Origin of the sequence: uncultured Polaribacter sp. (assembly GCF_947497695.1) — a bacterium.
Lineage (GTDB): Bacteria > Bacteroidota > Bacteroidia > Flavobacteriales > Flavobacteriaceae > Polaribacter.
Genome location: NZ_CANMHM010000001.1, coordinates 173,015 through 230,685 on the forward strand (window position 1 = coordinate 173,015; position 57,671 = coordinate 230,685).

A 57,671-nucleotide genomic window follows, 5' to 3' on the forward strand; every position below is an offset into this window, starting at 1 on the left:
AGCAACAAGAGTAATTTTACCCATTTCTGATAGCACCAAAATACCTGCTAGATTTGGATTAAGACACAGAGCAGCCATTGGTGTTTCTGAAAAAACAGATGCTGTTTGTTTGTTAGTTTCTGAAGAAACTGGTGAAATTTCTTATATAAAAGATGGTAGTTTTGAGCTTTATTCTAATTATGATGATTTGAATGAAAAGCTTAAAATAGATTTGATATAATTATAAGATAGTTACAAAAAAAGGTTCTCAAAATTGAGAACCTTTTTTTTAAATTTTTAAAGTAAACTAGCTTATTTAGCAGCAGATATTTTAGATTGAATAGCAGATAAAACACTTTTGTATTTTGCCATTTCAGATACATCTAATTTAGATGCTAACTCTTTTCCTTTAGCAACCAAAGCAGCTCCTTTAGGTGCTAATGCAGCAATTTTAGCTACATTACCATTTGCAGCAATGTAATCTTTTGCATACGCAGCATAATCTGTTAAATTTTTAGTTACAGCTTCATTCGAAAAAGAAGGAATAGATATTCCTCCTAAAGCAGAAGTTACAGCATTACTAGCTTTATCAACCACAGCATTAGCCGCATTTGTTGCTCCATCTACAACTGCACCTGCAGCATTTGTTGTTGCATCTACAGCAGAATTAGCAGCATTTGTTGCTCCATCTACAACTGCACCTGCAGCATTTGTTGTTGCATCTACAGCAGAATTAGCAGCATTTGTTGCCCCATCTACAACTGCACCTGCAGCATTTGTTGTAGCATCTACAGCAGAATTAGCAGCATTTGTTGCTCCATCTACAACTGCACCTGCAGCGTTTGTTGTTACGTCTACAGCAGCACCAGCAGTTTCTACAGTTGCATCTTTTAAGTCACTTGCTCCTTTTTTTACTTCTTTACAAGACGTTGCCAATAAAGAACCTGCAACTAGTACAGATAATACGATTTTTTTCATTTTGATATGATTTTAGATTGAGCAGCTAATTTAAAACAATAAATAGAAAAAAAGTGAATTATTTTAATAATTCTTACGAAGCCTTTTCTAGACTGAACTGCTTATCGTACAGATTCTTATAAAATCCTTTTTCTTTATCTAATAACTCATTATGTGTTCCTTCTTCTACAATAAAACCTTTGTCCATAACTATAATTTTATCAGCTTGTTTAATTGTTGCTAACCTGTGTGCAATTACAATAGAAGTTCTTCCTTTGGTAATGGTTTCTGTGGCAAACTGAATCATCTGTTCTGCATGAGAATCTACTGATGAAGTAGCTTCATCTAAAATTAAAATACTTGGTTTACTTACATAAGCTCTTAAAAAAGCTATCAATTGTCGTTGACCAGAAGATAACATGGCTCCTCGTTCTTTTACATTGTATTGATATCCTCCAGGAAGCGTCATTATAAAATTATGTATGCCAATTTGTTTGGCGGCAGTTTTTACTTCTGCCAGCGAAATTGCATCATTTTTTAAAGTAATATTGTTTAAAATAGAATCTGAAAATAAAAAAACATCTTGCAAAACAACAGCAACTTGGTTTCTTAAACTTTCTAAAGTATATTTATTTATAGAAACATCATCCACAGAAATAGTACCACTATCTATCTCATAAAAACGATTTATTAAATTAATAATTGTAGATTTTCCTGCACCTGTTGCCCCAACAATGGCAATCGTTTGTCCGCTTTTTACATCCAAAGAAATGCCTTTTAAAACTTCTTCATCTTTTATGTAACTAAACCTAACATCTTTAAAACTAATATTTCCTTTTAAATTATCTGCTTTAATAGTTCCGTTTTTAACAATGCTACTTTGTGTATCAATAATTTTAAATACACGTTCTCCAGACACAATGCCCATTTGCAATTGGTTAAATTTATCTGCAATTTGACGTAAAGGTCTAAATAACATTTGTGCCATTTGTACAAATGCCATTACTGTTCCAGGACCAGGAACAGCTCCTCCAATAATTTGTTTACTACCAAACCAAACAATTAAACCAATACCAATTGATGATAAAATTTCTGCAATTGGAAAGAAAATGGAGAAATACCAAATGGTTTTTATGTATGCTTTTTTATGTTTATCATTAATATCTTTAAAATTTTTATATTCAATTATTTCTCGGTTAAAAAGTTGCACAATTTTCATACCTGTAACTCTTTCTTGCACAAAACCGTTTAAATTTGCTACTTGATTTCTTACCTCTTGAAAGGTTGTTTTTATTGCTTTTTGAAAAACTCTTGTTGCATAAATTAAAATTGGTAAAACAGATAAAGCTATTAAGGCTAATTTCCAATTTATAAAAAACATAACTACTGTAACTGCAAGCATTTTTAAAATATCACTTACAATTGTAAATACTCCTTGTGAAAAAAATGCAGCAATGGTTTCAATATCAGAAACTACTCTTGTAACCAGTTTACCAACAGAATTTGTATCAAAATAAGACATTTTAAACTGTAGTATATGTCTAAATATTTTTGCTCTAATATCTTTAATAATGTGTTGACCAACCCAATTGGCATAATAAATAAAGGAAAACTGTAATAAAACTTCAATGGTAAGTAGTATAAATAACAGTAAAATATTTTGAATGAGTCCTTGTGAGTCTTTTACTATAATATAATTATCTACTGTTTTTAAAATTAAATAAGGAGTTAGCAATGCTACAAGAGCCAATAAAATTGTTGAACTAGCAGCTATAAAAAACTCTAATTTATAGCGTTTTGCATAACTCATTAATCTCGAAAAAATTTGCATATCAAATGCTTTCCCTGTTTTATCTGCCAAAACTTAATATTTAATTTTTGTTAAAAACAATCCTTTTGCAGGTACTGACAATCCTGCATTTCCTCTATTTTTACTCTCTATAATTGTTCTAAAATCTTCTTTAGTAATTTTACCTAAACCAACATCAACCAAAGTACCAACAATAGCTCTAACCATATTTCTTAAGAATCTATTTGCTGTTATACAGAAAACCAATTCGTTTCCATTTTGTTTCCAAACTGCTTCCATCACATTACAATTGTAGGTATAAACATCTGTTTTAACTTTAGAAAACGTTTGAAAATCTGTATATTCTAATAATAATTTAGAAGCATCGTTCATTAAAGAAACATCTAAATTCTGAGAATGAATTTGCCAAGAGAAATCTAATAAAAACGGATTTCTACCCAGCCATATTTTATATTCATAACTTCTACTAATGGCATTAAAACGAGCATGTTTTTCATCATCAACCAAAAAAACTCTGTAGACAACAATATCTGCTGGCAAAAGCGAATTTAACTTATGTGAAGTATCTCCTTTTAATTCAGAATCAACGTCAAAATGAGCAAACATTTGCGATGCATGTACTCCTGTATCTGTTCTACCTGCTCCAACTACTTCAATTTTTTGTTGAAGAATTGTACTTACAGCTTTGTTTAGTTTTTCTTGTACAGAAATTACATCTGGTTGAATTTGCCAACCATGATATTTTTTTCCGTTATATGAAAGCTCAATAAAATACCTCAAGAAAATCTGTTTTTTGTAGGTCTCAAAATTACGGAAATTATTTTGTTATGATTACTTTTGATGAGATTACACACGTTAAACTTTTCTTACAAACTTTCTGATGAAAAAAATTCTATTATTATCTGACACACATAGTTTTATAGATGCTCAAATTTTAAAGTTTGTAAAACAAGCTGATGAAGTTTGGCACGCTGGTGATATTGGTAATTTAACAGTTACAGATACTATTAAAAAACTAAAACCTTTACGTGCTGTTTTTGGTAATATTGATGATGCTAGTGCAAGAGCAGAATTTCCGTTAGATTTAAAGTTTGAAGTTGAAAAAGTAACGGTTTGGATTACTCATATTGGTGGATATCCTAACAGGTATAATCAAAGAATTCGTGAAGAAATAAAGATAAATCCACCTAAAATATTTATTGCTGGTCATTCTCATATTTTAAAAGTACAATATGATAAAAAATTAAATTTATTGCATTTAAATCCTGGTGCTGCAGGAAATCATGGGTTTCATAAAGTAAGAACGATGTTGCGTTTTGAGATAGATAATAGTGAAATAAAAAATATGGAAATTATTGAATTGGCTAAAAGAGGTTGAAAAAAATAAACACAAGAAGAAGCAAGAGAATAGAGCCAAGAAACAGGATAAAAAAGATTTAGATAAAATTATCCATTTTATAAGTATTGTTAAATCAAATAAGAAATCTCGCTGAAAAAACGAAATTAGTTCAACTTACAATTTTAGAATCTTAGCTTGGCTTTAAAATTGAGTTTCACTAAAATAAAAAACCGAGAAATAAATTCTCGGTTTTTTGGTCGCACTAAATAAATATGATAGGTTTATCGTAATCTATCTACAGATTTTACGAGATCTTCATCCTTTTTAATAGCTTTATTTGCCAAAACAATAAGCAAAATCACTAAAATTGGTAAAAACATCCCAATACCTTTCTCCGAAATCGAAATTTCTCCAGGTAAAGTTAGAGATACATAAATCAATAATCCTAATAAAAAGAGATTGATCAAAATTACAAGCCTTCCAACTACAAATTGTAACTTTCTATTTTTAAATAAAAAAATACTTAAAAAAGATACCATAGCAGAAAGCAAAAACAACACCGGAATTACTTTTAAAAGAAGTGATTCTCTTGTAAACAAATCCAATGCAAACACAGCTACTTTAAGGTTATTCCATAAATCGAATACAAATATTAATCCTCCAGAAATAGCAGTTGCAATTAATAAATAGATACTTTGTATTCTTTGAATCATCTTAAATAATTGTTTTACAAAAGTAGGAATTTCTTTTTTAAAAAGAAAACCTAAAACTTAAAAAAAAAGTATATATTTGTAATACAATAACCACACAACAAATATTGTATAGTACTATATACAATACTAAAACTCAATAAAACATTATAACAAACCTTACTATAAATTAGGTTTCACAATTTAACTTAACATATAACGAATGTTCGAAATTTCTGAACTAAAAGCAAAAACTCTTGCTGATTTACAAGTCATTGCAAAATCAATTGGGCTGTCAAAAACCAGCCAACTCAAAAAATTAGATTTAGTATATCAAATTTTAGATACACAAGCTGCAAGTCCTGTAAAAAAAACAGTTTCTCCTGAAACTGAAGAAAAACAAAAAACAGAAAAACCTAAAAGAAAACGCGTTTCTAAGGCAAGTACTCTAGAAAAAGAAACTTCAAAAACAATTGAAGCACCCAAAGTAGATGCTACTGAAGAGAAACCAAAACAAATAAAAAAACCTCAGCCTAGACCTGCTGCTAAAAGAGCAATTCAGAAAAAAGTTGAAGTTAAAACAGAGAATACTTCTGAAACTGATACAGAAACTGTTGCTCCAAAAGTTGAAAAAAAGGAACCAAAATTGGCGAATACCCAAAATAAAACTCCTCAAAACAAACCTCAACATAAAAATCAACAAAACAATAAGACCAAAAACACGAACCAAAATAGAGATAAAAATAGCTCTAATAGAGGTAATGGTAATAAATCTTCTAACCGTTTTAAAGACCCAGATTTTGAATTTGATGGTATCATACAAAGTGAAGGTGTTTTAGAAATGATGCCTGATGGTTATGGTTTCTTACGTTCTTCTGATTATAACTATCTATCTTCTCCAGATGATATTTATGTATCTCAATCTCAAATTAAATTATTTGGTTTAAAAACAGGAGATACTGTTAGAGGTAATGTACGTCCGCCAAAAGAAGGTGAAAAGTATTTTCCTTTAATTAGAGTATCAAAAATAAACGGATTAAACCCTAACCTTGTTAGAGACAGAGTTTCTTTTGAGCACTTAACACCTTTATTTCCTCAAGAAAAATTCAACTTAGCAGAAAAAGGTAGTTCTTTATCCACAAGAATTATCGATTTGTTTTCTCCTTTAGGAAAAGGACAAAGAGGTATGATTGTTGCTCAACCAAAAACGGGTAAAACAATGCTTTTAAAAGATGTAGCCAATGCAATTGCAGCTAATCATCCAGAAGTTTATCAAATTGTTTTATTGATTGATGAGCGTCCTGAAGAAGTTACAGACATGAAACGTAATGTGCGTGGAGAAGTTGTTGCATCTACTTTTGATGAGCCAGCAGACAAACACGTACGTGTTGCAAATATTGTTCTAGAAAAAGCAAAACGATTAGTAGAATGTGGGCATGATGTTGTAATTCTTTTAGACTCAATTACACGTTTAGCAAGAGCTTATAATACAGTTGCACCTGCATCTGGTAAAATACTTTCTGGTGGTATAGATGCTAATGCATTGCACAAACCAAAACGTTTTTTTGGTGCTGCTAGAAACATAGAAAACGGAGGTTCTTTAACCATTATTGCTACTGCTCTTACAGAAACTGGCTCTAAAATGGACGAAGTTATTTTCGAAGAATTTAAAGGAACTGGTAATATGGAACTGCAATTAGATAGAAATATTTCTAACAGACGTATTTATCCTGCAATCGATTTAATTAAATCTTCTACAAGACGTGATGATTTATTATTAGACGCTAAAACTGTTCAAAGAATGTGGGTTTTACGTAAATATTTGGCAGATATGAACCCTATAGAAGCAATGGAATTTATCAATGAAAGAATTAAATTCTCTAAAAATAATGATGAATTTTTAATTTCTATGAATGGTTAAAAATAAAGTTTAGAATTTTAGTATAATTTACACAAAACCTTTTTGAGAAATCAAGAAGGTTTTTTTATTGTATAGAAAATAAAATGAATCTAATATTTTAATATTTATTTTTATTAGAAGCTATTTCACGCTTTACACTATATCTTTTTTATGAAAAATAAAAAAGGATGCCGTTTCAAATGCAAAGCATTCAACGACTCAAAAAAATATAAAAGCGGAGTTAATCGCGGCTAAAAATAGGTAAACCTAATTAACAATAGTAATTAAATTACAAATCAATTATCATCAACCATTGTTTGCATCATCACTTTTTATCAAACAAAAAAAATCCGTTCAAAAAAATTGAACGGACTTTAATATTTTATTAAAATGTTAACTCTATTTTAATTACCAACATACATTTTAGCTCTATAATCTTCTATTTCTGATGCTTTTTTAATAGCCTCAAAGATTGCTGTTGTTTTTCCTTTTCTAGATTCAGAAATTGTTTTTCTGGCAATATCATAATTAGGTAAAGCTGCTGGTACTTCTTTTTTAGTAAGTGTAAATGCAAACACACCTTTATTACCTTCTATATTTTTGTACACTTTATCTAATTCTGCATTAAACATAGCACCTACAACTTTAGGCTCAGAACCTGCACCAGATATTGTTGGACTTTTTAGATTAAGATTTGTTGCATTTTTAACAGAAACATTATTAGCTTTAGCAATTTCAGCCAAAGTAGCTCCGTTAAAATTCTCTAAGATTAATTCTGCTTTCTTTTCATTTAAAAGAATTGGTTTTACTCTATTGGTTGCTTTACTAGCAGATAATAATCCTTTTTCTGTTTTGGCAGTAACAAAAGCTACAACATGACTACCTTCTAAATCAAAACGTTTAAAATCTCCAGTTTCTGTATCGTTATTAAAAGCCCAAGAAACTATTTGTCTTTGGTTACCTAAACCTGGTACACTTTCATCTAAAACCTTTAAACCAACTGCAGGTTTAGTCACATAGTTATTTTCTTTTGCGATATCAAAATACTTTTGATCTTTAGAAATAGCCAATGCAAATTGTTCTGCTTTTTGAAATACTGCATTTTCTGTTGCTTCAGAAGCTACTATTTTTCTACTAAAAGTTGCTAATTTTACTACATTTTGAGTATTCTTTTGATTATCAACACTAATTATATGGAATCCAAAAGGTGTTTTTACAACTCCCATATCTCCTTTTTTACTTTCAAAAACAAAATCTCTAAAAGCAGGTGTCATTGTATTATAACTAAACCAATCTAAATCTCCTCCTTTTGCACCAGATCCTTTATCAGAAGAAACCTCTTTTGCAATTGCTGCAAATTTGCTTTTATTTCTTTTTACAACATTTAAAATACTATCTGCTGTTATTTTAGCTTGTGCTTCTGTTCTTGTTACATCTTGTGCAGCTCTTTGAGAACCAACAAAAGGAATTAAAATATGACTTGCTCTAGCAGAATCTGGCATTTGAGTAATCGCTGTAATTTTAGAAATTTTAAAGAAACCATTGTCTTTATAAGGTCCAAAAACATCTCCTTTAGTACCACTAAAAATAGCTGAAGCTATTGTTTTATTAACTTGATTTTCATATTTAAAATTTTCGTTAATATTTGTATCAGAATTATTTTCACTTAAAAATTCTGCATTATTAGTTGTCGCTTTAAAATCTTGTATAAAGCTAGCTACTTCACTTTTAATTGCATTTTCATCAGCAGTTGTTGCATCAATATTAAACTTTACGTAAGAGATATCTCTAGATTCATCAACTTTAAAATCGTTTTCATTTTTTTTGATGTATGATGTTATTTCTGCTTGAGAAACTGTTACCAAACTATCTGCAATAGAAGTATAAGGAACAAATACATACGATGCATTTAACAGGGTATTTTCTTCAAAATACTGAAATTCTCCTTCTTTTAAAGAAGCTCCAAGACCTGCTTTTACTAAATTATTAAAAGTAGTTTTTTCTTGAATTTCTTTAATTTGATTCATGTAGTTAGACCAAGCAGTCCACATTTGCTGGTTATCATCTTCTTTTGCATCAGCCAAATATTGTTTTAATTTTGACTCATCAAATAAACCAGCCTCATTTTGAAATTGAGGGCTATCTTTCACTGAAGAAGAATTGATTACTTCATTCCAAACATCTGTTTCTCCAACAGTTATACCTGCTTCAGCTAATTGATTTTGATAGATTTTTTTTCTAACAATATTATCCCAAACAGTTTTACTTGCTTGCATTTCAGACACGTTGCTACCTGCATTTTGTCTGTAAGCTTCTAATTCTGTAGAATACTCTTGTCTTGTAATGGTTTCTCCATTGATTTCACCTACTTCATTTACTTTACTTGAGTTAAAAAAATCACCCAAAGTAGATGGATCTAATACAAATGCAAAAAGTGCTAATCCAATTATAATGATTAAGAACATTGAGCGTTCTCTAATTTTTGATAAAATTGCCATACGTAATTTATTTAATTTCGGTTGGCGAATATACGATTTGGGTTTTAATATTCCAACCGATTTTTTACTTATTAATAGTAAGTATATAAGGACTTTAGGTTACTTAAAATGAAAAAAAACTTTTTACGCATCTTCATCTATTATTTTTAAGCGTACTTCTTCAATTTTAGCACTACTCATTTTTAAGATTTTTACCTCAAAGTTTTCAATATCTAACACTTCATTTACTTTAGGTATGCTTTCTGTTTGTTCAATTATAAAGCCTCCTAAGGTTTCATAGGCTTCAGATTTGGGGAGGTTTAAATTGTATTCTTCATTTAAATAATCTATCTCTAATCTTGCTGAAAAGTGAAACTCATTTTCAGAAATTTTTGTTTCTAAAAACTCTTGGGTATCATGTTCATCTTCAATTTCACCAAATAATTCTTCTACAATATCTTCTACAGTAATCATACCAGATGTGCCTCCATATTCATCAACTACAACTGCAACACTTTTGCGTTTTTTCATCAAACTATTTAAAACATCATTAATCATCATCGATTCTGGCACAATCTCTACTGGCAGTATTATAGACTTAATGGTTTTTGGCTTTTTAAATAATTCAAAGGCATTTACATACCCAATTACACCATCTAAAGATGTTTTGTAAACCAAAACTTTAGACAATCCTGAATCGATAAAAATATTTTTTAAATTGACTACTTTTTCATGAATTTCTACAGCAACAATTTCTGTTCTAGGCACCATCACTTCCCTAGCTTTTACATTATGAAATTCTAATGCATTTTGAAAAATCTGAATTTCAGAGTCTACCTCATCATCTGTATTACCTGTTTCTAATTGTTCTGATATATAGTTTCCTAACTCTTCTTTGCTAAATTCAGTTTGTTGTTCATCTGCATTTGTTTTAAAGAAAATACGCAGAAAAAAGTCGGAAATAATAGTAATAAATTCAGAGAAAAAATGAAAAATAACATAGAAAATATAAGCAGGAACTGCAAATATTTTTAAAACCTCATTAGCATAAATTCTAAAAATTGCTTTGGGTAAAAACTCTGCAGTAACTAATATTAATATTGTTGATATTATGGTTTGTATTAATAGAATAGAAAAATCATTATAACTTTCTAAAGGAAGTATATCAATTAAAATACCTCCCATATAATAGCTATAAATAACCAAAGAAATATTATTACCAACCAACATTGTAGTAATAAATTTAGATGATTTTTGGGTAATTTTATTCAGAATTTTAGGAATAAAACCCTCTCGTTTCTTTTCTAACTCAATATGAAGTTTATTTGCAGAAACGAATGCTATTTCCATTCCTGAAAAAAAAGCGGAAAGGATAATTGAAGTAAGTAAAATTATGATTTCAATTTCCATAAAGAAATTTGTAATCTATTAGTTTTGGTTATTTCGTTTTTCTATTTTTTTTCTAAAATGTCTTTTAAAGAAAAAAACTAAGGTAATAAAAATTGAAGCACCTAAAAACAAATATGCTTTTTGCCTGTTTTCATTCCATTTGAGAATACCTTCTATCAAACATATTATCGCTACAATTAAATAGCCATATTGAAAAATTTTCCAAATTTTATTCATCGAATTAATTTTCTGAAGTTAATAACTTACCCGTTGTTTTTTTTGCTAAATGTTTACTTAAATCTTCTTTACTTTCAAAACCTACACCATAAACAGTATCTTTTAAAGTACTTAAAACGAATGCTTTTTCTGAAAAAAAATACTTAGTATTTTGATCCCAAAATAATTGTTCTGTTTCTAATTTAGAGTTTTCTGCATGGTTTAAAACAACCACATTGCCTTCAATTTCAGATATTAGTGTTTTTGAGTAAGATAAACAATAATTACCAGTAATGGTAATAGAGTCTTTTCCATTAAAGTTTATAATTTTTATACCTTTAGGAAACTCGTTGTAAGGATGTTGCTCTCTATTAGTAAAATCATTTAATAATGGTGTAATTAATTTTGATGTAATTCTACCTGAATCTTTATATACATGAAAAGCATTTTTTGCAACTCCAATAGGTAGGTTTTTAGAGATTAAAAAATCCCTAACTTCTTGGGTGTTATTAGAACAAGAAAAAAGCATTACTGTAAAAAATAATACAGTAATGCTTCTTGTTGATATTTTATTTATTTTTTTCAAGTAACTATTTTGATGGTACTCTAACTGTTTCACCAATCCAACATTTTATTGCAAAACTACTACCTGGAGCTACACCTGCAGTAAAAACCAATTTAGAATCTGGTACATTACCTGCATAACTTCTAATATATTTAGAGGCAGTAGATGAAATACTTGGATCTACAGATTTTGCTTTTTGTGCCATTCTTAAAGCAGCTACATACACCATTCTTTTCTCAAACTCACTATTTCCACAATTGTTAGCACTACTAGCATACAAATTACCAATAAATAAATAAGCTTTACCAAAATTAGGATTTAAATTCAATGCCTCTCTTGCTAAACCTCTAGCTTTACTTAACTGACCTCTAGTTCTAGCTGATTGTGCAAATTTTAATTTATACTTTGCCTTTTTTAAGGGATCTGTTTCTAGGTCAAACGATTTTTGCCTCATTTGAGCAGCTCCTGCATTATCTCCATTATCTTCTAATACATTTGCTAAAAACGAATACGCTTCTGGTGAAGGAGAAGCTTCTGCATAAGCTCTAACCAATTCTGGATACAAAGCATCTGATTGACAACCTTTATTATACATTCTAGATACTGCTCTTTTTAACCAAACTGCATTATCTCTATTTACCTCAAAATCTCTTTTATAGATAGGGATTAAACGTTCACAAGTTGCTAATTCTGATATAATGTTATCTAAACCACTTTCTACTGTACCTAATGCTTTAGAATTTACAGAATATGCATATATTAATTTTTTATTTGCAATAGTATCTGCTGACAATTCTTTCAACTTCACTGCATACCCATCTAATTTTTTACCTACAGATTCTAAAACATCATCATAGGTATCAAATACTTTTTGTGGGTTCGTATCTTTATTTCTGTCTGTTACTCCTTGAAAATAGATATACAAATTCTTCACACCCATTTTAGTAGGATCAATACTATATCCTTTTTCTAAAATTGCAAAAACCTCATCATCTGAAGCTAATTTATTTTTCAATAAAAAAGTAGCATAATCACTATGTACTTTAGCAGGGTTTTTTGTAGGAAAATACTGTAATCTTTGTTCGTAAACTCTTTTTGCTAATGCAGGATCTTTTTTAACATCTTCTGCTAAAGTAGATCCTAATTTGTAAATATTTACAGATAAATCTTTACAATTATCTAGTAAATAAATCCAATTTGTATAAGCTTCATCATATTTTTTAGATTGAAAATCTCCTTTAAAAAGATTATATTTTATGGTACATTCTCTTTTAGCATCATCTTGAGCGTTGATGTTTAAGGAAACTGATAATAGCATTACAGCTAGTAAAAATGTTATTTTCTTCATTTTTTGTATTTTTATATTAATCTATTTTTCTTTTTTGAAACCAATTTGTATCTGTTAAAGACAAACTCAATCTAAAATTAAAATAATTTTCTTCAATTAAGTTATTAGTTACAGCACCTCTCTTACCAAATTCAAACCCCATATTAATTGAGGATAATTGTTTCAATGGTAAACCTAAACCAAAAGATATGCCAAAGTCATTTATTGAGGTATAATTTGTATATGGTATAGAACCATCAACCAACAAACCTGTCTTTTCAATACGAACACCTGCCCTATAAGTAACTCTTTGCCAATAACTTGAAATAGAATTAATTTTTGGTAGATAAAAACCTCCTAAAGAAAATCTATTAGAATCTCCATAAATATAAGCAGCGTTAGAAGTAGCATTAACAAGATTTGTAGTTTCTATTGCATCTTGATTTTCATATTCTAAACCAAAATACCATTTATCAAGCTTACCCAAACCAGCACCAAAAGTTGTTTTTAAGGGCATATTATAACTTCCAGAAACATCTGTTTGAAAAAGCAAGTCTTTACCAACACCCAAAGGGTTAGAAGATGATAAGGTTTCATCTCCTTTTACATTTAAATCATTACTCAATTTTAATGTAGCTCCTCCATTTACTACCAATTTATTTTTAAGTTCTTTTTTATATTGAGCACCAAAAGTTACAGAACCTCCAGTAACGTTTAAATTTTCTTGGTATATTGACAATAAACTTGACTCTATTATAGCAGTTGTTATATTATTTTCTATTCTACCAAAACTATAATCAGCTTCAATTCCTAAAGAAAGTCCTTTAAATAATTTCATACCAAAACTTCCATAAACCATACTTACCCCACCTTCACCTTTAAAAGATTCTCTGGTTACTTCTGTATTGTTTAATAAAGAATAACCTACTGATGAAACAGGTTGAATACCAAATGAAAAACCAGCTTTAGAACCTATTGGTAAAGCTAAAGCAAAATAACTTAAACTGGTAGAATTAGAGTTTTGCTGGGTAATTCCATTATCAACTGATAAGCTAGTATTTAAAACACCAAAAGAATATGTGGTATATCTTAGATCTGCATAAGCAGCAGGATTTGTGAAATTTAAATATTTATAATGACTAAAAGCAACTCCAATACCTCCCATTCCACTTTGTTCTACAGTAACAGGACTATTTTGATCTCCTATACCAAAAAATGAATATGGTGATGAGCTTGTTCTTTGTGCTGTAGTAACTATAGAAGTTATTAGTAAAAAAACTAATAAGATGTTTCTAATCATTTGTCTGTGTTAAAAATCAATAGTTCATTTAATCCTTGTAGCAAGAAATTTTGATTGGCAAATATGCTACTTTTTAATTGCTTTGACAAGAAATTTGTATCTCCTCCTGTTAAAACCACTGTTAAATCTATATATTTTTGTTTGTATTGACTTATAACACCTTCAATTTCTTGAATTACTCCATTTACAACACCTACATTCATACTTTGTTTTGTACTTTCACCTATAAAACTACCAAGTTCTTCTTTTTCTAATAAAGGTAAGTTTGCTGTAAATTGATGTAAAGCGTTAAACTTCATTTGTATTCCTGGCGATATTGCTCCTCCTAAATATTCTTTTTTCGCATTTACAAAATCGTATGTAATACAAGTACCTGCATCAATAATTAAAATATTTTTATTAAAAAACTGACTCACAGCAGCTACTACCAAAGCAATTCTATCAACACCTAATGTACTGGGTGTTTTATAAAGGTTGATAAAAGGTACGTTTGTGGATGATGAAACAGTTGTAAACTTTAGTAATTGGTGTAGTTTTTTTAACTTAAAATTAGAAATAGTAGCAACACTCGACATAATTCCATCAGAAATAGTATACTTTTTTAAAATATTTTTTATTTCTGATAAAATTCTACGTTTATCAAAAACAACAAGTTCTACAATTGTATGTTTCTCAAAAACAGCAGCTTTAACATTAGTATTACCTACATCAATAATTAGATTCATTTGTATATTTTAAAAGAATTTCAAAAATACAACACATTTTTTTAAATTTAATTAGCAAATCTAAAAAAACCTTTTATATTTGCATCCGCTAAGGCAATGGTACCTTAGCTCAGTTGGTAGAGCAAAGGACTGAAAATCCTTGTGTCCCTGGTTCGATTCCTGGAGGTACCACTTAAAAACCCCGTAAACTTTTGTTTACAGGGTTTTTTGTTTTTTAACTAAGAAAGTATTAAAATATTTAAGCTTTTGTTTTTAAATTGTCAATAAACCTCTCCACAGAAACCCCTTTATCAACCGAAAAATTACCTATTCTAGTTCTTCTTAAAGCAGATAAATGTGCACCTGAATTTAGAGCCAATCCAAAGTCGTAAGCTAAAGAGCGGATGTACGTTCCTTTACTACAAACTACTCTAAATGCTACTTCTGGTAAATTTATTTTTGTAATTTCAAACTCAGAAATAGTTACGTTTCTCGATTTTATTTCTGTTGTTTCTCCTTTTCTGGCTAACTCGTACAAACGTTTTCCATCTTTTTTAATCGCAGAAAAAATAGGTGGTTTTTGTTGAATATCGCCTAAAAACTGATGCGTAGTTTCACGTAATAATTTTTCTGTAATATGTGCTGTTGGGTATATTTTATCAACTTCTGTTTCTAAATCGTAACTTGGTGTTGTTGCCCCTATTGTAAAAACACCTGTATATTCTTTTTGCTGACCTTGATAAACATGAATTTCTTTGGTTTGTTTTCCTGTACAAATAATTAACAAACCTGTTGCTAAAGGATCTAAAGTACCTGCATGCCCAACTTTAATTTTTTTTATATTAAAACGTTGTCTTATTTCCCAACGAAGTTTGTTTACTACTTGAAATGAGGTCCAATTTAAAGGCTTATCTATTAATAAAACTTGACCGTTTTTGTAATCTTCTTCTGTTTTTATCACTATAAAAATGATTTTTAAGGATGAGATTCCTGCTAGAGTTTATCTTGAGCGATAGACGAAAGGCAGAAATGACAGGTTAGAATTATTGTAAAAGTGCATAACCAATTGCAATAGCACCTACAATTGCACAGTATAAAGAAAAGTAAGATAATTTACTATTTTTAACCAAAGCTATCATCCACTTACAAGCTAATAAACCTGCTAAAAATGCAGCCATAAAACCAGCTGAAATAGGTATTATTTCTGAAGATTGAAAACTTATATCTCCACCTAATAAATCTTTACCAATTTTTCCAAAAATTAAAGGAACTACCATTAAAAAAGAAAAACGTGCTGCTTTTGTTCTATCAATTCCTAGTAAAACAGATGTTGAAATGGTTGCACCTGATCTAGAGATACCTGGCAACATTGCAATTGCTTGAGAAATTCCGATGATTAATGAATTTGAAAAAGTTACTTCTTTGTTGGTGTTTTTTGCTTTATCTGCTAACAATAATAAAACAACTGTTACCAATAACATTACACCAACTAATAATATTTTTCCTCCAAAAAAAGATTCTAGTTGTTCTTCAAAAAGTAATCCAACAATTACAGCAGGAATCATAGAAATAATAATTTTTACAGAAAACTTAAATTCGTCATTCCATTGAAACTGAAACAATCCTTTAAAAATTTGTGCTACTTCTTTTCTAAAAATAACCAAGGTGCTTAATGCTGTTGCAAAATGTAAAACTACAGTAAAAGTTAAGCTTTCTTCTGGTACTGAAGTATCACCTAAAATTGCTTTTGCCAATTCTAAATGACCACTTGATGAAACTGGTAAAAACTCTGTTAAACCTTGTATTACACCTAAGATAATTGCTTCTAAAATATCCATTATTATTTATGAGGATTTGCTAAAATAGCGTAAATTTCTATTCCTAAACCAATAATTACTAAAGTTGGTGCCAATCTTATACGTTGCCAGTTATAGATTTCTTTATTAAAAACTTCTGGATTTTCACTTCCTCCTCCTGCCATAAATATAAAACCTAGAGTTATAAAAATAATTCCAACAATCATTATTATGTAATTTTTTTTACCAAATAAAAAAGTTGGTTGCTGTATATTTTCGTTTTCCATATTGTTAATAATAAAGTTCGTCTGTTTGTAGGTTTAAAAAACGTTGCGTTGCAAAAAATGTACTGATCCAAGAAATTAAAAAGGCAGAAATAAATACACCACCAACTAAATATCCTAAAGTAATATAATCTGTTAATAAATGTAAAGATGGTGCATATTTGTCTACATAATACACAACAACTGCTAAAGCAATTAAGGCTAATAAAGCACCAATAGTTGCTAACTTTATACTTTGCCAAATAAATGGTCTTCTAATAAAACCTTTAGTGGCACCAACCATTTGCATGGTTTTAATATTAAATCGTTTAGAATAAATTGACAATCGAATAGAACTATTAATTAAAAACATGGCTACCAAACCAAAAAAACCACTTACAATTAACAACCAAAAACTTACTCTTTTAATATTTTTGGTTAGTAAGTTAATTAAGGGTTTGTCATAAGAAACATCAGCTACAAGTTGATTTTTTAAAAAACGTTCTTCTATTTGCTGCATTTTCTCAGGCGTTACAAAGTCTGCATTTAAATAAATATCAATAGCATTTTTTAAGGGATTTTTACCTAGAAACTCTAAAAAGTCCTCACCAATTTCTTCGCTATAAATTTTTGCTGCTTTTTCTTTACTTGTGTAAATTATTGTTTTTGTAAATGCTTCTTTTTGTATAGCTTCTTTTAATTTATTTCTGTTTCCAGGAGAAACATCATCTTTTAAAAACAATGTGATTGCTACTTTTTCTTTTACACGATTAGCAACAAAGGTAGATTTTAACAAAACTAATCCTAAAATACCGACCATAAAAAGCACTAAAGCAATACTTATTACTACAGAAAAGTATGAAGATTGCAGTCGTCTTTTTTGAAAAGAATCAAATTTTGATGACATATTGGGGGTTTAATTAAAGTATGCAAGATAATAATTAGTAAACACCTAACAACAAGAGTTTAGATAATTTTAATTAATTTCTTGGCATAACTCAATTAGAACGCCATTTGTTGATTTTGGATGCAAAAAAACTACTAGTTTGTTATCAGCTCCTTTTTTTGGAACTTCATTTAAAACCGTAAAACCTTCTTTTTGAAGTCTCTTTATTTCTGAATATATATCATCAACTGCAAATGCAATATGATGAATTCCCTCACCCTTTTTAGTGATAAACTTTGCAATTGCACTTTCTGGATTTGTAGCTTCTAACAATTCAATTTTTTTAGAATCAGTCTTAAAAAAAGAAGTTTTTACACCTTCTAACGCAACTTCTTCTATTTTATATGGAGCAGTTCCTAAAAGTGAAGCAAATAACTGATTCGATTTTTCTAAATTTTTTACTGCTATGCCAATATGCTCAATTTTATCCATCTATCAAATTAATTACTTTGCAATAATACTAATATTATCTAGCTCATACGTGCCATCAAAATTTACATTTCCATTTCCAGTGTATTTAAAACCAACATAAGCAGTGCCAGAATATGCTGATAAATCGATATAAGTTGAGTGTACCCAACTTTTAAAATTAACTCCATCAGCAACTACTTTTGCAGGTAAAACATGCCAAGTTACTCCATTGATATTGCTTTCTTTTCCGTTAAAATTTGTAGAAATCAACACCTCTAATTCACTTCCATTTGCAAAACTATTAGAAGTTTCAAAAGACAGAAACTCTTTTGATGTTTTTCTTAAATCAACACCTTTTGTAATTAACCATGAAACTGTTTTTTCATCCCCAGAATTACTAGACCCTATTCTTGCAGCTTTACTTTGTGAGTAAGTGTCTGTATAAGCCCTCCAAGATTTAGTACCTTCTTCACGATAATTTAACCAATTTAAAACATCAATATCTCCAGATTCATCCTCAAAATTTTCTTCTAATAAAACAGTTTTAAAATCCTTCTTTGATATTGGAATACATCTATTTTCTGTCATTTCAATATCATCAGTATCATTTAAATTTAATACGATAAAATTCCCTGCAAAATCCTTGGAAACAATTGCATGGATACTACCTGCTTTTTTTGGCAAGGTTTCATTTGAAAAACTAGAAAAAGAACTTGTTTCTAGTAATAAATCATCATAACCTAAACCTAAACAAGTCTGAATTTTACGTTGTGTATCAAAATCTTCTTTTGGATCTACAAATGATTTCCCTGCTAATTCTGCTTCAAAAAACACGTTTTCTAAAGTAATAAAAGTACCTATATCAGCTTCATTTATTGCTGCAAAATCAATGATTTTAGGAATAATTTCTTCTGTAATTTCTGTTCTATATATGTGATTTGGCATTTGATTGACAGTTATATTATCAATTTCAGTTACATCAGTAATTTTCACTTTTCCTCCGATAGAAATTATGCCGTCTCCAGAATTTGTTTCCCCAATATACAGACCTTTTAAACGAATGTAAATTTCTCTACCCAGATTAAATTTATTGTAACTATTTGTTAAATTAATAGAAACTTTAATACCAGCTGTTGGGTTTTCTGGAGCATCTTGCATGTAAAACTCTTTATAAAAATTCCCAGACTTATCTGAAGAAACTACATACCCTTTTACAACGATATTAGAGGTTATTTTTAACGGATCATTTCCTTTAATATATAACTCTTTTACTTGTTGAATCGTTTTTAATTGAAGCTTTTTAGCCATAATACTATCTAAAATTTTAGCAATCGCTTTATTTTCTTCATTCCCTAAATTTTGTGGTACTGTAAAATTGTTATCCTCTACACAAGTCATAAACATTATGCTTATTATAAAAGCAATTAGCAATAAAACTCTTTTTTCTTTTTTCATATCTACTTATTTTTAGAAACTTATATTTACATTCATAAAATAGGTTGCACCTCTGCCATACCAATATTTGCTTCCAAATACTGGCTTATCTAATGCTTTATCTGATTTTAATTCGTTATAATTTGCATTTCTACCTTGTTCAAATCCGCCAGATTTATAGGCAGTATTTAACAAATTATTTACAGTTGCAAACGTACTAATGTAATAGCCTGCTATTTTCCATGATTTACCACCAACAATATTTATCACTTTGTAATTGTTAAATCTTTCTTGTTGTAACAATTGTCTAGCAACCTCTATATCGTAATTAGGGAAGGTTAAACCATCTGCATCTGTGTAAAAATTATTAGATCTAGTTAATGGAGAAATATCTATAAACGTATTGCTGAAAAAATTTAACGTTGCTCCAAACCACCAATAATCTGGATCTCTATATTCAAAACCAACAGAATATGCATTGTGAGGCCCCGCAGCAATTTTATAATTTTTTAAGTTTGATGTATACTTTTCTGAGATTCCATTTTCATCAAAAACACCCTCATTTGTAATGTCTGATGTAAGATATAAATCTGGATTATTGGCATAGGTAAAACTACCAATAGCAGCTGCTCCTTTTAATTTTATAGAAGCTGTAACTTGTGTTTCCAAACCAAATTCTAGCCCAATATGTTTCTTATCAATACCTGATAAAATTTCTTGCACAAAAGCAGTATTATCTCCTCCTAAACCATCTGCATAATAGAAAGAAATTTCTGTTGCGTCTTTTATATGTGTGTAATATCCTGTAAATCTTGCTGTAATTATTGGGCTTCTTCTAATATAACTAGCATCCATAGAAAACACTTGTTCATTCTGCAAATTATCAACTGTGTTATTATTTTCTCTAGAATTTGCAAAAGAATTTCTAATGGTTGGTGCTTGTGTTAAAGCTGCCAAATTTGCATCTATTAAATTACGCCCATCAATTTTATAGGTTGCACCTGCTTTTACTCCAAAATTTGTAAAATCTAATTTTTTTGAAGTTCCTAAAGAATTATTTTCAAATCGTCCGTTTTGATATAAACCCTCTCTTTGATAACTTATTTTAGATAGTTTTGCAGCTGCAAAAAAATCTACTTCATGATATTTTAATTTTACTTGCCCAAAAGCATTTACTATGTTAGCTGTTAAATTATAATTGTATTTAAAAGTATCACCTTTGCCAACAACTCTATTTGGTGTTAATAAATTATTTTGCCTAAGCGTGGCTGTTTTTGCAAAATTAGTAATATCCAAATACCCTTTTCCTCCTAAAAGATCAATAACTTCTGCAAAATTATGTGAATGTAAACGCCTATATTCCAACTTACCATTTATAGAAATATTGTTATTTATTTCTGAATTGTAAATAGTATTTACTACAAATTGTTTGTCATTATTCCTATCTACATACAAAACATACGCATTGTTTAAACCTGCATTTGCATTTGTTTTATTTGCATCAAAAATAGAATTCCAATCTAATTGCCCATTATTTACAAAGTTTTCTTGTGCTGTATAAGCTCCTGCTAAATCATTATTTCTTAAAAAATAACTAGGTAATACCTGATAATAACTGGGACTAGGGTTTGAACCTCCATTAAAATCTAAACGACTATTGGTAATTTTACCAAACTGGTAAGATAGATTTGTTTGTACTGTAGTTTTTTCTGAAACATCCCAAAAATGATTCAGTATTAAAATAGGTTCTTTTACTTCTTTAATTCTAGAATTGATTTTTTCTCCATTTAAACTTCCCCAATATTCATTGTAAGCAATGCCTTTTAAATCGAAAACCTCTTGAGTGTTTGGTGATGATTTACCTCTTCTATTTGGCGTAAAAATCCCTGTAAAATTAAGACTATGTTTGTCGTTTATCTTTTTTTCTATGGATGTAAACATAGCATAAGCATTATAAGAAGTGCCTTGATTAAAACCCTCATTACCTACTCTTCTACTACCAGAAAAAGTCATTTTCCAACCATTTTTTAAAGCACCTGTGCTATGGGTTGCCATCAATCTGTGTTCATAGCTTCTGTTAGATAAGGAATAGGAAATTCTTGTTCCAGGTCTTTGAACTGATGCTCTAGTATTGATGTTTGTTGACCCTAAAACACCTCCAAAATTAAAATTAGAAGCCCCTAAACCATTACTTAATTCTTGATTTCTTAGTACGTCGTTTAAACCTCCCCAATTACTCCATTGAGCTCTACCATCGTAGATTTTGTTCATTTCAATTCCGTTGATCAAAACCTTACCGTTTCCAGAATCTAAACCTTTAATTCTAAAAAAAGACGAGCTAAATTCAAAAGCAGCAGATCTTAAAAAAATATCTTTAGTAGCTTGTAAAAGTCCAGAAATATTATCAGCAGCACTTGCATCATTGGTTAGCTCATCATCAGTAATTGTTATGATACTTAAATCTAAATCTACTGTAAAATTTTTATATAAAATAATAGTACCTAAATCGATGATTTTCCCAGAAAGTTGAACAGGGTAATTTTGACTTTCATATCCCTCAAACTTAATTTCTAGTAAATAATTTCCGTTTTCTAGATTCTCTATTTTAAAGCTTCCATCAAAATCTGTTTTTGTGGTAATCGTTGTGTTTTTTAGCTGTAACAAAACATTAGATAATGGGTTATTAGCATCATTATCTAAGACAACTCCTTTAATACTATTTTGGGAATAGGTTGTAGTATAACACATCAGAAATACAACTATCGATACAATAGTTTTACTCATAACTTTTTCATTTTCAATTTTATAGCATAGTAAAGCTACACTTTTTTTATTGAAAAAAGAAACATCTGTACTATCTTTTATTTTTAAGGATACTTTAAGTTGTGTAAATTAGCTCTTAAAAAAAGCAAAAAAATGAAAAAGAAAACCTGTGTATTACTGCTCTTATTTTTTAATTTAAGCCTTATTTTTTCTCAAAAAAAAGCAAAAAAATACAACATTAGAACTATTGCTTTTTACAATTTAGAAAACTTATTTGACACCATTAATGATGTAAATAAAAACGATGAAGCAAGCCCAATAATGGAACTAAAAATCAATAGATCTAAAGTATATTGGGATAAAATTGATAAACTAGCCAATACAATTTTACAAATTGGTGCAGACAAAGCAAATACAAGTCCTGCAATTATTGGCGTTGCCGAAGTTGAAAACAAAGCTGTTTTAGAAGATTTGGTAAAATCGAAACATTTAATAAAAAAACAATACGGAATTATACATTATGATTCTCCTGACAAAAGAGGCATTGATGTGGCTTTATTATATCAAAAAAGATATTTTAAACCTATCAATCATGAAGCTTTTAATCCTAGAATTTATCAAGGAAATTTTAAAGTCTATACCAGAGATCAGCTATTAGTTTCTGGTTATTTAGATGATGAATTGATACATATAATTGTAAATCATTGGCCTTCTAGAAGTGGTGGAGAAGCAAAAAGCAGACCTTTACGCGAAAAAGCAGCCTACCAAAACACACAAATTATTGAGCAAATAAAAAAAGAAGACACAAATGCTAAAATACTAATAATGGGAGATTTTAATGATGACCCTATTAATTCTAGTTTTAAAAAAGTTTTAAATACAAAAAGTAAAAAGAAAAATGTTGATAAAAACGATATTTACAATCCTTATGAAGACTTACACAGAAGAGGTTTTAATACCTTAGCTTACAGAGATAATTTAAACTTGTTTGATATGATTTTAATATCCTCACCACTTTTAGATAAAGGAGAGAAAGATTTTACTACTTACAAAATGTTTCAAGCTAAAATATTTAACAAACGTTTTTTAAGTAGTAAAGATGGCAAGTATAAAGGCTACCCTTTTAGAAGTTTTTCTGATGGAGGTTATACAGGTGGATACTCAGATCATTACCCAGTATATATGTATTTGATTAAAGAGCAGAAGTAGTTTCTCATCAGTTCTCATTCAATCTGTCACCCTGAAAGGGTCTCAGATAACAATAAGCAAACCGCAAAAGATTCTTTCAGAATGACAAACTACATGAAAAACTGATTACAAGTAGTTTATAAGTTTTTTTATTACCTTAAAAGTATCTGAAACTCGCTCTCGCTCGTTTTTAACGAGTGTGATTAAAGTTAGGTTTACATTCTAACACAGTACTCGTTAAAAACAAGCACTAGCTACGAATAAGTAATCTACATTTATAAAATACAAAACCCCGCAACTTTTAAGTTGCGGGGTTTTTTGATAATAAATTATTGCCTTATTACATATAAACTAATCTCTTGGAGATTTAAATCTATAATGTAAGTATGTGTAAGCATCACGAGGTATAATTGTAATCCACTTTTTGTGTTTTAAATACCATTTAAAACGTATAGAATTTAATCCTTTTGTTAAATAAGAAGCAATAAAAGGATGCAAGTGTAATTGTATCTTTTTATTTTTTGGATTCGAAATAAATTTTTCTAAATCTGCCTCAATTTTATCTAACAAAACTATTGGTGCTTCTACTTGTCCATTTTTATTTGGGTTGGCTTCGATCGTTTTTATACTTAACTCTGGTCTTACCCTTTGTCTTGTAATTTGTACCAAACCAAATTTACTTGGAGGTAATATTTTGTGTTTTGTTCTATCAAAAGCCATTTGCTCTTTTAGATGCTGATACAGTTTGTTTCTGTTTTCAGCTTTGTGCATATCAATAAAATCTACAACTATAATTCCTCCCATGTCACGCAATTGTAATTGACGTGCCACTTCTGTAGCTGATATTAAATTTACTTCTAATGCTGTATCTTCTTGAGAACCTGCTTTGTTAGAACGATTTCCGCTATTTACATCAATAACGTGTAAAGCTTCTGTATGCTCTATAACTAAATAGGCACCTTTGCTCATAGAAACTGTTTTACCAAATGATGTTTTAATTTGTCTTTCTATTCCAAATTTTTCAAAAATAGGAACTTCAGACTTGTACAACTTTACAATTTTTTCCTTTTCAGGATAAATTTCTTGTAGATACTCTTTAATTTCTTCTTGCAAAGTTTGATCATTTGTTACAATACTAGTAAAAGATTCATTCATTACATCTCTTAAAATAGAGGATGCTCTGTTTAACTCGCTCAATATTTTTGTTGGTGTGTTTGTATTTGGCATACTTTTACACATTTTTATCCAACGTTCTAATGAGTTTTGCAAATCTTTATCTAATTCTGCTACTTTTTTACCTTCTGCAACAGTTCTTAAAATAACACCAAAGCCTTTTGGCTTAATGCTTTTTGCTAATCTTTTTAAACGTTCTTTTTCTTTTGGGTCTGCTATTTTTTGAGAAACAGAAACTCGGTTAGAAAAAGGAACTAAAACTAAAAATCTACCTGCTATAGACAACTCAGAACTTAATCTGGGGCCTTTTGTAGAAATTGGTTCTTTTACAATCTGTACTAATAGGTTTTGCCCTGTTTTTAGTACTTGATTAATACTACCGTCTTTGTGAATGTCAACTTCTTTTTGGAAGTTTTTTAAAGTGAATTCTTTATACTTACCTGTGCTTACTTTCTTAATGAACGAATTTAATGAGTTTACTTGTGCACCTAAATCATGATAATGTAAAAACCCATCTTTTGGATATCCTACATTAACAAAGGCTGCATTTAAACCAGTTAAAACTTTTCCTATTTTGGCTAAAAATATATCGCCAACAGAAAATTTGTTATCACTAGTTTCATTATTTAATTCAATAAGTTTTCCATCTCTTAATAAGGCAAAATCAATATCAGATGAATTACTACGAATTATTAATTCTGTTTTCATACTGAACTTGGTTTTAACACTGCACTTTGTTGTGCAGATGGATTAATATTGTCAGGTATTTTTAAATACCGTTAGAAAACTTAATGCCTTACACTGCATATTAGTTTTCAAATGTCAATGAACTTTTTGGTAATCTAATTTCTTTTTTGCTAAACAATAAACGAAAAAGTAAGCATTAGCTTACTTTTTCTTCTTGTGTCTGTTTGCTCTAGCTCTTTTCTTTCTTTTGTGTGTAGAGATTTTTGCTCTCTTTCTTTTTTTACCACTTGGCATAATCCTCGTTGTTTTTTAAACCCTTAGGTTTAGATTAATATTTTGTTACTTAACTGATACTTTACTTTTTACTCCCTCAGTAAAAGTCTTAGCTGGTTTAAAAGCTGGTATGTTGTGTGCAGGTATTTTAATAGTTGTATTCTTAGAAATATTTCTACCTGTTTTTTCTGCTCTTGTTTTGATAATAAAACTACCAAAACCTCTTAAATAAACGTTATCGCCATTTTCTAATGCATCCTTTACTTCAGTCATAAATGCTTCTACAGTTGCCAATACATCTGTTTTTTCAATTCCTGATTTGTCTGATATTTTTGATACGATATCTGCTTTCGTCATGTCTCTGTATTTACTATATTTTTATTAATTTACTTTCAAAAATGCGGATGCAAATATATGATAATTAATCAATTCCAAGAAGTTTAAAGATTAAAATATCAATTAAAAATTACGTTCTTTAAAAGTTCTTTATTTTTTTTTAATTTTATCAAAATAAAACCATGTAGAAACCTGCTTTTCAATTATTTATACTATATTCTCAACTTTAAAATTACAGTTCAACAGCGCTAAATCTTATTGTTGTATTGCTTGCAGGCACAAAGGTAAAAACATTATTAGCAAATGCATTAAGTGTTGATGGACGATCTACAAACAACCCATTTGAATCTAAAACAACATCTAACAAAGGCTGAATTGCATCTGAAAAAAATTGTGGTGCTGTTGTAGATAAAAGACTTAAATACATTTTATCATCTTTTATTTCTTTACTCATTGTATAAGCAGCGTTTCCAAAAGAAGATGTTATAAATAAAATACCTGTGTCTGTTTCTAGATTATACAAATCAATTCTTGTAACATCAAAAAATGCAGCAGCATTCATATTAGTAATTAACTGATTAAAGTTTTCATTTGTAAAATCTGGCATCCAATCATCCTCTAAAGAGTTTAAAAATGGGTTATGCAAAATAAGAAAATCAGAAAGTATTTCTTGCCCTTTTAAAGGTATTGCTGGAGTACCTAAATAACTAATGGTTATTTTAACTCCTTGATTTTGCCCAACAAATGCATCATTTATAGCATCATATATAAAATCTTCAACTGCTACAGTACCTACTTTAATTGCAGGGTTTGCTTTAAAACCTAAAGGAGTTGGTGCAATACCATAATTAAGAGGCTCTAACAAGCCACTTTCATTATTGGTTAAAGTACTTACAAAACGTCTATTTTCATTATAACTAAAAGAATATGCTTTTGTTTCTGCACCTTCATTTTCTATAACCATACTTCTAAAAACAGACTTAGATAAATCATCTGGTAAATTGCCTAACATTATTTTGTTACTAGTAGTTAAACTTAACCAATCATCTGCTGTAGCTCTTGTAAATCTTATAAAATTTGATGGATCTCTGTTGCTTCTAAAAATAATATCTTCTCCTTGAAAACTAGAAAATAAAAACTCAAAACTACCTTTATATCCTTGACCAATTAATCCATTATCAGGAAAATTATTACCATCAGACAATTCATGAATTACATTTTTAGTGGTAAAAGTTAATTTAAGAGTAGACCCTAAAGAAAGATCATATAAACTAATTCTGGCTGGATCTGCATTCCCAAAATCTGAATCCATTCTTACCTCTGTTTCATTTATAAAATCAAATAAAAATGTAAATCCCCCTAAAAGTGTATTGTCTGTAAAATAGGTCATTTTCCAACCATTGTCTGGTGATATTAGAAAATCACGTACTTCTTTTTGCTTTTTCTCAAATCTAACAGAAGGCACATCTTCAAACAAAAGATCTGGATCGTTATTATCTTGGCAACTAAAAAATAGTACAAATAATAGCAGTAAAATTGGTTGATTTATTTTTTTTAAATACCTCATAATTCTAATTTAAAAGCGTTGCTTTTGCAACATTTAGTGCTGCTACTCTTTGCAATTCGTATATATCTATCTTAAATTTTGATAAAAAATAATCTGCTACTAATGCTTCTTTTTGTTTGATAAAATCAATTGCCTCTTCTGCATCTGGTGTAGCAGTTAAGGTTGCTGCATTTGTTGCAATTTCTCTTTCTAGGTCTGTAGCTGTGTTTGGCAATTCTAGTAATGCATCACGTATTGCTGCATCTATAATTCTTTGTTTGATGGTATCTAAAAGAGCTTGATAATCTGCAGGAGAGTTAGAGAGCATTGTTGCCACCATTTCTGCAAAATCTTCTGTATGATTTAACCTTGCATAATCTGATATAAAACCTAGTTTGTAAGCAATATCAAATCTTTCTGATTCATTGCCTGGGTTAAACCATTGAGCGGTATAATCTCCTGGGGTTATTTGCTTGTAAGCTTCTTCATCAAAACGAAACTGTTGGTTTAAAATGTGTGTATATTCATGCTGAATTGTACGCACAAATAGCGTAATGCTTTCTTGATTAGTTAAATCTATTAAATCTGCTTCAAATAAAACTATGTTTTTTCCCCCTTCTGCAAAACCTAAAGTACGAGTTCCATTTTCATTTAAGTTAAAACCACCTATTAACACAAGTTCTCTTGGAGCGATGTTTTTTACAAAATCTTCGCCTCCAACTTCTGTGTAGGTATCAATCCAAATTGTTTTAACAGCCTCCATAATTGGTATAACCGTTTCTAAAGTTGGTGGAAATAAATAGCGATTTAAATCTACACGCCCTTCATCCCATTGATAAGTTACATCAATATTAAAAGGAAATGTATAATTGGTTCTTAACCAAATATCTGTTGCATTTAAATTTGGTGTTGTTGTATCAATATTACTTTCTGTTAATTTTTCTTCGGATGAATTACAAGAATAAAACAACCCTGAGATGAGTATTGCTATAAATAAATGTATTTTCTTCATAATATTATCTTGGGTTTTTGGTTAAACCTAAATTTGATGCTGATGCTGGAATTTGTAATTGCTTTCTTACATCTTCTTTAGCTAAGGATATTTCTGTAACCAAATTTCCTCTTCTAAAATCTCTAATAATCGGAATATTAAATTTACGCACATCAAACCAACGCAAACCTTCATGATAAAATTCTTTTTGTTTAAAATTTAATATTGCCGTAATAAATAGAGCTTGCTGATTTGATGAAAAACCATAAGAAGGTGTTAAATAATCAGGTACTACTCTAAATGTGTTTGCAATCATAGCAGTTGTTAAATTATCTGTTGCATCATTAAAATTGATTGTTTTTTTTGATAAAAAATCTGTTAAGTCTTTTAATGAGTTTGCATAATCTTCTTTCATTGCATAAGCCTCTGCTCTATTTAACAATACCTCATCATAACTAAATAAAACCTGAGGTGTAAAACCTGTACCTGAACCAGCACTTTGGTTGGTTATTTTAAAAAACTCTTCAAACTTAGGTAAATTCGAGAATAATTCTCCTCCAAAAACATCATAGGCCCAAGATTTATTTAATGGATTTCCTCCTAAAAGAAAACCTGTTCCTTCGCCAGAAACCAACCCATAATTTGAAGAAGCAAAATCTCTTGCCCACCAAGATAATGATGAGTTTACTAAAATATTAGCATTTTCTATTGTGTTATTGTATCTAAAAACACGGGCATCATAAGTAAGATCACTGTAAGCAATCATATCTCTAATTTGTAACCTTGGGTTTGTAAGTATTTGATTTGCATGTGCTATTACTTTATCCCAATCTGCTTTAAATGCATAAAAACGAGCTGCAAAAGCATGGGCAGCTTCCGTTGTAAAATGAAATTTAGGATTTTCTTCTCTCTCCCTAACAAGCTCTATGCCTTGAATTAAATCGGCCTCAATAAAATCATACACTTCTTTAACGGTGTTTCTTTTATAATTTTTAAATAAAACGGTTTCTGTTTCTTTTACATAAGGCACTCCTAAATCTGTACTTGCTGAATTGGCATTGTAATGTTTGCCCCAAAAATTTACCAACATAAAATGTGCATAAGCTCTTGCCAACAATGCTTCTCCTTTTTGGGCGTTTAAATTATGTATATTTTCAAGTTCTGCAATCGATTCTAATGCTTGGTTTGCTTGCCCAATTGCTTCGTAGCAACTTACCCAGTAATTTGTTGGTGTATCTTGGTTTCCACTATCATCTTCATTAGTTTCCCAACTAAACATTTGCTCGTGTAACTGCTCATCAACCACATTATTATCTGAGGGTTTAGACAATGCATTGTCTGACATTAATTCTGCCATTAACATGTAATTACCTATTGGATAAGCACCTGTAATCAAAGCACTTATTTTATCTGGAGAATCTATGGTTGCTCTGTCATCTGGCAATTCAGATAAATAACTATCACAACTAATCAACCCAAAAAATAAAACTATGCCTATAATTTTTTTGGTATTTTTATATAGTTTTTTCATTTTTATATTTAATTAAATACCAACATTTAAAGACAACGTATATTGTCTGGTTATTGGTAATGCTACTCCACCTGTTCCATAAAATTCTGGATCTTGACCATTCAATTTATCATCAGAATAAATTAAAAACAAATTAGTGCCTTGTACTTGTAATCTTAGATTAGACAAGCCTAATTTATCGGTTATCTTTTTCTGAAAACTATACCCAAGAGAAATATTTTTCATTCTTAAAAAATCGCCATTTGCAACCCTTGCATCAGAAAAATTGTAAGCATTATATGCTCTAGATAAATCGCTGTTTCCTAAAAGATTGTTATCTCTAACATCTACTATTTTAGGAATATTGGTAATAGCTTCATCACCATCAAACAACCATCTATTTACAGTACTTTTTGTAAACACACTTGCACCAGAATAAAAATTATCTAAAACAGGGTTTAACCTTACTTTATTACCTCCAGATCCTGTAATTAAGATATTTAAATCTAAATTTTTATATTTAAATCTATTAGAAAATCCTCCAGAAATATTAGGAACTACAGAACCTTCAAACACCAAGTAATTTAAAACATTGGTAGCGTCTTGAAAATTGACTCCAGAAACAGGATTTTCTTCTTCTGGTAAAATAAACGACGGAACTCCTTGATCTGTTAAACCATCAAACTGAAAAGAAAACAAAGAATTTAAAGGAAAACCTTGTACACTACCACCTTGAATATCTACAATATCTATAACACTAGGTTCGTTTTTAGACTTGGTTACTTTTTGATTAAAGTAAGAGAAGTTAAGAGAGCTAGTCCAACTAAAATCATCATTTTTAATGTTTTGTGTGGTTATACCAAATTCAAAACCTTTGGTATTTACATCTGCATTGTTACCGAATTTAAACAACTGACCTCCAATTCCGCTTGTTCTAACTATATCTATATTATCAAAAATATCTCTGTTCCAAAAATCGGCTGTTAGTTGAATTCTATTATTAAACATACCAATATCAAAACCAATATTTAATTCGAATTGTTTTTCCCAAGTTAATTCAGAATTTTCTAAATCTTCTATATTTAAAAAAGTTTCTCTATCCCCTACAATAACTCTATCTGTAATTTCACTTCTAAAAATTGCCAAAGCATTGGTTGCTGGCCCAGGAGAAGCAGAAAGTCCGTAAGAAGTTCTAAACTGTAAGTTATTAATTACCTCAGAATTTTGAATAAATTGTTCATCACTGGCATTCCATTTTGCACTTACAGTTGCTGTTGGCAACCATCTAGAACTAGAAGAGTTTCCTTGTCTGTTAGTACCATCATATCTACCTGTTGCAGAAAAAACGTATTTATCATTAAGTGTATAAGTAGCTCTTCCAAAAAAGGCTACAGTTCTTTCTCTTTCTCTTGCCACATCAAAATAATTATCTCCTTCTGTAATAATTTTTTCTAATACTCTTGGGTCTGTAAAAGGTGTAAAACCATTTTGAAACTGCAATCCATAACCTGTAAACTCACTTCTATCTCTATCTACATACCTCATTTCTTGCCCTAGCAAAGCATTTATGTTATGTTTTTCATTGATTGTTTTATCATATTTAAAACTATTTCTAACATAATAACTTGTTAAAGTATTATCGTTTTTAATATACAAACCTCCTTCTGGTAAAACAGGTACAGGAATATCATCTGGGTTTTCTGGATCTGAGTATAAAAAAATATTAGCGTTAGCAATAACAGGAGTTTCATTTGAATTATAAGCCCTTATAACATTAGAGTTTTCTTTAACTTGATGCTCTCTTGTGCTATTTACATATCTAGCAGCTGCATTAAAATCATAGGTAATATTGTTTGTTAATTTATAAGTAGCATCTAATTGAAAACGGATGTCTTTTACATCTAAATCTATCGCATTATTTTCTAATTCTTCAATAATATTAAAAGGTGCCCAGTTGTTTGTATAATACTCTAAATTACCATCATTATCTCTTGGTCTTAATGCTCTAGATGTGTTTAAAGCATAACTAAATGGGTTGATATCAAAATCTCTAGAAAACTCACCATCTACAACATTTGCTTCTCTACTAAAAGTACCTGGTGCTTTTTGGGCTCTTACAGAGGCAACTGTAGATAAAGATAAATTAAACTTATCTGATAGGTAAAAAGTGTTTCTAATGTTTGATGTTAGCCTGGTTACTTTATCAGAAATGGTCCAACCAGGGTCATTTACAAAACCCAAAGAGGCATAAAAGGTATTTTTTTCTCCTCCTCCACTAAAACTAATGGAATGGTTTTGCATTATAGACTGCTTAAACAAGGTTTTAAACCAATTGGTATTTGCCAATTCGTATTGCTGTAAAAAAGCGTTTCTGCCTTCTACTGTATTTTGTACGCCAAAACCGCCATTTTCAAAAGAATTGATTTGTTTCTCTAAAATACCATAAATTCCAGAAAAACGTGCATTACCAACATCTGGCAATCTTAAAAAACCTTGATCTCTTAAACCTTGTAAAGCACTAAGGGTTTCTTTAGAGTCTAAAATATCATATTGGTCATAACTTGGCAACGCCCTAACTGTTTGCTCTAAATTGTAACTTACTTTTATGGGACTATTTTTTTTACCTCCTTTAGTAGTAATTACAATAACTCCATTTCTTGCTCTTGCTCCGTAAATAGAAGTGGCAGAAGCATCTTTTAAAATATCTATTTTTTTAATATCTGCTGCATTTATTCCTGCAATTGATGAACTAATTAATGTAGAAGCATCACCAGAAGTTAGTGCATCTAAATCTTGCTCTACAATATCTTCTTGCACAATACCATCAATTACATAAAGTGGATTATTATTACCAAAAATAGATGATGAACCACGAATTTGAATCTGAGGAGCAGCACCAAAAGTACCAGATATATTTTGCACATTTACACCTGCAACTGTACCCTCTAACATTCTACTTACATCAACAACACCATCAATTTTAACATCTGCCATTTTTATGGTAGTTGCAGCACCTGTAAAAGATTTTTTATTTATTTTGTCATATCCTGTAGTAATTACAATTTCATCTAACGCATTTACATCTTCTTCTAAAACTACGTTTATAACAGTACTTGTGCCAACTGTTTTTTCTAAAGTTTTCATGCCTAAATACCTAAAAACAAGTACATCTCCTTCATTTGCTTTTAAAGAATAATTACCATCAAAATCAGTCTCAGTTCCTTTATTACTACTTTTTAACACCACAGAAACACCAGGTAAAACGCCTGATTTATCAGAAACAATTCCTGATATTGTTTTTGTTTGTGCAAAAGAAAATTGCAGTATAAATACAAAGAAAAGTGTTAAAGAAAAATTGGGTTTTAACATCATTTACAACTGATTTTAGTTAATTCTTGTAAAATACTGACTATTATATTACTAAAACAAGTAAATTTTGTTAATAATGATTTTTTTTTCAATTAAAAGCATTGTCAAAATTATTTTGACTAGATTTTGTTTTAATATTGCAAATTTAGTTTTAAATGATGAAATTTTCTAATACTCTAATATATTGGTATTTAAAAAACAATAGGGATTTGCCTTGGCGTAAAACCAAAAACCCTTATTTTATTTGGCTGAGTGAAATTATGTTACAGCAAACAAGAGTTGCTCAAGGAATGGCATACTATTTAAAATTTACAGCAACTTTTCCTACCGTTTTTGAGCTCGCTAAAGCGGATGAAAGCACCGTTTTAAAAATGTGGCAAGGTTTAGGTTATTATTCTAGAGCTAGAAACTTACATTTTTCTGCAAAACAGATTGCCAACGAATTTAATGGCGAATTTCCATCAACATATAAAGAAATTATAAAACTAAAAGGAATTGGAGATTACACAGCTTCTGCAATTGCATCTATTTGTTTTAATGAATCTACTGCTGTTGTTGATGGTAATGTTTATAGAGTACTTTCTCGTTATTTTGGCATTAACACACCCATAAATTCAACAGCAGGAATTAAAGAATTTAAAGTATTAGCACAATCTTTAATTGATAAAACACAACCTGGTACTTTTAACCAAGCAATTATGGATTTTGGTGCACTGCATTGTAAACCTCAAAATCCGCTTTGTGAAACCTGTCCGTTTTCTGGAAGCTGCGTTGCTTTAGAGAAAAAACTGACCAGAGAATTGCCTGTAAAAGAGAAAAAAATAAAAGTTAAAAAGCGTTATTTTAACTTTCTAGTGATAAAAACCAACGACAATAAGACCATTTTATCAGAAAGAAAAGGGAAAGGAATTTGGCAAGGTTTGTATCAGTTTCCTCTGATTGAAAGTGATAAAACCATCAACAAAAATGAATTAATTTCATCAGACGAATTTATCGATTTATTTCCATCAGAAACCACTATTTCATTGTTTAATCAAAAAGAAATAGTCCATAAACTATCTCATCAACATTTATGCACACAATTCTGGGTTATAGAAACCGAAAAATCATCAACAATTCAAATAAAATGGAGTGATATTGAAAAATACCCTGTACCTATTTTAATTGCAAATTTTTTAGAAGCCTATCAACATAAAAAGTAATTGATATTTTTAGTACTTTTGATGAAGATATTATTGAACAACTATCTAAAATATTAAAAAGGAATTTAATGGCAGCAGGCACAATAAACAAAGTTATTTTAATTGGTAATTTAGGCGATGATGTAAAAATGCATTATTTTGATGACCAAAATTGTGTTGGTCGTTTTCCTATTGCAACTAGTGAAAGTTACACCAATAAAACTACTGGCGAAAAAATAACCAATACAGATTGGCACAATATTGTTGTTAGAAATGGTTTGGCTAAAGTTTGTGAAAAATACTTAACAAAAGGCGATAAGATTTATGTGGAAGGAAAATTAAAAAATCGTCAATGGGAACAAGATGGCATTAAACGTTATGCTACAGAAATTAACGTTAATGAAATGACCATGCTGTCTACCAAAAGCAACCCAAATAACGTACAACAAAACCCACAACAAAATCAACATCCAACTTCTAAACCAGCACCAAAAGCTACTCCGTTAGAAGAAAAAGATGATTTACCCTTTTAATTCAATCAAAAAAAACAGCAATTGGATCCAGATCCCCAAATTTTATTTTTAATTTCCATTAATTTTTTAACTACAATTAATTGTGTTGTTTTACTTCTTTTATTAATTAGCTCTGCTTTAGTTTCTGGGGCAGAAGTAGCATTTTTCTCTCTTTCTCAAACCGATTTAAACGAACTTTCTAACAACGGAAAAGATGAAAACAGTGTGGTTACTTTACTAGAAAAACCTAGAAAACTATTAGCTACAATTTTAATAACAAACAATTTTATAAATATTTTAATTGTATTATTATTTGCCTCTTTAGCAGACACATTATTTGGCAATTTTAATTATGAATTTAATGCTTATTTCTTTACAATTCCTATTCGTTTTTTAGTAGAAATTGTTCTAGTAACCTTTCTAATTCTTTTGTTTGGCGAGGTTTTACCAAAAGTGTATGCATCTAGAAATGCGCTACATTTTTCTAAAAGAATGTCTAAATTTATCAATACCATAAATATTTTATTAACTCCTTTTAGCTTACCACTAATAACAATTACTAAATGGATTGAAAAAAAATTAGGGAGTAAAAATTCTAACTTTTCTGTAGAAACTTTATCTCAGGCTTTAGAATTAACATCACAAGGAGCAACCTCTAAAAACGAACAAAAAATACTAGAAGGAATCGTAAATTTTGGGAACACAGAAACAGTACAAATTATGGTACCTCGTATAGATATTTCTGCTCTTTCTGACAAAGAGCCTTATGAAATTGTACTAGATAAAATTCTTAAAAAAGGATTTTCTAGAAACCCTGTTTACAGTGAAAATATTGACAATATTATTGGTGTTTTATATGCTAAAGACTTGTTAGCACATTTAAATAAAACCAATTTTAAATGGCAAGATTTATTAAGAGAACCTTTTTTTGTGCCAGAAAACAAAAAATTAGATGATTTATTAGGCGATTTTAGAGAGAAAAAAAATCACTTAGCAATTGTTGTTGATGAATATGGGGGAACTAGTGGTTTGGTTACTTTAGAGGATGTTATTGAAGAAATTGTTGGAGACATTAATGATGAATTTGATGATGATGATTTGCACTATTCTAAAATAGATGCAAACAACTATGTTTTTGAAGGAAAAACTTCTATTAAAGATTTTTGTAAAATTCTAGATGATGAAAATGAAGAAATTTTTGAAGAAGAAAAAGGAGAAAGTGAAACTTTAGCAGGCTTTATTTTAGAAATTTCTGGGAAATTCCCTAAAAAAGGCGAGAAAATAAACTTCAAGAATTATACGTTTACTATAGAAGCGTTAGATAAAAAACGTATTAAACAGATTAAAGCAACCAAAAATGCGTAACCTTTTCTTATTGATTTTCTTTATTCCTTTTCTTTCTTGTAAAGAAGATATTTTACCAAAACCTAAAGGGTATTTGAGCTTAAATTATCCCCAAAAAAAATATAAAAAATTAGATTTAAACAGACCTTATTCTTTTAATATTTTAGAAAATACAGAAATTAAAGACAATCCAAATAATTGGATATCGATTAAATACCCAAAAATTAAAGCTTCTATTGATATTACTTACAGACCTGTAAAAAACAATATGAATGAGCTGTTAACTGAAGCAGAAAAACTAGTTTTTAAACATACTTTAAAAGCAGAACAAATTATACCTAAAGATTTTGTTAACCCAGAAAAAAGAGTGTTTGGTAGTATGTATGAAATTACTGGTAATGCAGCATCTCAAATTCAGTTTCATGTTACAGACAGTACAAATCATTTTATAAAAGGGGCTTTATACTTTTACGCAAAACCAAACTACGATTCTATTTTACCTGCAGTAGCTTACATAAAAGATGATATTTTACAGCTAATGGAAACCTTAAAATGGATCGAATAGCTTTTTGTTTATAAATTATTTTGCCACGGATTCACGAATAAAACTCAAAACCTTATAAAAACAGAATTTTCACGAATAAAAATCTATGATTTTTTCTAATTAGTGTTATTTTTTGATCTCAAAAAAGAAAATTCCTTAATTCGTGGCTATTTTTTTAAGTATAATTCAGAACGATTAATATCATTTTAAAAATAGTTGTTTTCAATTAAAGTCTTGGTTCATTTAACAAAGCAATCTTGCCTCTTTTGTAAGTTAATTATGATGTTGGGTTATTCCAAATTCATAATAATTCCAAAGCTTTTATAATTTTCACTATCTTACATCAAGAAAAAGAAAAATACATTGCTATGAATTTATCAGTAAAACTGAATGATATCTTATTTTTAGATATTGAAACGGTTCCTCAAGAAGAAAGTTGGAATCATGTGGTTGAAGAAACCCAAGAATTGTATCAAAAAAAAACACAATACCAACGTAAAGAAGATTTTACGGCAGAAGAATTTTATGAAAGAGCCGGAATTTGGGCAGAATTTGGTAAAATAATCTGTATTTCTGTTGGTTATTTTGTGGATGTAAAAGATAAAAAACAATTGCGTTTAACTTCCTTTTTTGGTGATGATGAACACCAACTACTAACTGATTTTAAGGTTTTATTAGACAAGCATTTTGCAAATAAAAACCATGTTTTATGTGCTCATAATGGTAAAGAATTCGATTTTCCCTTCATTGCTAGAAGGATGATTATTCATCAAATAGAATTACCTAAAAAATTAAATTTATTTGGCAAAAAACCTTGGGAAGTAGCTCATTTAGACACTTTAGAATTATGGAAATTTGGCGATTACAAACATTATACTTCCTTAAAATTACTGACTTCTATTTTAGGAATTCCATCGCCAAAAGATGACATTAATGGTAGCGAAGTTGCTAACGTTTATTATAAAGAAAAAAACATCCAAAGAATTGTAACTTATTGTGAAAAAGATACCATTGCAGTTGCACAAATTTTATTACGTTTTAATAATCAAGAATTATTAAGTGATAAAGATATTGTGAGTGTTTGATATGCTATTATACAGAGATTCGCAGAGAAACTCAGAGACCCACAAAGAAAATGATAAATTCTTCCTACAAAGTTTCTAAGAGCTTATAGATATTTTATGATTCAGTAAATCTAGTTTTAAATACTATGAATATCTACAAGGTTAAAAAAAGACCTTGCAAAATAATAAGTTTAAGAAAAAACTCTGTGACCCTCTGTTTTTTTTTAGAGAATCTCTATATAACAACAAACTTTAAGATTCTAACTTCATAGAAAGTTCTAACCAACGCTCTTCTTTTTGTTCTAAACTTGTAATTGTTTCTTGCAATTCTTCAGATTTTTCTGCTATATCTTCAGGTGCAATTTCTACATTTAAAAATTGTTTTTCTATGTTTGCTTTTCTGTTTTGCAATCTTTCTATATCTGCTTCTAAAGCACCAAATTCTCTTTTTTCGTTAAAACTTAGTGTGTTTTTATTTTCCTTTTTTGCAGATTTTTTATCTTCTTTTTTTTCAATGACTTTGGCAACTACATCATTTAAAGGATTACCATCATCATAAGCTCTAAAATCTGAGTAATTTCCTGGGAAATTTTCTACAACACCTTCTCCTCTAAAAACAAACAGTGCATCTACAATTTTATCCATAAAATACCTATCATGAGAAACCACTAAAAGGTTTCCAGGATAATCTAATAAGAAGTTTTCTAACACATTTAAGGTTACAACATCTAAATCGTTTGTAGGTTCATCAAGAATTAAAAAATTAGGATTCTGAATTAAAACAGCACATAAATACAAACGTTTTTGCTCTCCTCCAGACAGTTTTTCAACAAAATCGTATTGTTTCTTTTTATCAAACAAAAAACGCTCTAACAATTGCGATGCAGAAATTTTTCTTCCTTTGGTTAAAGGGATAAATTCTCCAAATTCCTTCACAACTTCAATTACTTTTTGCCCTTCTTTTATTTCGATTCCTGCTTGTGTATAATACCCAAATTTTACAGTTTCACCTAAAATAACTTTACCAGCATCTAAAGGTGCAGTTTCTGTAATAATATTTAAAAAAGAGGATTTTCCTGTTCCGTTTTTACCAATAATCCCAACACGTTCTCCACGTTTAAAAACATAATCAAATCCGTCTAAAATCTTTTTATCTCCAAAAGATTTAGAAACTTTATGCAGTTCAAGAATTTTACTTCCCAAACGTTCCATATTTATTTCTAATTGTACTTGATGATCTTTTCTACGTTGATGTGCTTTTTCTTTAATTGCGTAAAAATCATCGGTTCTAGATTTAGACTTAGTAGTTCTGGCTTTAGGTTGCTTACGCATCCACTCAAGTTCTTTTTTAAAGAGGCTCTTCGCTTTTCCTAAGTTTGTTGCTTCTAAGGCTAATCGTTCTTCTTTATTTTGCAAATAGTACGAATAATTCCCTTTGTATTTATAGATTTTACCTTCGTCTAATTCTAAAATTTCATTACAAACACGCTCTAAAAAGTAACGATCATGCGTTACCATAAATAAGGTAATTTTTTCTTTTGCAAAGAAAGCCTCTAACCATTCTATCATTTCTAAATCTAAATGATTGGTAGGTTCATCTAAAATTAATAAATCGGGTTTGTTAATTAAAACAATGGCTAAAGACAGTCTTTTTCTTTGTCCTCCAGAAAGTGCCCCAACTTTTAAAGTTAAATCGTCTAACTTTAATTTCGATAAAATTTGTCTGTATTGTGTTTCAAAGTCCCAAGCATTGTGCTGATCCATTAAATCAAATGCAGCTTGATAAGCATCTGTATCCTCTAAGTTTTTTAATGCTTTTTCATATTGATTTACAATAGAAAGGATTTTATTATCAGTAGCAAAAATGGTTTCTTCAATTGTTAAATCTGGATTGATATCATCTTTTTGAGCCAAATAAGCAATAGAAATTCCTTTTCTACTTACAACTTGTCCAGAATCTGGCACATCTAAACCTGCAATAATATTTAAGATAGATGTTTTTCCACTCCCATTTTTTGCTACAAAAGCAACTTTTTGATCTTTACTAATTCCAAAAGAAATGTCTTCAAATAAAACACGTTCTCCATAAGCTTTAGAAATATTTTCTACTGATAAATAATTCACAGAAATAAATTTAATTTTTGCAAAGAAACAAAAATCTAAGGCAGTAATTGTTGATTAAATAAACTCCTTTAAAAAAATAGTGAATAAAAAAAACGGAGAATCTAATTAGAGTCTCCGTTTTAATATAAATTGATTAGCTTGGTAACTTACCACCATCTAATTCATCTTGCCATTTAAGCAATTCTTCCCATTTCCCTTTGCTAGCTAGTTCAGCCTGTTTTGGCCATGTACCAGGTTTGTGTACTTTAAAACGTTCACCTCCACTATCTAAAACCTCTTGACATTTTTCTACACTTGTATTACCAAGAGCTTGCCATGTTTTTATATTGTGGTTGTGGAATAATTCTTTAATTTTTGGTCCAATACCTTCTACAACTGTTAAATCGTCTTCTTTAATTTTTTTACCAAAAACAGCTTTTGCACTAGCAGCATTAAAAACTGTTGCAGTAGCTGTAGCAGTAGCAACAGCAGATACTTTACTTTTTTTACAGGCATCTAATTCTGCTTCTAAAGTTGCAATTCTTGCATTGAGTTCCTTACAATTGCAAGACTCTTGATTATCTTTACTTGAAAATTTTCTTAATAAGTATCCTAATAAGGCACAAATAAGGCCTACTAAAAGTGGAATTAATATACACCAATTCATAATTTTATCTTTTTTTAATTAATTGTTATAACTGTTCTTCTATTTTTTGTTCTTCCTTCTTGAGTAGCATTATTTGCAATTGGCTCTTTATCTCCTTTAGAAAGTGCTTCTATATTATTACCTAAAATTCCGTTTTTAATCAAATAATTTCTAGCAAAATCTGCACGTTTTTGTCCTAAAACAACATTATTATTAGCATTCCCAACATTATCTGTATGACCAATGACTTGTACTTTTACACCTGTTTTATCTACACATTTAGATATAGTTGCTATTTTATTTCGTTGTTCAGTTGTTAAATTTATAGCAGTCTGACCTGTTTTAAAATATAAAACTAACGGATTCTCTTTAATAGATTCACAAGCCGTTTTTAATGCATCATCTTCAGAAGTATCAGTATCATTGCCTGTTAAAACACCAAAAGAAAAAGGGCCAAACAAAGTACTTTCTTTATCAGGATTGATTGTATCATTCAATTTGCCATTAGTATTAATTTGTTTGGAAGCGATACCTAAAGTCACAAAATAGTTTTTTACTGCATTTGCTCTTGCAAGACCTAAATTGGGAAAGGCAGAGTTATTAACCTCATCACTTTTATAAAAACCTAAAATATCTATGGTTTTTGAAGGATTTGATAAAAGATAGTTTTTTAGTTTTAAAGATTCTTCTTTTACTTTTAATGAAAGTGGTTCTAAAATTGAAAAATTTGACATTTTAAAGTTAAAATTGTCTTGCGATTCAATTTTTAAATTACTTGCTGCATCTGTAATTAAGAATGCATTTTTTGAAACTTCTTTTGCTTTTAGGTTTACTACTTCTTTATTGGGTTCTGTTTTTTCTTTTTCTTTGCTATAACAAACTTTACAGCATAAAAAGTAATACAAAACAGTACCTACAATAATTGTTAGCAAAATACCTAAAAGACAGATTGTTTTTTTTGTCATAATTGATTTTTGTTTTGTTATTGATACTCTTACAAACTTAAGCTTTATCTATTAAAACTTAAAGGAATTTACTATAAAATTGATTATAAGTCATTTACAACACTAAAAAAATCAATAATATTTAATGAATATTATTGTAAAAATAGCAAAAATGAATCTTTTAGAATCTCTTAATTAGTATTATATTGCGTTGGTATTACACAAAAATAAAAACATGAAAATTATAGTACCAATGGCAGGAATTGGGTCTCGTTTAAGACCCCATACATTAACAGTTCCAAAACCTTTAACAGTAATTGCAGGCAAACCAATTGTACAACGTTTGGTAGAGGATATTGCTTCTGTTATTGATGAAAAAATTGATGAAATTGCTTTTGTAATTGGTACTGTTGCCAAAGGATTTCCTACAGATACTGAAGAACAATTATTAAAGATAGCAAAAGAATTAGGTGCAAAAGGTTCTGTATATGTGCAAGAAGAAGCTTTAGGAACTGCACATGCAATTTACTGTGCAAAAGAATCTTTAAGCGGGCCTTGTGTTGTAGCTTATGCAGACACTTTATTTAAAGCTGATTTTAAATTAGATGCAAATGCAGATGGTGCAATTTGGGTAAGTAAGGTAGCAAACCCAAGTGCTTTTGGTGTGGTAAAATTACAAGATGGTTTTATTACCGATTTTATAGAAAAACCAAAAGATTTTGTTTCTGATTTGGCAATTATAGGAATTTATTACTTTAAAAGTGGTGATAAACTATTAGAAGAAATTCAATATTTAATTGATCATGATTTAAAAGAAAATAATGAATATCAGTTAACCAATGTTTTAGAGTCTTTAAAACAACAAGGTGCAAAATTTATTCCTGGAACGGTAAATACTTGGATGGATTGTGGTAAAAAAGACCCAACAGTAGACACCAATAAACAAGTATTAACTTTTGAACACCAAGCAGGAAACAATTTAGTTGCTAAAAATGTGGTTTTAGAAAATTCAGAAATCATTCAACCTTGTTTTATTGGAGAAAATGTAGTGCTTAAAAATACCAAAATTGGTCCTTATGTTTCTATTGGAGCAAATAGTGTTGTAGAAAATTCTACAATTGTAAACTCTCTAATTCAAACTAATGTAACAATATCTAATGCAAATTTAGATACAGCCATGATTGGTAATTATGCAAAATATAACGGTAAATATACCTCTGTAAGTATTGGTGATTATACAGAATTAACGTAATGATTTTTAGAATAAAGAACATAGAAAAGAGAAAAGAAAACCATTTTTTTTATTTAAAATGGGCTCTTTTTTCTTTGCTCTTTTTTCTAATTTCTTCAAAAAGTGTGTGTCAAGATAGTTTACCTATAGTTAAAGATACATTAAAAGAAAAAGAGTTAAATTTTCAACCCTTTTTTTTTAAAGCGTTGTCAGAAAAAGCAATTGGCAATCATCAAAAAGCAATTGAAAACTTAGAAAGTTGTAATGAATTGATTCCAAATAATATTGCTGTATTCTTTGAATTTTCTAAAAACTATTTAAAATTAAACAAAACCTTTATTGCAAAAGAGTACATTAATAGAGCTTTACTAAAAGATCCAAATAATATTTGGATGTTAAAACATTTAGTAAAAATTTGTGTAAAGGAAAAAGATATTGAAGAAGCAATCAATGTTCAACAAAAATTAGTAGCAATTAACTTAAAAGAAAGAGAACATCTTGTAAAACTGTATTTGCAAAATAATGATTCTAAAAAAGCAATTGCTTTGATGAATTTAATGGAGAGAGAAAAAGTACTTTCTGCTAAATTTAGAAAGTTGAAAAACAATTTAGAAAACCAAAAAAAACAAACGGTAACTGAAGAGAAAAAAGTTATAAGTGGCTCTCTAAAAGAGCAATTTAAAAACAATAAATCGTTTGCTATTTTAAAACGAATCTTAACAGATTCAAAAACAAATATTGAAGAACAATTAAAATATGCAGAAACAGGAATTTTATATTTTCCTGCACAACCTTTTGTATATTTAGTAAAAGGAAAAGCACTTAATTATCAGAAAAAATATAAAAAGGCGTTATTAAGTTTACAAAACGGTATTGATTTTGTTATTGAAGATGAAATGGAAGCTGACTTTTATAAAGAAATGGCAGTTGCTTACAAAGGTTTAAATGATTTTGAAAACGAAAAAAAATGTATTGAAAAATCAAAAAAAATATAAAATGAAATTTATAAAGTACTTAATAATCTTTACAATAATTGTATTTACTTCTTGTAAAACAAAAAAAAATATGATTGATGCAAATTTAGTAGCCAAAGAAATGTCTGCCAAAAAGGTAGCCAAAAAACATATTGCTGCTAATTTTGATAAAAAATCAATAGATGCAAAACTAAAAGCAGATTTTGATAATGGAAAACTAAAACAAAGTATTTCTGTTAGTTTAAAAATGATAAAAGACGAAGTTATTTGGCTAAAAGGATCAAAATTCGTTACTGTTTTTAAAGCTAAAATTACTCCAAACAACGTGCGTTTCTACTCACCTTTAACCAGACAGTATTTTGATGGAGATTTTTCTATGATTAAAAAAATATTAGGTACAGATATTAATTTTGAGCAACTGCAAAACCTATTTTTAGGACAATCTTTTACAGATGTAAGACAAGAAAAGCAAAACATTAAAATAGCCGATAATTCTTATGTATTATCACCAGAAATTCAGGCAAATTTGTTTGATATTTTCTTTTCTGTAAATCCTGCTCATTTTAAGTTAGATAAACAAGCCATTGTAAATGCTAAAAAAAATCAACGATTAGAAATTTTTTATCCAACTTATGATGTAAAGGATAATTCTATATATCCATCAACAATTAAAATAAGAGCAAAACAAAAAAGTAAGTTTACAAATGTAGATTTTATGGTAAAATCTATAGAATTTGATACCGATTTTACTACTGATTTTTCAATTCCTAAAGGGTACAAGCAAATTAAATTATAGTGAAAAGTAAAAAAAAATACATCTCAATTTTTATTATTTTTATAAGTGTATTTACTGTTTTTGGTCAAAGCCGAAAAGAATTAGAGAAGCAACGTAAAAAACTGAATAAAGAAATTAAACAGGTTAATACCCTGCTTTTTAATGAGATTAAAAAAGAGAAAAATGCTTTAGAAGATTTAAAAGATATTAAGAAAAAAATAGATGTTAGGGCTAAATTAATTTCTACAATAAACTCTGAAGTATCTATTTTATCAAAAGAAATAAACGTAAATGAAACTGAATTTAAAAAATTAAATAACAATTTAACCAATTTAAAAAAAGATTATGCTGATATGATTTTAAAATCATACAAAAGTAAATCTCAACAAAGTAGAATGATGTTTTTACTTTCTTCGCAGAATTTTTATCAAGCATATAAAAGGTTAGAATACTTAAAACAATACACGACGTTTAGAAAAAAGCAAGGAGAGGATATTATTAAACAAAAAAATATTATTAAAAAACTACAAGATTCTTTAGTATTTCAAAAAAGAGTTAAAGACACTTTAATACTGTCTGAAAAACAACAAAAAAATAAAATTGAAGTTGATAAGAATAATAAAGAAAAATTAATAAAAACCATAAAGAAAAAAGAGAACAAGTACAAAAAAGAGCTTAAAGAGAAAATTAAGGAAGAGAAAAAAGTTACTGCTAGGATTGATAAAAAAATTCGTGAAGAAATTGAAAGAGCGAACAGAATTGCAAGAGAAAAATTAAAAGACAAACCTAAATCTGTAAAGAAAAACGAGTTTATTTTAAGTCCAGAAGCAAAGGCTTTAGCTGCAAATTTTGAATTAAATAAAGGAAAACTACCTTGGCCTGTGAAATCGGGTATTGTAGTTAGAAAATTTGGAAATCAACCTCACCCTTCGTTTCCTGGAATTACTGTAAATGGAACAGGCTTGCATATTGTAACAAAACAAGGTGCAAAAGCAGAAGCTATTTTTAATGGAACAGTACTAAATATTTTAAAAAGTTCTGAAGGCACAAAAAACGTCTTAATTCAACATGGAAACTACATTTCATCATACAATAATTTAGAAACAACCTTTGTTAAAAAAGGAGATCAAATTTTTACAGGACAAAATATTGGTCAAATTTTTACAGACAAAGTTTCTAAAAAGACCAAACTTATTTTTGTCATCTTTAAAAACACCACACGTTTAAATCCTTCTTCTTGGATTTTAAAAAGATAATTTTATAGATAATACACTCTATTAAGCTCTAAGTATGTTAATTTAATTTAAAATTTTTACAGTTGCTTTTTTGTAATATTTTTAAATAGAATAGTCAAAAAAAATAGCCTTATGTATGTTAGTTAGAAGTAAAAAAAAATGAAAATTAAACATTACATTTACTACAATGGCTGAGGAGAATATTTGATATTTTTTTGAAGAATAATTGAATTAGGAAGTGTAATCAATTCTTTTTCTGGTGTTCTTAATGTGATAAAAAATGCACCAATATCTCTAATTTCTCCAGTAATATTATTATCTTTTTCTAAAATAGTAATAAAATCTCCAATCTTTACAGGATAATTAATATATAAAATAATGCCAGCAGTTATGTTAGATAAAATAGACCATTGAGCAAAAAAAGCAATGCCTAAAATAGTTAAAAAAGAAGAAACATAAATTAATAATTGCTGTTCATCTACTCCCCAAATAAAAGCAACTACAACAATTACAGTTAAATACATTAAAATTGAAATAATTTTATTGGTAACAACAATCCTTGCATTCTGAAATCCAAATTTTAACTGAATTTTTCGAAGCGATTTTGTAATAAAAAACCGTAAAATAAAAGCCACAGCAATAACAATAACAGATTCTAAAATTTTAAAATGATTTAAAAATTCCATAGTTTTATATTTATTTAAACAAAGCTTTTAATGCAGTAGCTTCATTTGGGTTTAATTTTCCTGCCAAAACCAAGCTTAATTCTTTACGTCTTAAAGCACCTTCATAACGTTCTTTTTCTAGATCTGTTTCTGGTATTATTTGTGGCACAGCAACAGGTTTTCCTTTCTCATCAACAGCAACAAAAGTATAAATACCTTCGTTTACTTTTGTTCTAGATCTAGAGGCTAAATCTTCTATCCAAACATCCACATAAATTTCCATAGAAGACTTAAAAGCTCTTGATGCTTTAGCTTCTATAGTAACCACACTTCCCATGGGTACAGCCTTAGAAAATGCAACATGATTTACAGACGCAGTAACTACAATTCTTCTAGAGTGTCTTCTAGCAGCAATACTACAAGCTCTATCCATTCTTGCTAATAATTCGCCACCAAAAAGGTTGTCTAAATAATTGGTATCACCAGGTAACACTAAATCTGTAAGTACTGTTAAAGATTGTTTTGGCGTTTTTGCTTCCATCAAAAAATATTTTTGGTAAAGATAACATTCAGATTTTTAAAAAAGAATATTAAAAACGATAAAGAAAAAATGTGATTTCGTTTACTTTTTAATCAACAACCAAGCACCTTTAGATACTGTCTTTTGTATTTTGTAAAGATTGTTTGTAGCTTCGTTTCTATCTGAATAACTACTAAATGAAACTTGAGTAAGTCCCCATTTATTGACCCCAATTATTTTGGCATCATAACCTTTTGCTTGCAATTGTTTTACTTTTTTTTCTGCGTTTTGTACAAATTTAAAAGCACCTGCTACAATATGATAAGGTTTAGAGATTTCTTTAACAACATTTAAACGAATCGTTGGTAAAGGATTAGAAATTACAAACGTTGCAGTTTGTATCTTTTTTTGAAGTATTTTTTCTTGTGTTGCTATGGTTTCTTTTTCTTGTTTATTTTGATAACCATTGTAACCTGCAAAACTTAATGTTAATAAAATGGCAGCTGTTGCAGCAATTTTTATAAACAAAGGAACTCGTTTCTCCTCTTCTTTTTCAACAATAGGTACAAAAGGTTTTGCTTGTTGTTTGTATCTAGAAATTGATGAAGAAGCTACTGTTGTTAAACCAAAAGATGCTGTTAAATAATTAACTTTGGTATTAGGTTCAAAAACAATTTTTTTATCTTCAGATAAAGATAAAATCCCTAAATTTTCTAGGGTAACAAATTTAGATTGCAACTCATTTTGCCAATTGGTTACAGACAAAGAAATGGCTGTACAAGCTTGCTCAAAAGACATTTTCTCTGCAGAAGCAACATAATTAGCCAACAAACCATCATTATGTTTTAACAAATTATTAAATGAAATTTGTTTTGTTGGTGGGGTAAAAGTATGAGAATAGCTATTTATTTTTGCACCAATTTTGTTGGTTACAAAACCACCAAAATTGGGTACAATTACACAATCGTATCTGTATAATAAATCGTTAATATAATTGGCTAAATTCATTGAAACAAATATATAATTTTTACGACCCTGTAAAATAAAGTTCGGTAATAATTATCAACAAAATTTTTATATATTGGTTGTCAAATTGTTATGTATTGAAAGACGAAAAACTACTTGCCATCTTAAGATTGCAAAAAAGCAAAGCTATAGGAGATATTCTTGCCAAGAAACTCATTGTAAATGTGGGAGATGTCTCTCAAATTTTTAAAGAAAAAGCAACATCTTTATCAAAAATAAACGGAATAGGAAATCACGTACTAAAACACCTTTTTGATGAAAAAAACGTCAAATTAGCAGCACAAGAGTTCAAATATATAAAAGATAATAACATTGCTTTTTCGTATTTTTTAGAAGATGATTACCCAAAAAATTTACAACATTGTATAGACAGCCCAATTCTATTATTTAAAGATGGAAATATCGATTTTTCTAACCAAAAAATTATTTCAATTGTTGGTACAAGAAATATCAGTTCTTATGGTCGTGATTTTTGCCTTCAATTTATCAAAGAAATTGCCCAATACAATCCTATAATTGTAAGTGGTTTTGCTTATGGTGTAGATATTTGTGCACACAAAGCAGCCATCAAAAATAATTTACAAACTATTGCTGTTTTGGCTCATGGTTTTGAACAAATTTATCCAAAGGTTCATAAAAAATACATCCATCAAGTAAATGAAAATGGTGGCTTTTTAACCGAATTTTGGAGTGAAGAAGATCCTTTAAGAGAAAACTTTTTAAAACGAAATAGAATTGTTGCAGGCATTTCTAAGGCAACAATTATTATAGAATCTGCATCTAAAGGAGGCTCTTTAGTTACAGCAGATATTGCCAATTCTTATAATAAAGATGTATTTGCTGTACCTGGCAGAACTACAGATATTTATAGCAAAGGCTGTAATAGTTTAATAAAAAACAACAGGGCACATTTACTAAATTCTGCTAGTGATGTTGTAAAAATGCTCAATTGGGATGTTGAAGAAAAACCCAAATTAATTCAGAAACAATTGTTTTTAGAATTAAATGAAAACGAACAAAAAATATACGATTTTTTACATCAAAAGGGGCAACAAGTATTAGATGTAATTTCTTTAGAATGTAATATCCCAATTTATCAATTGTCATCCATTTTACTACAAATGGAATTAAACGGCATCGCAAAACCATTGCCAGGTAAGATGTTTGAAATTGTGTAAATTTAATGCGTATTTTTGTAGAATACCCCATCAATAATGAAAGAAAAGAAAAAATTAATTTCTAGAAAAAAACCAACTTTTCCTGTAAATGAAGAGTTAGCTGGTTTTCTAAAAAAACATAATAGAAGTACTAAAATTAGTATTTTATATGATGATTTACTGCGTTTTCAAGGTGCAATTTCTGTTTTTGATAAAAATGATAAAGACACACTTTGGGTAAGTACTTATTATTCTGAATTTGATAAAATAGAAATAGATTTAAGCCTAAAAAAAATATACACATTATTACATTCTGATGGAAATGAAAACACCATTCCGTTTTTAAATATTGATGCCATTGATTTCTGTACGTTTGGTAATTCTAAACCCTTTAGAATAAAAGTTAGAAATATTTTAAATGATAATTTTACCTATTTTTATGTAAAACAAGCAGATGCTTCTCGTATTTATGGTTTAGAATTAGAACATATACTATCTCCTTATACCATGAATTATTTGGTGTATAAAGACACTTTAATAGAAGAGCATATTTCTGGTATTCCTGGAGATGATTTTATAGCCAATACACTTCCAAACTGTACTGAGTTAGAAAAATCTCAAATAGCCAAAGAGTTTGTAAAATTTAAAGAACGTTGCTTTATTCGTCTTTTGGGTGATATGCGTTCTTACAATTACGTAATTACACCTATTCACGATTTTGATAAAATTGTTTATAAAGTTAGAGCCATTGATTTTGACCAACAATCTTTTGAAGGAAACTTAAAAGTGTACAACCTACAATTTATGAAAGAAAATTTTAGAATGGTAGAAATGGTTAGCAAAAAATTACAAAATAGCTCCATTCATCAATATCAAATTGAAGAGCGATCTTATATTGCAAAAAGAATGATTAGCTCTCCAGATAGAACTGCTCATATTATTAGATGTATGAAAAATGACACGATTTCTTTTCCAGAAAATGTAGCACTTCTAAAAAAACACCTTATAAAATATGTTGGTGATGTAGAGTTTAAAAAATGCAAAAACATGGGCGAAGTTTTAGAAACCGTTTTAGCATTTGTAAAACGTAATTATTTAGATATCAGTAATAAAGAATTATTTTAATTTTTTTAGAAGCTATTTCCAGCTTTCCACTATATCTTTTTGCTGAAAAAGCAAAAAGGATGCCGTTTCAATCTGGGCTACAACTTGTTTGCCAACTTATTGTCATTCTATGTAAAACAGTAATCTAAAACAGTTTTTTATGGATTCCTGCCTTTGTCAGAATCACAATTAAAGAACATCATTTCTTACTTCTTATACTTTCAATAACAACCGTTAATAAAATTAAACTTCCACCAATATAGGTATTAAAACTTGGTACTTCATTTACAAATATATAGGCAATAATAATTCCAAATATTGGCTGTACACTACTAATAATACTTGCTGTAGCCACAGAAAAATGTTTTAAAGAATACACCAACATTGTATGGCCAATTGCAGTAGTTAATAATGCAACTAACACCAAAAGTGGCAGTTGACTTTCAATATTAGAAAAATCACTAAAAAATAATACAGGTATTAATAATACAGAAACAATAATCATTTGATGCAGCATTAACATACTTCCGTTATAATTTTTAACATGCTTTTTTAAAGTCAGATTTCTAAGAGAATAACAAAAGGCAGAAAAAATTCCGAATAAAATTCCTTTTAAATATTGGTTCTCTAAAGATAAATCTGGCACTAACATATACACACCCAACAAAACTAAAAAAGCAAGTAAAACATGCACAGGATTTAGCTTTTGCTTTGAAAAAAAAGGCTCAAGTAAAGCAGTTATTACAGGAAACGTAAACATAGACAGCATACCAATTGCAACATTAGAGAGCTTTAAAGCATAAAAATAAGTTACCCAATGTGCAGCCATAAAAAAACCACTGACCAAAAAAGAAATAAAATCTTTTTTAGAGCTAATTTTTAAATCGATTTTTTTGAATCTACAAAAAATATAAATAAATACAGTAGCTAAACTTGCTCTACAAAATATAATTAGTTCTGGGGCTAAAGCAATATACTTACCCAATACACCAGAAGTACTTATAAAAAGTGTACCTAAAAGTAGAAGTAAAACATTTTTTCCGTGAGAATTTTCCATTATATAGTCATCTAAGTTGTAAAGAAATATCAAAAAAACTCTTCAAATTTAAAAATCTGAAGAGTTGATATATGTTTAACTAAACATTCATTTAGGTAGTATTAAAAAAACTAAGCGGGTAACATCCACTTAAAATTAAATTTTGTATCAGGCACTACAATTCTTTCTGTAATTCTATACATTCTGTCTGGTAATTTCATTAAATAATCTCTTGCTTTTTCTGCTTCAGGAGTTAAGTTTGTAATCTTATCTATTTCCCAAGCAGTATTTAATTTTTTTAGAATATCTACATAATCAAAACCTGTATAAACCCCAACTCTTTGTGCTACAGAAGAAAAATCATCAAACAAACTTCCTTTTGCTCCAAATGATTCTCTTAAATGCATTGCTGGCATTACTATTTTGTATTTCATCATGTGTTGAAAAGCCAACATCATTTCAGAAGCATCTATCTTAAAAATTTCTTTAACAAATTCTGTATAGGCTTGGTGATGACGCATTTCATCCCCAGCAATAATTTTAGACATTTTTGCCAATGCTTTGTGTCCTTTTTTACGTGCAATTTTAGCTACATTATTATGAGAAACATAAGTTGCCAATTCTTGAAAACTGGTATACACAAAGTTTTTGTAAGGATCTGTAGAAGTACCAATATCAAAACCATCTGCTATTAAATGTTGTGTAGAAATTTCAACTTCACGCATATTTACACGTCCAGACAAGTATAAGTATTTATTTAAAACATCTCCATGTCTGTTTTCTTCTGCAGTCCAAGTTCTTACCCATTTTGCCCAGCTATTATCTGGGTCTTGGCAAACCCCATCTAAATCTAATAACCAAGATTCATAAGTTGGTAATGCTTCTTCAGTAATGGTATCTCCAACTAAAACTACCCAAAAATCATCATGTAATTCTTTAGATAATTCTCTAATTTCTTCTACTTCTGTAATAAAAGAATCTTTTTGAGAGTTTGGTAAAAAGTCTGTTGGTTGCCAAATTTTTTCTGCCGGTATTAAATACTTATCCATAAAAGTATCCATACTTTTCTCTAACGTAAGCATTACTTCCTTTCTAATATTTTTTATAGACATTGTTTTTATTTTATATGTTCTTTAATAACTGATTCTGTTTTTTCTAACAATTCATCAAACGGTAATGAATCTATTTTAATAGGCTTGTGTGCAGTAATTGTAATTGGATTTCCTATACCTAAAGGAAATTTGCCATACTTAAAAATTTGCCAAGAATTGTTTATGGTTAAAGGCACAATATAACCATCTTTATTAAATTTGGTTATTACCTTTAATCCACTTGTGGCAAAACGTTTAGGCACACCATCTTTACTTCTAGTTCCTTCAGGAAAAATAACGCCACTCCATTTATTTTTATTGATTCTTTTTCCAAATTTAATCAACTCACTAATAGATTGTTTGGAATCATTTCTATCAATTAATGCTGCACCTCCTTTTTTTAAATTATAAGATACACTTGGTGCTCCTTTACCCAACTCTATCTTTGCAACAAATTTAGGATTATACTTTCTAAAATACCAACCTATTGGTGGAATATCTGCAATTGCCTGATGATTTGCAACAAAAATAATTGAAGTATTTTCTGGTATTTTATGTTTGTTAATTACACGAACTGTTACCCCAATTATTAACATAGATTTTACTAAGCAATAATTTAAAGCAGCTACTACTTTTGCATGTCCTTTTTGTCCGAATAAATTAAAACTCAACCATTGAAATGGATGAAAAATAATTAATAAAAGCGTAAAAGAAAATACAAAAATTGGTGATAATATGTAACTTAAAAACTTCATATTTTAAAACCAATTACTCCAAGGAATTCTTGATAGTATTAATAACAATGCTACTCCATAAAAAATAGCAAATGTTTTAAATTTTGCATTATCTCTAATTTTCTTTTTGTGCTTAGACCAACCAATTGTAATTAGTATAATAGCAATAATCATTGTAATAGGATGCTCTACTGCTAATAATCTGGCTGCTTTATTTCCCATAACTTCTGCACCATTTTCTTTTAAAGCTTTAAACCAAGGCGACATAAAGTACCAACCCAAACCAATTAATAACTGAATATGAGATAAAATTAAGGTAAATAACCCTAGTCTTAAATCTTTATCTTTAAACTCTTTTTTTTGTGTGAACCCTAATATTGCATTTACAACGGTAAATAATAAAATTGCAAGTACTAAATATGCCCAATATGAGTGTAATTCTTTCATTTTTTTATGATTTTTATAATCCTGTAAAGTTACAAATTTATATATAAATTATCTGTTAAAATAAACCACCTAAATGTTTGTTATGTGATATTAACTTTAAATTTTAATTAGAATCTTTTAAGATTAAAAACTATTGTTTGTTCAATAATTTATTTGCCAATTCTTTTCCTAATTCTACCCCAAATTGATCGTAACTATAAATATTCCATACAATACCTTGTGTATAAATTTTATGTTCATATAAAGCAATTAACTTTCCTAAAGATTTTGGAGTTAATTTATCAAAAAGAATGGCGTTACTTGGTCTGTTTCCTTCAAAAACTTTAAAAGGTAAAAGGGTTTCAATTTTAGCTTCGTTACCAGAAGTTTTTAATTCTAAATGCACTTCTTCTTTTGTTTTACCAAAAGCCAAAGCTTCCATTTGCCCATAATAATTGGCCATTAATTTTTTATGATGATCTGTTAAACCATATAAAGATTCTTTATAACCAATAAAATCTGCAGGAATTAACTTTGTACCTTGATGCACCAATTGCATAAAAGCATGCTGCATGTTTGTACCTGTGCTACCCCAAACAATAGTGCCTGTTTGGTAGTCTATTGTATCTCCATTTCTATCTACACCTTTACCATTACTTTCCATAATAGCTTGTTGTAAATAATCTGGTAGCTTTTTTAAATATTGAGAATAAGGTAAAACAGCCTCTGTTTCTGCTCCGTAAAAGTTATTATACCAAACACTTAACAAGGCCAAAATAACTGGAATGTTTTGGTCGAAATCTGTATTTTTATAATGCAAATCCATCTCTTCTGCTCCTTCTAACAACTCCTTGTAGTTATCATAACCAACAGACAAACTGATGGATAAACCTACAGCAGACCAAAGTGAAAAACGACCTCCAACCCAATTCCACATTGTAAAAACGTTGCTTTTATCAATCCCGAAATTAACAACTGCTTCTAAATTTGTAGAAACAGCCACAAAATGTTTTGGAATATCAAAAATGGTTGCAGATTTTAAAAACCAATTTTTAAGCGTTTCTGCATTTGTAATGGTTTCTTGAGTAGTAAATGTTTTAGATACAATTACAAAAAGTGTTGTTTCAGGATTTAATTCTTTAATAATTTCAGAAACATGATCACCATCTATATTAGATACAAAATGAGTTGTTAACTGATTTTTATAATATTTTAAAGATTCTACAACCATATCTGGACCTAAATCAGATCCTCCAATACCAATATTTACAATATCTGTAATCGATTTACCTGTGTATCCTTTCCATTTTCCAGAAATTACCTTGTTAGAAAAACTTTTAATTTTTCTAAGAGCAGCTTGTATTTGTGGTTTTATATTTTTTCCATTAACTAAAATAGGTTCTTCAGATGAACTTCTTAAAGCAGTATGTAAAACAGATCTACCTTCTGTTGCATTTATTATTTCACCAGAAAATTGTTTTTCTATTGCATCTTTTAAATCAACCTCTTCTGCTAATTTAACTAATAAATTGATTGTTTCTTTTGTGATTCTATTTTTAGAAAAATCGACTGATAAATCGTTTAATTTCAGAGAAAAATCTTGTTTTCTATTTACTTCTTTATCTAAATTTTTTATATTGATATTTTTAATATCATTAAAATGATTAGATAATGCTGTCCAAGCAGTTGTTGTAGTTGGGTTGATGTTTTTTAAAGCCATATTTTCAATTTTGTGCTATAGTTTCTATAGCATCTGGTTTTTTAGCAGGGAGTACTTTATTTTGAAGCTGATATTTTAAAGGTCTTATAAACTCTAAATATCTAGGTTTCATACTTTTTTTTAGAGGTTCTGCAGATGGTAATTTTTCTTTAAAAGGGTCTACTTGTTTACCATGTTTCCAAAAACGGTAACAAACATGTGGTCCACCTGTATTTCCAGTCATTCCTACCCAACCAATTACATCTCCTTGTTTTACATATTGTCCTTTTTTTACCTTACGTTTTCTCATATGTAAGTATTGTGTAGAATAGGTGCTGTTATGTTTAATTTTTACATAATTACCATTGCCACCTCTTCTTGCAGATTCAGAAACAGTACCACTTGCTGTTGCTAAAATTGGTGTTCCTATTTTGGCTGCAAAATCGGTACCTCTGTGAGGTTTAATTTTGTTTCCATAATAGGCAATTCTTCTTCTTAAATTATACCTAGAGGATATTCTATATTGAAACTTAATAGGAGATTTTAAAAATTGACTACGAAGCATGTTTCCTTTTTCATCATAATATTCTGATACGCCTTTAATAGAATCTACCATAAATTTAAAAGCAAATAAATCTTGCCCTTTGTGTTTAAATACTGCCGATTTTACATCTCCATAACCAGCAGATAAAGTGTCATTTATAAACTTTTCTTCGTAAATAAATTTAAAGGAATCTCCTTTCTGAAGTTTATAGAAATCTAAAGTCCAAGCATATATATCTGCAATTTTATAGGTTAAGTTAGGTTTTAATTTTAAACTATCCATTGTAATAGATAAATTAGAATTGATAACACCTTCTGCAATTTTTACAACTGTTTTAATTGGTTTTTTATGCAGTTTAGCAACAATTAGCGAATCTTTAAAATCTACAATAGTGGCATCAATTTTATTGTGTTTGTATATAAAAACTTGTGCTTTTTTAATTGAATCTTTACTTGCTAAAATGGTGTAAGGTTTGCCAACTCTTACTTTTCTTACATCAAAAACATCTTTAATAGTATGTGCTATTTTATTTATTTTTGGAGATATTACATGGTGCTTGTCTAAAATAGCTCCAAAACTGTCTCCTTTTTGTATGGTATCTTGTATTACATTAAAATCATCTAAATTATAACCAAACCTAATTTCAGGTATTTTTTTTTCAAGTTTAATATCAGGACTTTTGCTTGTGTTTTTACAAGATAAAAAAAAAGCAATAAACAGTAAAAAGGGGAGTGTTTTTTTCAAGAAAGCGTATCATTAATTATATCTTTCAAAAATACAAATAAAAAAGTTTTTTTTAGGTATCTAAAGGTATGAAGTTGTAATAACTATTTTTTTAAAAAATGAAATTTAAAAACTATTCAGCAACAAACGTGTTAGTTAATCCTTTGTATTGCTCTAATTCTGCTCTAAGAGAACCAACTGCTAAATCTGCTTTCATCTTAATAGGAATTTTATTAGCATCATCAGTAATCCACATTGTTACACTTTCTTGTGCTTTAAATATTCTACCAGATTGTACTAAAGGTCTAAAAATCATTGTTTTTACTTTGCCAAATTTTGTTTTTAAAACTTCTCTACCTAAAAATCGTAATTTAAAAGGATATACTTGAGAATCTAGAAACATATCAATTGCTATTTCCTCTCCTTTATTCATGTTTTTAACATCTCTGTTTCTTAAATAATAAAAAGAAGAAAGTACATCTTGTACTTTATCAAATGCAACAGAAGTGTCTTTTTGACTGTTAAAATCTTGGGTATAAGCTTTTTTAGAATTGTAGTTAAATGATGTTATTCTGTTTTTTTTATAACCCCCTTCATCTATTTTTCTTTTAAAAAGGTAAGGTTTTATAGTGTCTTTATCAAAATAAGATTCATAAGTATCATCTACTTTAAAAAACCATTTTATCATTCCAGTAGTCCAACCAGTCCCTTTTGTGTAGAACACTTTTTTACCATTTAAACTGGTTTCTTTTACTTCTAAAACTGCTGTTCCTGCTCTTAAAAAGCCACTATAACTCATTTTATAACGTAAAGATTCTCCGCTTTTAAAAGCTACTTTTTTTTCTTGACTAAATGTGGTTGTCAAAAATAATAGAGTAAAAAATAATAGGACTTGTTTTTTCATAGTATTCAAACTTATAAAAAAGTAATGACAATTACCATTCCAAAATAAAAAAAGTCATTTACAAATAGCTTATAAGAGACTTTTTATGATAATATTAGGGTTCTGTTAAAAGCAGTTTTACTTTTATTAACTAATAAGGTCTATTATTTTG

General features: G+C 29.0%; 51 protein-coding genes and 1 tRNA gene (1 of these 52 cut by a window edge). 16 read left to right on the forward strand and 36 right to left on the reverse strand.

Translation table 11 applies throughout. The features are described from left to right. A protein-coding gene (gene cdaA / locus Q0731_RS00740) for a diadenylate cyclase CdaA (RefSeq protein WP_299058699.1) crosses the window boundary here: on the forward strand, window positions 1-220 show its end. The gene continues 557 nt to the left of window position 1, outside the view; the window shows 220 of its 777 coding nt (coding positions 558-777); the start codon falls outside the window, past its left edge; it ends in the stop codon at window positions 218-220. 71 nt (window positions 221-291) lie between these two features. Here the strand turns inward: cdaA and Q0731_RS00745 are convergent, their stop codons facing one another. From Q0731_RS00745 to truA, 3 genes are all read right to left on the reverse strand, one after another. Further along, a complete protein-coding gene (locus Q0731_RS00745; protein ID WP_299058701.1) occupies window positions 292-957 on the reverse strand; it encodes a hypothetical protein in 666 nt (221 codons plus the stop codon). Between the two features lie 73 nt (window positions 958-1,030). Beyond that, complete coding sequence (locus tag Q0731_RS00750) at window positions 1,031-2,797, reverse strand: ABC transporter ATP-binding protein (RefSeq protein ID WP_299058703.1); 1,767 nt, start codon at window positions 2,795-2,797, stop codon at window positions 1,031-1,033. Window positions 2,798-2,800: 3 nt separating this feature from the next. Continuing rightward, a complete protein-coding gene (gene truA / locus Q0731_RS00755; protein WP_299058705.1) occupies window positions 2,801-3,526 on the reverse strand; it encodes a tRNA pseudouridine(38-40) synthase TruA in 726 nt (241 codons plus the stop codon). A gap of 100 nt (window positions 3,527-3,626) precedes the next feature. Here truA and Q0731_RS00760 point away from each other — a divergent pair, with 100 nt between their 5' ends. After that, on the forward strand, window positions 3,627-4,124 hold the full coding sequence (locus tag Q0731_RS00760) for a metallophosphoesterase family protein (RefSeq protein WP_299058707.1): 498 nt from the start codon (window positions 3,627-3,629) through the stop codon (window positions 4,122-4,124). A gap of 242 nt (window positions 4,125-4,366) precedes the next feature. On the opposite strand, the gene Q0731_RS00765 is transcribed toward Q0731_RS00760, so the two are convergent. Further along, window positions 4,367-4,798, reverse strand: a complete 432-nt coding sequence (locus tag Q0731_RS00765; RefSeq protein WP_299058709.1) for a DUF4293 domain-containing protein — start codon at window positions 4,796-4,798, stop codon at window positions 4,367-4,369. Between the two features lie 199 nt (window positions 4,799-4,997). On the opposite strand from Q0731_RS00765, the gene rho reads away from it, so the two are divergent. Beyond that, complete coding sequence (rho, locus tag Q0731_RS00770) at window positions 4,998-6,695, forward strand: transcription termination factor Rho (protein ID WP_299058711.1); 1,698 nt, start codon at window positions 4,998-5,000, stop codon at window positions 6,693-6,695. 383 nt (window positions 6,696-7,078) lie between these two features. On the opposite strand, the gene Q0731_RS00775 is transcribed toward rho, so the two are convergent. The 6 genes from Q0731_RS00775 to Q0731_RS00800 form a co-directional block, all read right to left on the reverse strand. Then, entirely contained in the window at window positions 7,079-9,172 is a 2,094-nt protein-coding gene (locus tag Q0731_RS00775) for a peptidylprolyl isomerase (RefSeq protein WP_299058713.1), read from the reverse strand. 123 nt (window positions 9,173-9,295) lie between these two features. After that, window positions 9,296-10,561, reverse strand: a complete 1,266-nt coding sequence (locus Q0731_RS00780) for a hemolysin family protein (RefSeq protein ID WP_299058715.1) — start codon at window positions 10,559-10,561, stop codon at window positions 9,296-9,298. A gap of 220 nt (window positions 10,562-10,781) precedes the next feature. Then, window positions 10,782-11,342 carry an LPS export ABC transporter periplasmic protein LptC gene (gene lptC, locus Q0731_RS00785; protein ID WP_299058717.1) on the reverse strand — a complete coding sequence of 187 codons (561 nt, stop codon included), beginning with the start codon at window positions 11,340-11,342 and terminating at the stop codon, window positions 10,782-10,784. A 4-nt stretch (window positions 11,343-11,346) separates the two neighbouring features. Further along, window positions 11,347-12,669, reverse strand: a complete 1,323-nt coding sequence (locus Q0731_RS00790) for a hypothetical protein (RefSeq protein WP_299058719.1) — start codon at window positions 12,667-12,669, stop codon at window positions 11,347-11,349. A 16-nt stretch (window positions 12,670-12,685) separates the two neighbouring features. Further along, complete coding sequence (locus Q0731_RS00795) at window positions 12,686-13,948, reverse strand: hypothetical protein (protein ID WP_299058721.1); 1,263 nt, start codon at window positions 13,946-13,948, stop codon at window positions 12,686-12,688. Next, a complete protein-coding gene (locus tag Q0731_RS00800) occupies window positions 13,945-14,673 on the reverse strand; it encodes a type III pantothenate kinase (protein WP_299058723.1) in 729 nt (242 codons plus the stop codon). Before Q0731_RS00800 ends, Q0731_RS00795 begins: the two co-directional genes overlap by 4 nt. A 98-nt stretch (window positions 14,674-14,771) precedes the next feature. Here Q0731_RS00800 and Q0731_RS00805 point away from each other — a divergent pair. Next, window positions 14,772-14,844 (forward strand) — tRNA-Phe (locus Q0731_RS00805). Window positions 14,845-14,911: 67 nt separating this feature from the next. Here Q0731_RS00805 and truB read toward each other — a convergent pair. The 7 genes from truB to Q0731_RS00840 form a co-directional block, all read right to left on the reverse strand. Next, window positions 14,912-15,610 carry a tRNA pseudouridine(55) synthase TruB gene (gene truB / locus Q0731_RS00810; protein ID WP_299059407.1) on the reverse strand — a complete coding sequence of 233 codons (699 nt, stop codon included), beginning with the start codon at window positions 15,608-15,610 and terminating at the stop codon, window positions 14,912-14,914. A gap of 85 nt (window positions 15,611-15,695) precedes the next feature. Next, window positions 15,696-16,490, reverse strand: a complete 795-nt coding sequence (locus Q0731_RS00815) for an undecaprenyl-diphosphate phosphatase (protein ID WP_299058725.1) — start codon at window positions 16,488-16,490, stop codon at window positions 15,696-15,698. Between the two features lie 2 nt (window positions 16,491-16,492). Then, the gene (locus tag Q0731_RS00820) at window positions 16,493-16,735 is read right to left on the reverse strand and encodes a DUF3098 domain-containing protein (RefSeq protein WP_299058727.1); all 243 of its coding nucleotides are present in this window, start codon (window positions 16,733-16,735) and stop codon (window positions 16,493-16,495) included. A gap of 4 nt (window positions 16,736-16,739) precedes the next feature. Next, window positions 16,740-17,618 (reverse strand): permease-like cell division protein FtsX, encoded by an 879-nt coding sequence (locus Q0731_RS00825; RefSeq protein WP_299058729.1) that lies wholly within the window; start codon window positions 17,616-17,618, stop codon window positions 16,740-16,742. A 69-nt stretch (window positions 17,619-17,687) separates the two neighbouring features. Continuing rightward, complete coding sequence (mce, locus tag Q0731_RS00830; protein ID WP_299058731.1) at window positions 17,688-18,089, reverse strand: methylmalonyl-CoA epimerase; 402 nt, start codon at window positions 18,087-18,089, stop codon at window positions 17,688-17,690. Between the two features lie 12 nt (window positions 18,090-18,101). Then, window positions 18,102-19,523 (reverse strand): DUF5689 domain-containing protein, encoded by a 1,422-nt coding sequence (locus tag Q0731_RS00835; protein ID WP_299058733.1) that lies wholly within the window; start codon window positions 19,521-19,523, stop codon window positions 18,102-18,104. A 12-nt stretch (window positions 19,524-19,535) separates the two neighbouring features. Further along, window positions 19,536-22,286, reverse strand: a complete 2,751-nt coding sequence (locus Q0731_RS00840) for a TonB-dependent receptor (protein ID WP_299058734.1) — start codon at window positions 22,284-22,286, stop codon at window positions 19,536-19,538. Window positions 22,287-22,418: 132 nt separating this feature from the next. Between Q0731_RS00840 and Q0731_RS00845 the strand changes: the two genes are divergently transcribed. Then, window positions 22,419-23,474 carry an endonuclease/exonuclease/phosphatase family protein gene (locus Q0731_RS00845; protein WP_299058736.1) on the forward strand — a complete coding sequence of 352 codons (1,056 nt, stop codon included), beginning with the start codon at window positions 22,419-22,421 and terminating at the stop codon, window positions 23,472-23,474. Window positions 23,475-23,804: 330 nt separating this feature from the next. Here the strand turns inward: Q0731_RS00845 and Q0731_RS00850 are convergent, their stop codons facing one another. From Q0731_RS00850 to Q0731_RS00875, 6 genes are all read right to left on the reverse strand, one after another. Beyond that, window positions 23,805-25,334, reverse strand: a complete 1,530-nt coding sequence (locus Q0731_RS00850) for an Rne/Rng family ribonuclease (RefSeq protein ID WP_299058738.1) — start codon at window positions 25,332-25,334, stop codon at window positions 23,805-23,807. Between the two features lie 318 nt (window positions 25,335-25,652). Next, entirely contained in the window at window positions 25,653-25,943 is a 291-nt protein-coding gene (locus tag Q0731_RS00855; RefSeq protein WP_249980946.1) for an HU family DNA-binding protein, read from the reverse strand. 211 nt (window positions 25,944-26,154) lie between these two features. Then, on the reverse strand, window positions 26,155-27,489 hold the full coding sequence (locus Q0731_RS00860) for a DUF4302 domain-containing protein (protein ID WP_299058741.1): 1,335 nt from the start codon (window positions 27,487-27,489) through the stop codon (window positions 26,155-26,157). A 4-nt stretch (window positions 27,490-27,493) separates the two neighbouring features. Then, a complete protein-coding gene (locus tag Q0731_RS00865; protein WP_299058743.1) occupies window positions 27,494-28,480 on the reverse strand; it encodes a substrate import-associated zinc metallohydrolase lipoprotein in 987 nt (328 codons plus the stop codon). 4 nt (window positions 28,481-28,484) lie between these two features. Beyond that, on the reverse strand, window positions 28,485-29,990 hold the full coding sequence (locus Q0731_RS00870; RefSeq protein WP_299058745.1) for a RagB/SusD family nutrient uptake outer membrane protein: 1,506 nt from the start codon (window positions 29,988-29,990) through the stop codon (window positions 28,485-28,487). 12 nt (window positions 29,991-30,002) lie between these two features. After that, the gene (locus tag Q0731_RS00875) at window positions 30,003-33,341 is read right to left on the reverse strand and encodes a SusC/RagA family TonB-linked outer membrane protein (protein ID WP_299058747.1); all 3,339 of its coding nucleotides are present in this window, start codon (window positions 33,339-33,341) and stop codon (window positions 30,003-30,005) included. A gap of 155 nt (window positions 33,342-33,496) precedes the next feature. Between Q0731_RS00875 and mutY the strand changes: the two genes are divergently transcribed. The 5 genes from mutY (at window position 33,497) to Q0731_RS00900 (ending at window position 38,004) form a co-directional block, all read left to right on the forward strand. Further along, complete coding sequence (gene mutY / locus Q0731_RS00880; RefSeq protein ID WP_299059409.1) at window positions 33,497-34,540, forward strand: A/G-specific adenine glycosylase; 1,044 nt, start codon at window positions 33,497-33,499, stop codon at window positions 34,538-34,540. A gap of 68 nt (window positions 34,541-34,608) precedes the next feature. Then, window positions 34,609-35,052: a single-stranded DNA-binding protein gene (gene ssb / locus Q0731_RS00885; RefSeq protein WP_299058749.1), complete on the forward strand. Its 444-nt coding sequence runs from the start codon at window positions 34,609-34,611 to the stop codon at window positions 35,050-35,052. Between the two features lie 21 nt (window positions 35,053-35,073). Continuing rightward, complete coding sequence (gene gldE, locus Q0731_RS00890) at window positions 35,074-36,396, forward strand: gliding motility-associated protein GldE (protein WP_299058751.1); 1,323 nt, start codon at window positions 35,074-35,076, stop codon at window positions 36,394-36,396. Continuing rightward, window positions 36,389-36,940 carry a gliding motility lipoprotein GldD gene (gene gldD, locus Q0731_RS00895; protein WP_299058753.1) on the forward strand — a complete coding sequence of 184 codons (552 nt, stop codon included), beginning with the start codon at window positions 36,389-36,391 and terminating at the stop codon, window positions 36,938-36,940. The genes gldE and gldD overlap by 8 nt, the downstream gene beginning before the upstream one ends. 347 nt (window positions 36,941-37,287) lie before the next feature. Continuing rightward, window positions 37,288-38,004 carry a 3'-5' exonuclease gene (locus Q0731_RS00900; protein ID WP_299058755.1) on the forward strand — a complete coding sequence of 239 codons (717 nt, stop codon included), beginning with the start codon at window positions 37,288-37,290 and terminating at the stop codon, window positions 38,002-38,004. A gap of 231 nt (window positions 38,005-38,235) precedes the next feature. Here the strand turns inward: Q0731_RS00900 and Q0731_RS00905 are convergent, their stop codons facing one another. The 3 genes from Q0731_RS00905 to Q0731_RS00915 form a co-directional block, all read right to left on the reverse strand. Further along, window positions 38,236-40,107 carry an ABC-F family ATP-binding cassette domain-containing protein gene (locus Q0731_RS00905; protein ID WP_299058757.1) on the reverse strand — a complete coding sequence of 624 codons (1,872 nt, stop codon included), beginning with the start codon at window positions 40,105-40,107 and terminating at the stop codon, window positions 38,236-38,238. Between the two features lie 133 nt (window positions 40,108-40,240). After that, window positions 40,241-40,753: a hypothetical protein gene (locus tag Q0731_RS00910; RefSeq protein ID WP_299058759.1), complete on the reverse strand. Its 513-nt coding sequence runs from the start codon at window positions 40,751-40,753 to the stop codon at window positions 40,241-40,243. Window positions 40,754-40,767: 14 nt separating this feature from the next. After that, window positions 40,768-41,697 carry an OmpA family protein gene (locus Q0731_RS00915; protein ID WP_299058761.1) on the reverse strand — a complete coding sequence of 310 codons (930 nt, stop codon included), beginning with the start codon at window positions 41,695-41,697 and terminating at the stop codon, window positions 40,768-40,770. Between the two features lie 214 nt (window positions 41,698-41,911). Here Q0731_RS00915 and Q0731_RS00920 point away from each other — a divergent pair, with 214 nt between their 5' ends. From Q0731_RS00920 to Q0731_RS00935, 4 genes are all read left to right on the forward strand, one after another. Continuing rightward, the gene (locus tag Q0731_RS00920) at window positions 41,912-42,928 is read left to right on the forward strand and encodes a sugar phosphate nucleotidyltransferase (protein WP_299058763.1); all 1,017 of its coding nucleotides are present in this window, start codon (window positions 41,912-41,914) and stop codon (window positions 42,926-42,928) included. A gap of 104 nt (window positions 42,929-43,032) precedes the next feature. Further along, complete coding sequence (locus Q0731_RS00925; RefSeq protein WP_299058765.1) at window positions 43,033-43,902, forward strand: hypothetical protein; 870 nt, start codon at window positions 43,033-43,035, stop codon at window positions 43,900-43,902. A gap of 1 nt (window position 43,903) precedes the next feature. Next, window positions 43,904-44,677, forward strand: a complete 774-nt coding sequence (locus Q0731_RS00930) for a DUF4292 domain-containing protein (RefSeq protein WP_299058767.1) — start codon at window positions 43,904-43,906, stop codon at window positions 44,675-44,677. Next, window positions 44,677-45,912: a peptidoglycan DD-metalloendopeptidase family protein gene (locus Q0731_RS00935; RefSeq protein WP_299058769.1), complete on the forward strand. Its 1,236-nt coding sequence runs from the start codon at window positions 44,677-44,679 to the stop codon at window positions 45,910-45,912. Before Q0731_RS00930 ends, Q0731_RS00935 begins: the two co-directional genes overlap by 1 nt. Before the next feature lie 161 nt (window positions 45,913-46,073). Here Q0731_RS00935 and Q0731_RS00940 read toward each other — a convergent pair whose 3' ends face one another. From Q0731_RS00940 to Q0731_RS00950, 3 genes are all read right to left on the reverse strand, one after another. Next, on the reverse strand, window positions 46,074-46,577 hold the full coding sequence (locus Q0731_RS00940) for a mechanosensitive ion channel domain-containing protein (protein ID WP_299058771.1): 504 nt from the start codon (window positions 46,575-46,577) through the stop codon (window positions 46,074-46,076). 10 nt (window positions 46,578-46,587) lie between these two features. Continuing rightward, the gene (locus Q0731_RS00945) at window positions 46,588-47,097 is read right to left on the reverse strand and encodes an acyl-CoA thioesterase (RefSeq protein WP_299058773.1); all 510 of its coding nucleotides are present in this window, start codon (window positions 47,095-47,097) and stop codon (window positions 46,588-46,590) included. Between the two features lie 81 nt (window positions 47,098-47,178). Continuing rightward, window positions 47,179-48,084, reverse strand: coding sequence for an SPOR domain-containing protein (locus tag Q0731_RS00950; RefSeq protein WP_299058775.1), 906 nt, complete (start codon window positions 48,082-48,084; stop codon window positions 47,179-47,181). Between the two features lie 95 nt (window positions 48,085-48,179). Here Q0731_RS00950 and dprA point away from each other — a divergent pair, with 95 nt between their 5' ends. Together dprA and Q0731_RS00960 are read left to right on the forward strand one after the other, a co-directional pair. Beyond that, window positions 48,180-49,280 carry a DNA-processing protein DprA gene (gene dprA, locus Q0731_RS00955; RefSeq protein WP_299058776.1) on the forward strand — a complete coding sequence of 367 codons (1,101 nt, stop codon included), beginning with the start codon at window positions 48,180-48,182 and terminating at the stop codon, window positions 49,278-49,280. A gap of 36 nt (window positions 49,281-49,316) precedes the next feature. Further along, entirely contained in the window at window positions 49,317-50,384 is a 1,068-nt protein-coding gene (locus Q0731_RS00960) for a hypothetical protein (protein WP_299058778.1), read from the forward strand. A 178-nt stretch (window positions 50,385-50,562) separates the two neighbouring features. Here the strand turns inward: Q0731_RS00960 and Q0731_RS00965 are convergent, their stop codons facing one another. From Q0731_RS00965 to Q0731_RS00995, 7 genes are all read right to left on the reverse strand, one after another. After that, complete coding sequence (locus Q0731_RS00965) at window positions 50,563-51,420, reverse strand: DMT family transporter (RefSeq protein WP_299058780.1); 858 nt, start codon at window positions 51,418-51,420, stop codon at window positions 50,563-50,565. Between the two features lie 110 nt (window positions 51,421-51,530). After that, window positions 51,531-52,511, reverse strand: coding sequence for an acyl-ACP desaturase (locus Q0731_RS00970; protein WP_299058782.1), 981 nt, complete (start codon window positions 52,509-52,511; stop codon window positions 51,531-51,533). Window positions 52,512-52,516: 5 nt separating this feature from the next. Further along, a complete protein-coding gene (locus tag Q0731_RS00975; protein ID WP_299058784.1) occupies window positions 52,517-53,245 on the reverse strand; it encodes a lysophospholipid acyltransferase family protein in 729 nt (242 codons plus the stop codon). 3 nt (window positions 53,246-53,248) lie between these two features. Further along, on the reverse strand, window positions 53,249-53,671 hold the full coding sequence (locus Q0731_RS00980) for a hypothetical protein (protein WP_299058786.1): 423 nt from the start codon (window positions 53,669-53,671) through the stop codon (window positions 53,249-53,251). Window positions 53,672-53,801: 130 nt separating this feature from the next. Then, the gene (gene pgi, locus Q0731_RS00985; protein ID WP_299058788.1) at window positions 53,802-55,370 is read right to left on the reverse strand and encodes a glucose-6-phosphate isomerase; all 1,569 of its coding nucleotides are present in this window, start codon (window positions 55,368-55,370) and stop codon (window positions 53,802-53,804) included. 4 nt (window positions 55,371-55,374) lie between these two features. Further along, window positions 55,375-56,637: a peptidoglycan DD-metalloendopeptidase family protein gene (locus Q0731_RS00990; RefSeq protein ID WP_299058790.1), complete on the reverse strand. Its 1,263-nt coding sequence runs from the start codon at window positions 56,635-56,637 to the stop codon at window positions 55,375-55,377. Window positions 56,638-56,749: 112 nt separating this feature from the next. Further along, window positions 56,750-57,520 carry a DUF3108 domain-containing protein gene (locus Q0731_RS00995; protein WP_299058793.1) on the reverse strand — a complete coding sequence of 257 codons (771 nt, stop codon included), beginning with the start codon at window positions 57,518-57,520 and terminating at the stop codon, window positions 56,750-56,752. Window positions 57,521-57,671 lie beyond the last annotated feature (151 nt).

Bases quoted from the DNA above. Each gene is read 5' to 3' on its own strand.
- Q0731_RS00745 (WP_299058701.1), bottom strand. From the start codon at position 957: ATGAAAAAAATCGTATTATCTGTACTAGTTGCAGGTTCTTTATTGGCA.
- Q0731_RS00760 (WP_299058707.1), top strand. From the start codon at position 3,627: ATGAAAAAAATTCTATTATTATCTGACACACATAGTTTTATAGATGCT.
- Q0731_RS00765 (WP_299058709.1), bottom strand. From the start codon at position 4,798: ATGATTCAAAGAATACAAAGTATCTATTTATTAATTGCAACTGCTATT.
- rho (WP_299058711.1), top strand. From the start codon at position 4,998: ATGTTCGAAATTTCTGAACTAAAAGCAAAAACTCTTGCTGATTTACAA.
- Q0731_RS00775 (WP_299058713.1), bottom strand. From the start codon at position 9,172: ATGGCAATTTTATCAAAAATTAGAGAACGCTCAATGTTCTTAATCATT.
- Q0731_RS00780 (WP_299058715.1), bottom strand. From the start codon at position 10,561: ATGGAAATTGAAATCATAATTTTACTTACTTCAATTATCCTTTCCGCT.
- Q0731_RS00790 (WP_299058719.1), bottom strand. From the start codon at position 12,669: ATGAAGAAAATAACATTTTTACTAGCTGTAATGCTATTATCAGTTTCC.
- Q0731_RS00795 (WP_299058721.1), bottom strand. From the start codon at position 13,948: ATGATTAGAAACATCTTATTAGTTTTTTTACTAATAACTTCTATAGTT.
- Q0731_RS00800 (WP_299058723.1), bottom strand. From the start codon at position 14,673: ATGAATCTAATTATTGATGTAGGTAATACTAATGTTAAAGCTGCTGTT.
- Q0731_RS00815 (WP_299058725.1), bottom strand. From the start codon at position 16,490: ATGGATATTTTAGAAGCAATTATCTTAGGTGTAATACAAGGTTTAACA.
- Q0731_RS00820 (WP_299058727.1), bottom strand. From the start codon at position 16,735: ATGGAAAACGAAAATATACAGCAACCAACTTTTTTATTTGGTAAAAAA.
- Q0731_RS00825 (WP_299058729.1), bottom strand. From the start codon at position 17,618: ATGTCATCAAAATTTGATTCTTTTCAAAAAAGACGACTGCAATCTTCA.
- mce (WP_299058731.1), bottom strand. From the start codon at position 18,089: ATGGATAAAATTGAGCATATTGGCATAGCAGTAAAAAATTTAGAAAAA.
- Q0731_RS00835 (WP_299058733.1), bottom strand. From the start codon at position 19,523: ATGAAAAAAGAAAAAAGAGTTTTATTGCTAATTGCTTTTATAATAAGC.
- Q0731_RS00840 (WP_299058734.1), bottom strand. From the start codon at position 22,286: ATGAGTAAAACTATTGTATCGATAGTTGTATTTCTGATGTGTTATACT.
- Q0731_RS00845 (WP_299058736.1), top strand. From the start codon at position 22,419: ATGAAAAAGAAAACCTGTGTATTACTGCTCTTATTTTTTAATTTAAGC.
- Q0731_RS00850 (WP_299058738.1), bottom strand. From the start codon at position 25,334: ATGAAAACAGAATTAATAATTCGTAGTAATTCATCTGATATTGATTTT.
- Q0731_RS00855 (WP_249980946.1), bottom strand. From the start codon at position 25,943: ATGACGAAAGCAGATATCGTATCAAAAATATCAGACAAATCAGGAATT.
- Q0731_RS00860 (WP_299058741.1), bottom strand. From the start codon at position 27,489: ATGAGGTATTTAAAAAAAATAAATCAACCAATTTTACTGCTATTATTT.
- Q0731_RS00865 (WP_299058743.1), bottom strand. From the start codon at position 28,480: ATGAAGAAAATACATTTATTTATAGCAATACTCATCTCAGGGTTGTTT.
- Q0731_RS00870 (WP_299058745.1), bottom strand. From the start codon at position 29,990: ATGAAAAAACTATATAAAAATACCAAAAAAATTATAGGCATAGTTTTA.
- Q0731_RS00875 (WP_299058747.1), bottom strand. From the start codon at position 33,341: ATGATGTTAAAACCCAATTTTTCTTTAACACTTTTCTTTGTATTTATA.
- mutY (WP_299059409.1), top strand. From the start codon at position 33,497: ATGAAATTTTCTAATACTCTAATATATTGGTATTTAAAAAACAATAGG.
- ssb (WP_299058749.1), top strand. From the start codon at position 34,609: ATGGCAGCAGGCACAATAAACAAAGTTATTTTAATTGGTAATTTAGGC.
- gldD (WP_299058753.1), top strand. From the start codon at position 36,389: ATGCGTAACCTTTTCTTATTGATTTTCTTTATTCCTTTTCTTTCTTGT.
- Q0731_RS00900 (WP_299058755.1), top strand. From the start codon at position 37,288: ATGAATTTATCAGTAAAACTGAATGATATCTTATTTTTAGATATTGAA.
- Q0731_RS00910 (WP_299058759.1), bottom strand. From the start codon at position 40,753: ATGAATTGGTGTATATTAATTCCACTTTTAGTAGGCCTTATTTGTGCC.
- Q0731_RS00915 (WP_299058761.1), bottom strand. From the start codon at position 41,697: ATGACAAAAAAAACAATCTGTCTTTTAGGTATTTTGCTAACAATTATT.
- Q0731_RS00920 (WP_299058763.1), top strand. From the start codon at position 41,912: ATGAAAATTATAGTACCAATGGCAGGAATTGGGTCTCGTTTAAGACCC.
- Q0731_RS00930 (WP_299058767.1), top strand. From the start codon at position 43,904: ATGAAATTTATAAAGTACTTAATAATCTTTACAATAATTGTATTTACT.
- Q0731_RS00940 (WP_299058771.1), bottom strand. From the start codon at position 46,577: ATGGAATTTTTAAATCATTTTAAAATTTTAGAATCTGTTATTGTTATT.
- Q0731_RS00945 (WP_299058773.1), bottom strand. From the start codon at position 47,097: ATGGAAGCAAAAACGCCAAAACAATCTTTAACAGTACTTACAGATTTA.
- Q0731_RS00950 (WP_299058775.1), bottom strand. From the start codon at position 48,084: ATGAATTTAGCCAATTATATTAACGATTTATTATACAGATACGATTGT.
- Q0731_RS00960 (WP_299058778.1), top strand. From the start codon at position 49,317: ATGAAAGAAAAGAAAAAATTAATTTCTAGAAAAAAACCAACTTTTCCT.
- Q0731_RS00965 (WP_299058780.1), bottom strand. From the start codon at position 51,420: ATGGAAAATTCTCACGGAAAAAATGTTTTACTTCTACTTTTAGGTACA.
- Q0731_RS00970 (WP_299058782.1), bottom strand. From the start codon at position 52,511: ATGTCTATAAAAAATATTAGAAAGGAAGTAATGCTTACGTTAGAGAAA.
- Q0731_RS00975 (WP_299058784.1), bottom strand. From the start codon at position 53,245: ATGAAGTTTTTAAGTTACATATTATCACCAATTTTTGTATTTTCTTTT.
- Q0731_RS00980 (WP_299058786.1), bottom strand. From the start codon at position 53,671: ATGAAAGAATTACACTCATATTGGGCATATTTAGTACTTGCAATTTTA.
- pgi (WP_299058788.1), bottom strand. From the start codon at position 55,370: ATGGCTTTAAAAAACATCAACCCAACTACAACAACTGCTTGGACAGCA.
- Q0731_RS00995 (WP_299058793.1), bottom strand. From the start codon at position 57,520: ATGAAAAAACAAGTCCTATTATTTTTTACTCTATTATTTTTGACAACC.